The sequence below is a fragment of the Nonomuraea sp. NPDC050153 genome (genome assembly GCF_044460125.1).
GTDB lineage: Bacteria > Actinomycetota > Actinomycetes > Streptosporangiales > Streptosporangiaceae > Nonomuraea.
Map to the genome: position 1 here is coordinate 489,123 of NZ_JBITJQ010000002.1, position 57,384 is coordinate 546,506.

A 57,384-nucleotide genomic window follows, 5' to 3' on the forward strand; every position below is an offset into this window, starting at 1 on the left:
CCCTGCAGGTAGAGCCAGCCGTCGGCGAACTGCTCGCTGAACGCCGTCTTGGCGTAGCCCATGACGACCGCGCCGAGCACCGCGCCGGCCAGCGCGTGCCGCCCGCCGACCGCCACCGCGACGACCAGCTCCAGCGAGGGCACGACGCCGAGCAGCGCGGGCGAGATGATGCCGACCACCGGCACGAACAGCGCGCCCGCCAGCCCCGCCATGCCCGCCGAGGCGGCGAAGGTGACGGTCTTGACCAGGGCCGGGTCGTAGCCGAGGAAGCGCACGCGATCCTCGCCGTCCCTGACCGCGACGAGGAGGCGGCCGTAGCGGCTGTTCACGAGCTGCCGGGTGGCCAGGTAGAGGAGCCCGAGGACGACCGCCACCACGATGTAGAGCACCCGCTGCGTGGAGTCCTCGGCCAGGTCCTGGCCGAACAGCTCGAAGAAGTTCGTCATGCCGTTGGTGCCGCCGGTCAGGCCCTGCTGGCCGACGAGCAGGATGACCAGGGCGGCGGCCAGCGCCTGGGTGAGGATCGCGAAGTACGCCCCCCGCACCCGCTGCCTGAACACCAGCGTGCCCAGGATCAGCGCGATAGCCACGGGTCCCAGCACGGCCATGGCGAGGGCGAAGACCGGGTTGGCGAACGGCGCCCACAGCGCCGGCAGCTTCTCCACCCCGCTCCACACCATGAAGTCGGGCAGCCCGCCGCCGGCCTCGGTGAGCTTGAGGTACATCGCCATGGAGTAGCCGCCGAGCCCGAAGAAGACGCCCTGGCCGAGGGAGAGCATGCCGCCCTGCCCCCAGGCCAGCCCGATCCCGAGCGCGACGATCGCGTAGCAGAGGTATTTCGCCAGCAGCCCCAGGCGGAACGGCTCCAGCAGCAGCGGGGCCGCCACCAGGGCGATCACGGCCACGGTCGCGAAGGGCAGATTCCTCTTGATCATGCTTTTGTTGATCATGTGAGCGCCCTCGATCGCAGCACGAACATGCCCTGCGGGCGCACCTGTAGAAACGCGATGATCACGGCGAACACGATGACCTTCGCCAGCGAGGCGTTCGACCAGAACTCGGCGTAGGAGTTCAGCAGTCCCAGCCCGATCGCGGCCAGCACGGCCCCGCGCAGCTGCCCGAGCCCGCCCGCCACGACGACCAGGAACGCGTCGACGATGTAGTACGTGCCGAGCGCCGGCCCGACGGGCCCGATGAGCGTCAGCGCCACCCCGGCCACGCCCGCCAGCCCCGAGCCGATGAAGAACGTCAGCATGTCCACCCGGCCGGTGTCGATGCCGCTGGTCGCGGCGAGTTGCCGGTTCTGCACGACGGCCTGGGTCCGGCGGCCGAGCCCGGTGCGGTTGAGGTACAGCCAGACCGCCACCACGCCCGCGACCGCCAGCCCCATGATGAACAGCCGGTTGTAGGGCAGGATGCCCACCCCTCCCGCGAGCCAGGAAGGGGCGGGCACCTGCACGTTCGGCGCGCCGAACAGGTCGCGGGCGAGCTGCTGCAGCACCAGGCTCACGCCCCAGGTGAGCAGCAGCGTGTCCAGCGGGCGGCCGTAGAAGTGCCGGATGGCGGCCCGTTCCAGGATCAGCCCCATGAGACCGGCCACCAGGAACGCCGCGGGCAGCGCGAGCACGATGTCCTGCAGCAGGAACGCGGTGTACGCGCCCGCCATGATGAACTCGCCGTGCGCCATGTTGATCACGCCCATCTGCCCGAACGTGAACGTCAGCCCGAGCGCGATGAGCAGCAGCACCGCCCCGATGGACAGGCCGATGGGGAGCTGGTTGACGAAGGCCGTCATCACTGTCCCGCCGCCAGGCCGGAGGCCCAGGAGTAGCCCTTGAGGTACGGGTCCGGCTTGATCGGCTTGCCGGAGTCCCACACCTGCTTGATCAGGCCGTCGGGCTGGATGACGCCGATGCGGGCGGTCTTGTACATGTGCTGGTTCTCGCCGTCGATGGTGACCAGGCCCTCGGGGCGTTCGAGCGAGATCCCGGGCGCGGCCTTCTTGACCGCCTCGACCTCGGTCGTGCCCGCCTTCTTGACCGCCTCGGCCCACAGGTAGACCGCGTTGTAGCCGGCCTCCATGGGGTCGGAGGTGACCTTGTTCTGCCCGTACTTGGCCTTGTACGCCTTGACGAACGCCTCGTTGGCCGGCGTCTCGGTGGTCTGGTAGTAGTTCCAGGCGACCGGCTGTCCCACGATGTTGTCCACGCCGATGCCGGTGACCTCCTCCTCGGCGATGCTCACCGACAGCACCGGCATGCTGTCGGCGGACGCGCCCGCGCTCTTGAGCTGCTTGAAGAAGGCCACGTTGCTGTCGCCGTTCAGGGTGTTGAAGACGGCGTCCGGCTTGGCCTGCATGACCTTGTTGACCAGGGTGGAGTATTCGGTGTGGCCGAGCGGCGTGTACTCCTCGCCGAGGATCTCCATCCCGTTCGCCGCCGCGTACGCCTTGATGATCTTGTTCGCGGTCCGCGGGAAGACGTAGTCGCTGCCCACCAGGAACAGCTTCTTCTTGCCCTGCTCCTTCAGGTAGTCGAGGCCGGGGATGATCTGCTGGTTGGTGGTGGCGCCCGTGTAGAAGATGTACGGGGAGCTCTCCAGCCCCTCGTACTGCACCGGATACCAGAGCAGGGCCTTGTAACGCTCGAAGACCGGCAGCATGGCCTTCCTGCTGGCCGAGGTCCAGCCGCCGAAGACGGTGGCGACCTTGTCCTGCCTGATCAGCTTGGTGGCCTTCTCTGCGAACGTGGGCCAGTCGGACGCGCCGTCCTCCACCACGGGGACGAGTTGCTTGCCCAGCACGCCGCCGGCCTTGTTGATCTCTTCGATGGCCAGCAGTTCGGCGTCGCGGACGGTGACCTCGCTGATCGCCATCGTGCCACTGAGGGAGTGGAGGAGACCCACCTTGATCTCCTTCGACTCGGCGGCGGGCTTGGCGTCGGAACCGCAGGCCGCGAGGGCTGACACCAGGGCCCCTATCGCCAGCGCGGAGACAATCGGACGGGAGATGCGCACAGCCGTTCCTTCCTGGCGACCGGTACTGCCAGAAAGGTGACTCCGAGACATTTCTCGTGTAGATCCCATTTGTTAATAGGCAATTGCCAAGATTTCACAAATGCACTTAATCCGACATACGGGGATTGACTAACAGCGCGAAACCAACACGACATGCGCCGGCAACAGCCCCGAAACCGCCGGTTCCTATGGTCCGGCCATGCGGCTTACCTCACACGAGCAGGAACGGCTGCTCATCCACGTCGCCGCCGGGGTGGCGCGTGAGCGGCAGGCCAGGGGCCTGCGCCTGAACCACCCCGAGGCTACCGCCATCATCGCGTCGTTCCTCATGGAGGGCGCCAGGGACGGGCGCTCCGTGGCCGACCTGATGGAGGCCGGACGAGCAGTGCTCAACCGGACCGACGTCATGGAGGGCGTGCCGGAGATGCTGGAGAGCGTGCAGATCGAGGCCACGTTCCCCGACGGCACGAAGCTGGTCACCGTACACAGGCCGATCCCATGATCCCGGGCGAGTACGTGCACCCCGAGGGCTCTCACCTGCTCAACCCGGGGCGCGAGCGCCGCACGCTGCGCGTGGTGAACACGGCCGACCGGCCGGTACAGGTGGGCTCGCACTACCACTTCGCGGCCGCCAACCCGGGGCTGGAGTTCGACAGGAAGGCGGCCTGGGGCATGAGGCTGGACGTGCCGGCGGGAACGGCGATCAGGTTCGAGCCGGGCGTCGAGCGCGACGTGACGCTCGTGCCGCTGGCGGGCAAGCGGATCGTGCCCGGGCTGCGGCCGGAGTGGGCGGGGCCGCTCGATGACTGACGGAGCTCGGATCTCGCGCGCCCGTTACGCGGCGCTGTACGGCCCCACGGTCGGCGACCAGATCCGGCTGGCCGACACCGACCTGTTCATCGAGGTCACCGAGGACCTGTCGATCGGGCCCGCCGGGCCGGGCGACGAGGCGGTGTTCGGCGGCGGCAAGGTCATCCGCGAGTCCATGGGGCAGGCGCGCACCACCCGGGCGGAGGGCGCGGCCGACCTGGTCATCACGGGCGCGGTGATCCTCGACCACTGGGGCGTGATCAAGGCCGACGTCGGCATCCGCGACGGCCGCATATACGCCATCGGCAAGGCTGGCAACCCCGACACGATGGACGGCGTCGACCTGGTCATCGGGCCGTCCACGGAGGTGCTCGCGGGCAACGGCAAGATCCTCACCGCCGGGGGCGTCGACTCGCACGTCCACCTGATCTGCCCGCAGGTCCTCGACGAGGCGATCGCGTCCGGCGTCACCACGATCGTCGGAGGCGGCACCGGACCCGTCGAGGGCACCAAGGCGACGACCGTGACCGGGGCCTGGTACCTGGGCCGGATGCTGGAGTCGCTGGACGCGTACCCGCTGAACATCGCGCTGCTCGGCAAGGGCAACACGGTCTCGACCGAAGGGCTGGTGGAGCAGCTCAGGGCCGGCGCCTCCGGCTTCAAGCTGCACGAGGACTGGGGCTCGACCCCGGCCGCCATCGACACCTGCCTGAGCGTGGCGGACGCGTCGGGGGTGCAGGTGACGTTGCACACGGACACGCTGAACGAGGCGGGGTTCGTGGAGTCGACGCTGAAGGCCATCGGGGATCGGATGATCCACGCCTACCACACCGAGGGGGCCGGAGGCGGGCACGCACCGGACATCATCCGCGTCGCCGCCTACCCCAACGTCCTGCCCTCCTCCACCAACCCCACCCGGCCGCACACCGTCAACACGCTCGACGAGCACCTCGACATGCTCATGGTGTGCCACCACCTCAACCCGTCGATCCCGGAGGACCTGGCGTTCGCCGAGTCGCGCATCCGGCCGACGACGATGGCCGCCGAGGACGTGCTGCACGACATGGGGGCGATCTCGATGATCGGCTCGGACTCGCAGGCGATGGGGCGGATCGGGGAGACGATCATCCGTACGTGGCAGACCGCGCACGTCATGAAGGGCCGCCGGGGGTCGCTGGGCGGTCCTGCGGACAACCTTCGAGCCCGCCGCTACATCGCGAAATACACGATTTGTCCGGCTATCGCCCACGGGCTGGACGGCGAGGTCGGCTCCGTCGAACGCGGCAAGCTCGCCGACCTCGTCCTCTGGGACCCGGCGTTCTTCGGCGTCAAGCCGGACCTCGTGCTCAAGGGCGGCGTGGTGGCCTGGGCGCAGATGGGCGACGCCAACGCCTCCATCCCGACGCCGCAGCCGGTGCTGCCCCGTCCCATGTTCGGCGCCTCACCGGTGACCGCCGCCGCCACCTCGCTCCACTTCGTCGCCCCGCTGGCCCTGGAGTCCGGCCTCGCGGACCGGCTGTCCGTACGGCGGCGCCTGGCTCCGGTGGCGGACGTACGGCGGCGCGGCAAGTCCTCGATGCCGCTCAACGACGCCATGCCCCGGATCGAGGTGGCGCCCGACACGTTCGAGGTCCGCATCGACGGCGACCTCGTCGAACCTGCCCCCGCCGCGAGCCTCCCGATGGCCCAGCGCTACTTCCTCTTCTGATCCCGATGAACCCCGCACTGCTCCTCCTCACCGACTCCCGCCTCCCGGCCGGCGGCCACGCCCACTCGGGCGGCACCGAACGGGCCATCACGGCGGGAGCGGTCCACGACGTGCCCTCACTGGCCCGCTTCCTGAGGGGGCGCCTCCACACGGCCGGCGCGGTCGCCGCCACCCTGACGGCCGCCGCCTGCGCCACTGCCACCGAGTCGACACTCGACACCGCGTCCCAGGGAACGGAAGGCAGCGCCGGGCCGCCGTCCGAGCCGAGAGCCGAAACTTCGAGCGGGCCCCGGCCCGATGCCGGAGCCGATCAGGAGGCTCCCGGGTCGCCATGGGTGCTGCTCGACACCGAGGTCGACGCCAGGACCGCCGCCCCCGCCCAGCGGGACGCGTCCAGGACCCAGGGACGGCTCCTCCTCAGGGTCGCCCGCCGCATGTGGCCGTCGCCGGTGCTGGAGGAGCTGGCGCGAGCCGTACCGAGCCCCCATCACCCGATCGCCCTCGGAGCGGTGGCCCACGCGGCGGGCGCCACGGCCGAGGAGGCGGCCATGGCGGCGGCGTACCACGCGATCAGCGGCCCGGCCACGGCGGCGGTGCGGCTCCTGGGCCTCGACCCGGTCGCCGTGCACGGGCTCCTGGCCGACCTCGCCCCCGACCTCACCGCGGTGGCCTCCCGCGCCGCCGCGGACGCGGGCCGCTTCCCCTGGGAGGCGCTGCCCGCGCACTCGTCCCCAGCCCTTGATCTTCTGGCCGAGCAGCACGCGCGGGCCGAGGTCAGGATGTTCGTCTCATAAGGAAGGGATCACCATATGGGTGCCAATCACGACGACCACCACCACGCCCCGGACGGCCGCGGACGGGCGCTGCGGCTGGGCGTCGGCGGCCCGGTAGGCAGCGGCAAGACGGCCCTGGTGGCCGCGCTGTGCCGGACGCTGGGCCCGTCGCTGTCCCTGGGGGTGGTGACGAACGACATCTACACCACCGAGGACGCCGACTTCCTGCGCCGGGCGGGCGTGCTCGACCCCGAACGCATCCTCGCCGTCGAGACCGGCTGCTGCCCCCACACCGCCATCCGCGACGACATCGCCGCGAACCTCGACGCCGTGGAGACCCTGGAGCACCGCTTCGGCCCGCTGGACCTGGTGATCGTGGAGAGCGGCGGAGACAACCTGACGGCCACGTTCAGCCGGGGGCTGGCCGACAGGCAGATCTTCGTCCTGGACGTGTCGGGCGGCGACAAGGTGCCGCGCAAGGGCGGTCCGGGGGTGACGACGGCGGACCTGCTGGTCGTCAACAAGACGGACCTGGCCCCGATGGTGGGGGCCGACCTGGGCGTGATGGACCGCGACGCGGCGGCCGTACGCGGGGACAGGCCGGTGCTGTTCACCTCGATCCGGCAGGACCCCACCGCCGCCACGGTCGCCTCCTGGGTCTCCGACCAGGTGACGGCCTGGTCCCACACCCACGCGACCCCCGTCTCCTGATGCCCCCCATCGCCCGGCCCGACGCGCCTCTCCCGACGCCCGCAGGCGCCCGGATCGGCCGCCGGGGGATGAGGGCGAGCGCCGCGGTCGCGACGGCCTCCTTTTCCGACGGCCGGACCCTCATTCCCCGCCTGGCCTCGGCGCCCCCGCTGACCCTGCGCCAGACGGGCCCGTACACCGTGCACCTCGTCTCCACGGCGGCGGGCCCGCTCGGCGGCGACCGCCTGGCCCTGGACCTGGACATCGCCCCGCGCACCACCCTGGAGCTGGGCTCGGTCGCCAGCACCCTGGTCCTGCCGGGCGACGGCACGTCCGAGATGCTGATCACGGCCCGGGTCGGGGCAGGGGCCACACTCCGCTTCACCCCGGAGCCCACGGTGCTCGCCGCCGGGTGCGATCATCGACTCCTGGTACGGCTCGAACTGGCGCCGGACGCCGAGGTGCTGTGGCGCGAGGAGATCGTCTTCGGTCGCCATGGGGAGGTCTCGGGGCGGTGCCACGCCCGCTTCGACGCGACGTGCGACGGCCGACCGGTGATCCGGCAGGAGTTCACCGTAGGCGACCCGGCTGTGGACACCTCCCCTGCCGTCTACGGCTCCGCCCGCTGCGTCGGCACCACGTTTCTCACGACGTCCGCCAAGGAACCGGTCGTGGCCGAGGGCGTCGCCGTCCTGCCCCTGGCCGGTGGGGGCACCCTCGTCTCCGCCCTGGCCACGGACGCCGTCCAGCTCCGCTCCCGCCTCGAATGGGGCGAACGCACCACCCTCACCCCCGAGCCCTGAGGAGAACCCACGGCGTCACGCCCTTCGCCCCGCCGCCGCTCCTCAGCGGCGCCGAAGTTGCCCAAGCCAAGCCAGCACGCCACCCGACGGCCGCCCCGCGTTGCCCGGCGGCGATGGTGACGACCCCGTTGCGTACGGTGGTGGGAGGCGCGTGCCAGGCTTACAGTGATCGTGTGGCCGATTACCTCCAGTCCGCCCCCGCCAAGCCCACCGCCCGCCGTGGCTACGCCCTGGCCGTGGTGGTGGCCGGGGCGCTGCTGGTGTTCTGTGCCGTCCTGCCGTGGGCCGGGCTCGAGGTGCGGAGCGAGCTGATCGGCGGCGGGCTGGCCAACGACATCCGGGGCATCGACGACACGTACGGCGTCTACACGCTGGTGTCGGGCCTGGTGGCGCTGGGCTGCGGCGTCGCCGGCCTGCTCACCCACCCCAGAGTCGCCGCCCTGGCCGCCCTCCCCGGAGCGGTGGCGGCGGCGGTGCTGGTGCTCTTCATGACCGACGGGAGCGGCGTCCGCGACCGGCTCTCCGTCGACCTGGGCCAGGTGCTGTCGATCGGGCCGACGGTCAAGTTCGGCTGGTTCGCGGCCATGGGGTGCGCGGTGGCGATCGTCGTGCTGTCCGTCCTGGCGCTGGTCCGCCGCGCCTGAGCGGATCCGATCAGTCGTAGAAGCCCAGCCGCCGCAGCTGCTTGGGGTCGCGCTGCCAGTCCTTGGCCACGCTGATCCGCAGGTCGAGGTAGACGCGGGTGCCGAGCAGGGCCTCGATGTGCTTGCGGGCCTTGGTGCCCACCTCGCGCAGCCGCTCGCCCTTGTGCCCGATGACGATCGCCTTCTGCGAAGGCCGCTCCACGAACAGGTGCGCGTAGATGTCCAGCAGGTCGTCGCGCCCCTCCCGGGGCAGCATCTCGTCCACGACCACGGCGATCGAGTGGGGCAGCTCGTCGCGTACGCCCTCCAGCGCCGCCTCCCTGATCAGCTCGCCCACCAGCACCTGCTCGGGCTCGTCCGTCAGCCGGCCGTCCTCGTAGAGCGGCGGGGACTCGGGCAGGTGCTCGATCAGCACGTCGGCCAGGACGTCGAGCTGCTCACCCGACTGCGCCGACACCGGCACGATCGCGGCGAACTCCCCCACCTGCGACACCGCCAGCAACTGCTCCGCGATCTGCTCCTTGGTCGCCAGGTCGCACTTGGTCACGACCGCCACGACCGGCGTCTTCTTCACCGCCGCGAGCTTGTCGGCGATGAACCGGTCGCCCTTGCCGATCGGCTCGTTGGCGGGCACGCAGAAGCCGATCGTGTCGACCTCGGTCAGCGTGGACAGCACCAGGCTGTCGAGCCGCTCGCCGAGCAGCGTGCGCGGCCGGTGCAGGCCCGGCGTGTCGACGATGACGAGCTGGGCGTCGGGCCGGTGCACGATGCCCCTGATGGTGCGCCTGGTCGTCTGCGGCTTGGACGAGGTGATCGCCACCTTGCTGCCGACCAGGGCGTTCATGAGCGTGGACTTGCCGACGTTCGGCCTCCCCACGAAACAGGCGAATCCGGCGCGATGGTTGTCTGGCAAAGTCACATTCTGCATTGTGGCCTATCAGCGGGCATGGCACGCCACCAGGCGAACGCCTGGGGCGCGGCGATCGGGGTCCAGCGCGTTGTGGGCAGCTCCGCGAGCTCCTGCTCGCTCACCCACCGGTAGTCGGTGATCTCGACGCCGTCCGGCTGCGGCCCGGCGGAGCCGGGGGCTATCGCGCAGGCGTAGGCGGCGATGACATAGCCGACCTCGTGACCGTTCGGGTAGCGGGTGCGGAACTCGGGGCCGCCGAACACGCCGATCAGGCCGCGTACCTCGATGTCGACGCCGAGCTCCTCGCGCAGCTCCCTGACGGTGGCGTCCTCGGGCCGCTCGTCGGGGTCGATGCCGCCGCCGGGCGCCGCCCAGAGCTCCGCGTCGCCGTGGCAGGCCACCAGGAGCCTCCCGGCGTCGTCGAACACGAAGCCCGCCGCCGACGGCAGCATGAGCAGCTCAGAGCCAACCTTCTCCCGCAATTTCGCCAAAAATGGCGACATCGGCATGGTCAGCCCCGCAGCTTTCCGTCGGGACCGGCCACGAGCAGCGCCTTGACGCCCAGCTCCGCGGCCACCGCCTCGTCGGCGGCGCTCGGCGCGCCCTCGCTCACCAGCGCCACAGCCTCCAGGGACCGCGCGCCGCCGGAGATCGCCATGGCCACGGCCACCTGCACCGCCGACAGCGTGAGCGCGTCCAGCGCCACGTCGGTCGCCGAGTACGTACGGCCGGTCTCGTCGCGTACGGCGGCCCCTTCGGCCGACTCGTTGCGCGCCCTCGCGGCCCGGGCCAGAGTGATGATCTTGTTGTCTTCAGGGTCGAGTGTCACGAGAACAAGGCTATGCGTTGGCCATGGTGATCATCGCGTCGACCACCTCGCTGGTGCGGGCGGCGTCCACGTCGTTCATGCCCGTGTGCACCACCGCCACCAGAGTGTCGCCCACCCGCGACAGCACGACGTCCATCGCGTACGGGTAGCCGTTCAGCCGCCCGCTCAGCCGCGCGCCCACGGTCTCGTCGGCCGCGTTCTCGACCGGGAGCTCCTGCGAGCGCAGGTCGGTGCCGGAGGACGTACGCACCTCCCGGCACGACTCCAGAGCCTCGGCCAGCGCGTCGAGATGCTCCGCGGCCTCCCCGTCCGCGTACTGGGCCAGCCCCACCCCGGCCTGCTCCCCCAGCTCGTCGCCGCGGTAACTGGCCGCCGCCTGGGCCGTCAGCGCCTGCTGCGGCGCCAGCCCGCCGGCCGTTTCGAGCACGGTCCTGCAGTTCCTGTCGGCGTGCGCGAACGGCATCTGCCACGCCTGCTCGGGCCTGGCCGTGAACCCGTCGGGCAACGGCGGCTCCTTGCTCAGTACCTCGCGCAGGCGCGCGGTCGCTTGCGCGTCGAGGACGCTCCCCGACTCCCCGCCGACGCAACCCCCCAGAACGCCCGCCAGCAGGGCACAGGCGATGATCTCGCGTTTCATGATCCCCCCTGGATTGCAATCTCCCCAAGCGACGAATGTGGCAATCCACCGGAGCTTCCACCAATGCGCAAAAAGGGTGCCCTCATCCGGTTTTCCGGACGAGAACACCCTTTACGCCGACCTGCGCCCCAGCCGGCTAGGCAGCCGGGACACTGTCGTCCCCCCAGCATCCTCCCGCCGCGAACCCCACCCGGCGTTCGGATGCTTTCCCCTCCGACACCCACCGCACTGGATGTCGTGGTTAGAGAGTGCCCGGCCCTGCTTGCAGAAGACTTGTAGAACGCTTGCGACCTTCGTCCGGCTTCGTCCGCACTGGCCCCGGGCCGGTCAGCCGTGCTCCGCGTCGGCCGGTTCGGCCTCCTCCTTCGCGGGCTTGGCGCGGCGGACGACCACCGTGCTGATGCGGTTGCGGCGGCCCGCCAGGCTCTCGGCGGTGAGCGTGAGCCCGGCCACCTCGGCCTGCGACCCGGCGATGGGCACCCGGCCCAGCGCGTGGGCGAGCAGCCCGCCCACGGTCTCCACGTCGTCCACCTCGATCTCGGTGTCGAACAGCTCGCCCAGCTCGTCGACCGGCATCCGGGCCGTCACCCGCATCCCGCCGTCGGGCATGGCCTCGACGCGGGGCGCCTCCTGGTCGTACTCGTCGGTGATCTCGCCGACGATCTCCTCCAGCACGTCCTCGATCGTGACCAGCCCCGCGGTGCCGCCGTACTCGTCGATGACGATGGCCATGTGGATCTGGCGCGCCTGCATCTCCCGCATGAGCTGGTCGATGGGTTTGCTCTCGGGCACGTACGCGGCCGACCGCATGGTCGCCTCGACCGTCTCCTTGCCCCCGCCCTCGCCGGTCTCGTGGATCTTGCGGGCGATGTCCTTGAGGTAGGCGATGCCGATGACGTCGTCCTCGTTCTCGCCCACGACGGGGATGCGGGAGAACCCGCTGCGCAGCGCCAGCGACAGGGCCTGGCTGATCGTCTTGCCGCGTTCGATGTAGACCATGTCGGTGCGGGGCACCATGACCTCGCGCACCAGCGTGTCACCCAGCTCGAAGACCGAGTGGATCATCTCGCGCTCGTCCGGCTCGATCACCCGGCGCTCCTCGGCCAGGTCGACCAAGTCGCGCAGCTCGGCCTCCGAGGTGAACGGCCCGTCGCGGAACCCCTTTCCGGGGGTCAGGGCGTTGCCGAGCAGGATGAGCAGCTTGGGCAGGGGGCCGAAGATGCGGGTCAGGCCGTAGACGACGGGGGCGCCGGCCAGCGCGACCGGCTCCGCGTGCTGGCGGCCCAGCGTACGCGGCATGACGCCGACCACGACGTAGCTGACCACGATCATCACGACGGCGGCCCAGACGTACGCCCAGCCCTGGTCGTGCATGAGGTCGATGAACAGCAAAGTGGCGATGACCGTGGCCACCAGCTCGCAGCTCAGCCTGAGCAGCAGGAGCAGGTTGAGGTAGCGGGGCGGGTCGTTGACGATGGCCTGCAGGCGCACCGCGCCCCGCCGGCCCTCACGAACGTGCTCCTCGGCGCGCACCCTGGAGATGCGCGTCAGTGCGGTCTCCGCGCTGGCGATCAGGCCACCGATGATCACGAGCGCGATGGCCGACAGCAACCAGGCGTTCACCTCGAGTTGCGCACCTCCTGCCACGACTCCAGGAGCCGGGCCTGCAGGCCGAACATCTCCTTGTGCTCCTCGGGCTCGGCGTGGTCGTAGCCGAGCAGGTGGAGGATGCCGTGGGTGCACAGCAGCTCCAGCTCGTCGGCCGCGCTGTGGCCCGCCTCCTCCGCCTGCCTGGCGGCCACGTGCGGGCAGAGCACGACGTCGCCGAGCAGCGCCGGGTCGGCGGGGCTCTCCGAGTCGCCGCGTGCCCCGCCGCCGGGGCGCAGCTCGTCCATCGGGAACGCCAGCACGTCGGTCGGGCCGGGCTCGCCCATCCACTTCTCGTGCAGCTCGGCCATGGCGTCCTCGTCGACGACCACGATGGACAGCTCGGCGAGCGGGTTGATGCCCATCTCGCCGAGCACGTGGGCGGCCAGGGCGGCGAGGTTCTCCTCGTCGACCGCCACGCCGGACTCGTTGTTGATCTCGATGCTCACGGTCGGCGCTTCCCCCGGTGCTGGATGCTCTTGGGCTCCTGGGCGGCCTGCGTGGCGTCATAGCGCCCGTAGGCGTCCACAATCTCGCTCACCAGCTTGTGGCGGACCACGTCGGCGCTGGACAGGCGCGCGAAGTGGATGTCGGGGATGCCGTCGAGGATCTCCTGGACGACCCGCAGCCCGCTCACCGTGCCGTTGGGCAGGTCGACCTGGGTCACGTCACCGGTCACCACGATCTTGGAGTTGAACCCGAGCCGGGTGAGGAACATCTTCATCTGCTCGGCCGAGGAGTTTTGCGCCTCGTCGAGGATGATGAACGCGTCGTTGAGCGTGCGGCCGCGCATGTACGCCAGCGGCGCGACCTCGATCGTGCCCGCGGCCATCAGCTTGGGAATCGTGTCGGGGTCGAGCATGTCGTGCAGGGCGTCGTAGAGCGGCCGCAGGTAGGGGTCGATCTTCTCGTACAGCGTGCCGGGCAGGAAGCCCAGCCGCTCGCCCGCCTCGACGGCCGGGCGGGTGAGGATGATCCGGTTGACCCGCTTCTCCTGCAGCGCCCGCACGGCCTTGGCCATCGCGAGATAGGTCTTGCCGGTGCCCGCGGGGCCGATGCCGAACACGACCGTGTGCTTGTCGATCGCGTCCACATAACGCTTCTGGTTGACGGTCTTCGGCCTGATCGTGCGCCCGCGCGAGGAGAGGATGTCGAGCGAGAGCACCTCGGCGGGGCGGTCGGAGGTCATGCGGAGCATCGCGATGCTCCGCTCGACCGCGTCGGGGGTGAGCTCGCCGCCGCTGCGCAGGACCTCGACCAGCTCCTCGAAGAGCCGCACCACGGTGCCGCTCTCGTCAGGGCTGCCGGTGACGGTGATCTCGTTGCCCCGTACGTGGATGTCGGCCCTGAAGGCACCCTCGATGACGCGTAGCAGCTCGTCGCGGGAGCCAAGGAGGCTGACCATCGGGTATTCATCCGGAATCAGCACCTTGGCTTGAGTGCGCGAGGGAGGTGCCGTACGTCGGGATTCGTGTAGTTCGGACATGGGCAGGCCCGCGGCCTGATGCCTCCAGGTCTCTTGCGGTGTTCGTCTGAGCCCATCGTATCCGGGACCAGCCCGATTGCTCTCCCCAATATCACCCGGCCGATATCATCCGGGCGGCCAGTTGAGGCCACGCCCGCCCAGGACGTGGGCGTGCACGTGGAAGACGGTCTGCCCGGCGCCGGGGCCGGTGTTGAACACCACGCGGTAGCCGTCCTCGGCCACGCCCTCCTGCACGGCCACGGCGTGGGCGCTCTTGAGCACGTCGTCGGCCAGCCCGTCGTCGGCCTGGGCCAGCTCCGCCGCGTTGCGGTGGTGCTGCTTCGGGATGACCAGCACGTGGGTCGGGGCCTGCGGGTTGACGTCGCGGAACGCCAGCGTCCTGCCGGTTTCATAAACGATCTCGGCGGGAATCTCCTTGGCGACGATTTGGCAGAAGAGGCAATCGCTCACCCGGCCACCCTATCGAGACCCCCGACGTACGGAACCCGTTGCGAATCGGTAATCCGCTGTGTCGTGCGCAGGAAGATCCACACGGTTAGGGTAAGTGTGCGACACTTCAGCAAAAAAAGAGACGATTCAGGGTCGGGCGAGCGCCACCTGGCGAGGACACGACTGGGTAATGCACCCTAAGGAACCGGGGAAACCTCAAGAACCGGAAGAGCGTAAACCCTCTGGGAAGGCCGCGCGTCCCACTGATGTGACCACCGAAACCCTTCTGGCCGACAGGTCGATGGGGGCGGTGCCGGTCGGGTGGGATGCCGACATGGCCGTGACCGCGCTCTACAGCGCGCATTTTCGGTCGTTGGTGCGTCTTGCCGTGTTGCTGGTGCGAGACATAGCAACAGCTGAGGAAGTCGTGCAGGATGCGTTCGTCGCCATCCACGGCGCCTGGCGCAGGCTGCGTGACCCCGACAAAGCACTCGCCTACCTCCGTCAATCCGTCGTCAACCGGTCCCGTTCCGTGCTGCGTCACCGCGCGGTCGTCGAGAAGTACGCACCCAAGGGCCTGCCGGACGCCCCGAGCGCCGAGAACGGCGCGATCGGCGAGCTGGAACGCTCCGCCGTCATCGAGGCATTACGGGCCCTGCCGACCCGACAGAGAGAAGCACTGGTTCTGCGGTACTACGGTGATCTGTCCGAAGCTGAGATAGCCCACGCGATGGGCATCAGCAAGGGCGCGGTCAAGAGCCACACCGCACGTGGCATGGCCGCCTTGCGATCCGTCCTGGAGAAAATGTCATGATCCAGCCCCCCGACGAGCACGGAGATCTCCTGCGCCGTGCGCTCCGCGCGGAGGCGGACGCGGTCGTGCCCTCGCCGGACGGACTGGAGATCATCCGCACCCGCATCGAGCGGCGCGGCGTCCGCAACCTGTTCTGGTGGCGGGCCGGCGCGGCCGCCGCCAGCGCCGTCCTGGTGGCGGGGACGATCGTGATGGCCGTTCCCAGCCTGCGCTCGCACATCATCGACCAGCCCGTCATGGGGGTGGACAGCGAGACGACCTCCAAGGTCCCGTCCAACTCCTCCACCACCCGTTCCCAGGAGCCGCCGCCCAGGGAGCCGACCCATGACCAGAACCCGGTGTGGGTGCCCGAGACCCCCGCCAAGAGCCCGACGCCCCGGCCCACGAAGAGGGCGGAGTCGACGAGCAGGCCGTCGCAGACCCCCACCCCCACGGTCACCGAGTGCCCGACGCCGCCCTTGGACGAGCCGGCCGAGCCGCCGTCCGACTGCCCCACGATCTCGCCGACCCCGTCGCCGACGGTCGAGGAGACGCTGCAGCCCACGATCTGCCCGGCCGACGAGTGCCCGCCCGACGACGTCACCGACGCTCCCACCGACCTGGCCAGCCCGTTGGTGGACGCGTCCCACACGACGCCCTGAGAGGGCTTCTACCAGCGTCCGGTACGCGTGAGCAGCACAGAGGCCGCCGCCACCCCCGCCGTGGACGTACGGAGCACCGTGGGCCCCAGCAGCACGGGCACCGCCCCGGCCGCCAGGAACCCGGCCAGTTCGTCCTCCGAGACGCCTCCCTCGGGCCCCACGACGACAACGATGTCGCCGGACTCGGGCAGCGCCACGCCGGACAGCGGCTCGGCCGCCTCCTCGTGCAGCACCAGCCCCAGCGCCGCGCCCGTCAGCAGTTTCTCGACCTGAGCGGCCGTGGCGGGCTCCGTCACCTCGGGCAGGTGGAACCTGCGGGCCTGCTTGCCCGCCTCACGAGCCGTCGAGCGCCATTTGTGCAGCCCCTTGGCGACCTTGTCGCCCTTCCACTGGGTGATGCTGCGCGAGGCGGCCCAGGGGACGATGACGTCCACGCCCGCCTCGGTCATCATCTCGACCGCCAGCTCGCCCCGGTCGCCCTTGGGCAGCCCCTGGACGACCACCAGCCGCGGCCGCGGCGGCTCGACGTCGTAGCGGCGCAGCACGTCGAGCCGCAGCGCGTCCTTCAGCACCTCGCGCACGACGCACTCGGCGACCCCGCCGGCGCCGTCCATCAGATCGATCCGCTCGCCGGCCCGAAGGCGCCGCACGGAGGCCGCGTGGCGCCCCTCCGGGCCGCCGAGCGTCAGCTCGGGCCCGTCCAGGTCCGGCGAGAGGAACACCGGGACGGTCACGTCACCTGCCGTTGAAGGCGTCGCGCAGCCGCGAGAAGAAGCCCTGCTGGCCGGGGGCGAACTTGCCCGGCGGCCGCTCCTCGCCCCGCTGCTTGGCCAGCTCGCGCAGCAGCTCCTCCTGCGCGGGCTCGAGGCGGGTCGGGGTCTCGACGTTGACGTGGATCAGCAGGTCGCCGCGGCCGGACTCGTTGAGCCGCTGCACGCCCCGCCCGAACATGGTGATGACCTGGCCCGACTGCGTGCCGGGGCGGACGTCGACCTCCTCCGAGCCGTCGAGCGTCTCGACCGCCAGGATGGTGCCGAGCGCGGCCGCCGTCATCGGGATCTGCACGGTGCAGTGGAGGTCGTCGCCGCGCCGCTCGAAGATCTCGTGGGCGCGCTCGACGATCTCGAGGAACAGGTCTCCGGGCGGGCCGCCGCCGGGGCCGACCTCGCCCTCGCCGGCGAGCTGGATGTGGGTGCCGTCCTCGACGCCCGCGGGGATGCGGACCTTGATCGTACGGCGGGTGCGCACCCGGCCGTCGCCGGAGCACTCCTGGCAGGGGTGGCGGATGATGGTGCCGAAGCCGCCGCACTGCGGGCACGGCCGCGAGGTCATGACCTGGCCCAGGAACGAGCGGGTGACCTGGGAGATCTCGCCGCGCCCGTTGCACATGTCACAGGTGTCGGGGTGCGTGCTGGGCGCCGCCCCGGCCCCGTGGCAGACCTCGCAGAGCACGGCCGTGTCGACGACCAGCTCGCGCGTGGTGCCGAACGCCGTCTCACGCAGGTCGAGCTCGACCCGGATGGTGGCGTTGCGTCCCCTGCGGGCACGCGAGCGCGGCCCCCTGGCGCCGGCCGCGGTGCCGAAGAAGGCGTCCATGATGTCGCTGAAGGGGAAGCCCGCTCCGAAGCCGCCGGCGCCCGCGCCTGCCCCGGCGCCGCCGAAGGGGTCGCCACCCAGGTCGTACATCTGGCGCTTGTTCGGGTCGGACAGCACCTCGTAGGCCTGCGTGATCTCCTTGAACCGCTCCTGGGTCTCAGGATCGGGGTTCACGTCGGGGTGCAGCTCGCGGGCAAGTCGGCGGTAGGCCTTCTTGATCTCGTCCTGACTGGCGTCACGGCGCACCCCGAGGGTGGCGTAATAGTCGCTGTTTGCCACTTATCGACCTCTTATGATGCAGCCAGGATCTGGCTGACGTAGCGTGCCACCGCGCGTACGGCGCCCATCGTCACTGGGTAGTCCATCCTTGTGGGCCCCAACACCCCGAGCCGGGCCAGTTGGTTGTCGCCTGAACCGTATCCGGTCGCGACCACGGATGTCCCTCGCAGGTAGGGGTTTTCGGAGCCGATGCGCACGGTGAGCGCGGACGGTGTGTCTGCTGATGTCTCGCCGAGCAACCTCATGAGGACGACCTGCTCCTCCAGCGCCTCCAGCACGTCGCGCAGGCCGATCGAGAAGTCGGCGCCCGCGAGGTTGGCCGCGCCGGCGAACACGATCTTCTCGTCGTGCCGCTCGACCAGTGTCTCGAGCAGCACAGAAAGGATCGTCGCCACGACGGGCCGGTCTTCGAGGGGGAGCCGCTCGGGCAGGTCGGCGACCAGCTCGGGCACGTTGCTCAGGCCGCAGCCGTCGAGGCAGGCGTTGAGGACCGCGCGCAGGTGGGCGATGCGGGTGTCCTCCACCACCTCGGGCAGCTCGATGACGCGCTGCTCGACGCGGCCGGTGTTGGTGATCAACACGAGCATGACCCGCCGGTCGTTCAGCGGCACCAGCTCAACGTGCCGGACCGTCGAACGCGTCAGCGTCGGGTACTGCACGACCGCCACCTGCCTGGTCAGCTGCGCGAGCAGCCGGACCGTGCGGGTGACCACGTCGTCGAGGTCGACCGCGCCGGCCAGGAAGGTCTCGATGGCCCTGCGCTCGGCCCCGGACAGGGGCTTGACCTGCGAGAGCCGATCGACGAACAGGCGATAGCCCTTGTCGGTCGGCACGCGGCCCGCGCTGGTGTGCGGCTGGGTGATGTAGCCCTCCTCCTCCAGCGCGGCCATGTCGTTCCTGACCGTCGCGGGGGAGACCTTCAGGTTGTGGCGCTCGGCGAGCGCTTTGGAGCCCACCGGTTCGTTGGTGGACACGTAGTCTTCGACAATGGCACGGAGCACCGCCAGTTTCCGATCGTCGAGCACGTGCTCACCTCCTGCCTCTGACATCTTAGGAACGCAACCATCTAGCACTCTGTGTTCCTGAGTGCCAAGTGTACGGCTCTCGCCCACAAGGTGCGATAACACAAGGTCGCAACCAGGCTCCTAGCTTCTTACAAGCGGCAAGTACCAGACTTGCCGACATGAGCGACAACTCCCCGCCTCCGCCGTACGGGCCCCAACCCGGCTCGCAGCCCGGCCCCGGCCCCCAACCCGGGTCCCAGCCGGGTAACGGGCCTGGTAGCGCACCGGGTTATGGGCCGGGTTACGGGCCTCAGCCCGGCTCGCAGCCGGGCTACGGGCCTCAGCCCGGGTCCCAGCCCGGCTATGGTCCTCCGCCCGGCTATGGGCAACCGCCGCAGTACGGTCCGCCGCCGCAGTACGGGCCTCCACCCCAATACGGCCCACCTCCTCAGTACGGACAGTACGGCCAACAACCCCAATTCCCCCCGCGAATCGACTCGAAAGCCATCAAACCGCGACTTTGGTGGATCGGGCTCGTCTGGGGCATCGCCGTGGTCTGCACGATCGTGGGCGTCGTCCTGTTCACCACCGGCATCGTGAGCAGCGTGAGCAACATCGCCCCCAGCAGGACGTTCGCGTCCGGCGAAAGCGTGACGGTGCCGATCGACCCGGCGAACAAGCCCGCCGTCTACCTCTCCAGCGACACCGCCGTCCACTACGAGTGCCAGATCTCGAACGGCGCCAGGCTGGCCAAGAGCGCGGGAACGCAGACGGTCACGTCCGGATCCGTCACCTGGGAGCAGATCCTCGTGATCAACGCGCCCTCCAAGGGCGACTACCAGCTGTCCTGCACCACCCAGGAACAGGCCGACGTCCGCTACGGCGTGGGCCGCGAGCTGACCTCGGCCGCGGGCGGCATCGCCGGCGGGGTGCTGGCGCTCCTCCTGATCCCCGGGGCGGGGCTGCTCATCGCCATCGTCGGCACCGTCGTCGTCCTGGTCCGCCGCAGCGGCGCGCGCAAGCGCCTTGCGGTCAGCGGGTGATTTGCTACGGTCCCCGTGTGTACGAGGGCGATGTGCTGGCGGGGAATTGGCGGCGGCCGGGCAAGGGCAAGATCCCGAAGGTGCCGGCCGAGCCGGACCTCGTCGTGGAGGACGCCGACAGCGGCTTCTGCGGCGCGGTGGTGGCCTGCGACAAGGAGGCCGTCACGCTGGAAGACCGGTTCGGCAAGCGCCGGCTGTTCCCGCTCGCGCCCGCCGCGTTCCTGCTGGAGGGCAAGCCCGTGACGCTGGTACGCCCGACGGCGGCCCCCGCCGGGCCCAGGCGCAGCGCGTCGGGCTCGATCGCCGTGGAGGGGTTGCGGGCGAGAGTCGCCCGGGAGAGTCGCATCTATGTGGAGGGCGTGCACGACGCCGCCCTGGTGGAGAAGATCTGGGGCCATGACCTGCGCGTCGAGGGGGTCGTGGTCGAATATCTGGAGGGTGTGGACCATCTGCCGGCCATCGTGGCGGAGTTCGGCCCCGAGACGGGGCGCCGGCTGGGGGTGCTGGTGGACCACCTCGTGCCCGGCTCCAAGGAGAGCAGGATCGCCGCCGAGATCACCTCGCCGGACGTGCTCGTCGTGGGGCATCCGTTCATCGACATCTGGCAGGCGGTCAAGCCGTCCGTGCTGCGCATCCCCGCCTGGCCCACGGTGCCGCGCGGGGTGCCGTGGAAAGAGGGCGTCATCGCGGCCCTGGGCTGGCGCATGGAGCCCGCGGAGGCGTGGCGGCGGATTCTCGGCGCCGTCTCCACGTACACAGACCTGGAGCCCGAGTTGCTCGGCCGGGTCGAAGAACTGATCGACTTCGTTACGGAGGCACCATGAGCCAGGACCCGCCGCAACCGCCGTCCGACGACGACGCCACCCGCTTCGTCCCCCCGTCGAGCATCCCGCCCGGCCAAGGCTCAGGCCCCCAGCAGCCGGGATACGGGCAGCAGCCCGGCTCCGAGCCCGGGTACGGGCAGCAGCCATGGTCCCAGCCGGGGTACGGCCAGCAACCAGGATCCCAGCCCGGCTATGGGCAGCCCGGTTACGGCCAGCAGCCCCAGAGCTACGGTCCTCCCCCACCCGGTTACGGCCCCGCGCCGCAGCAGCAGCCCGGCTACGGGTACGGCGTCCCTCCGGGCGAGCCGTACGTCCCCGGCAGGTTCGGCCCCCGCCCGGGCACCGACGACACCACCATGGCGATGCTCGCCCACCTGCTCGGCCTGCTGGTCTCCTGGGTCGGCCCGCTGATCATCTACCTGATGAAGAAGGACGAGTCCCCCTACGTCAGGGATCAGGCGGCGGAGGCGCTCAACTTCCAGATCACGATGTTCATCGGCTATGTGATCTCGGGCATCCTGGTGATCGTCTTCATCGGCGTGCTCCTGCTGCCGGTCGTCTGGATCCTGTCCCTGATCTTCCACATCCAGGCCGCCATAGCCACCAACAAGGGCGAGCCGTACCGCTACCCGTTCGCCGTCCGGCTGATCACCTAGACCAGCAGATCCCTGATCAGGGCGTCGGCCAGCAGCCGGCCCTGGAGCGTGAGCACCATGAGCCCCGACCTGAAAGGCCCGGGCTCCAGCAGGCCGCGCGCCAGGGCGCTCGCCACGGCCGGGCGCGCGTCCAGGGCCACCTCGGCCAGCGGGTAGCCGGACGACAGCCGCAGCTCCAGCATGAGCCGCTCGGCCGCCCGGTCGTCGCCGCCGAGCACCTCGCGCGCGTGGGCGGGTGAGGCGCCGGCGGCCAGCCGCTGGGCGTAGGCGGCCGGATGCTTGACGTTCCACCAGCGGGTGCCGCCGACGTGGCTGTGGGCGCCGGGGCCGGCGGCCCACCAGTCGCCGCCGGTCCAGTAGAGCAGGTTGTGGCGGCAGCGGGCCTGCTCGGAGGTGGCCCAGTTGGACACCTCGTACCAGTCGAACCCGGCCTGCGACAGCAGCTCGTCGGCGATCTGGTAGCGGTCGGCGGCCACGTCGTCGTCGGGCATGGGCAGCTCGCCGCGCCTGATCCTGGCCGCCAGCCGGGTGCCGTCCTCGACGATCAGCGAGTACGCCGACACGTGGTCGGGCCGGGCCTCGATCGCGGCGGTCAGCGAGGCCCGCCAGTCGTCGTCGGACTCACCGGGGGTGCTGTAGATGAGGTCGAGGTTGACGTGCTCGAACCCCGCCCGCCTCGCCTCCCCTACGGCCGCCGCCGCCCTGCCGGGGGTGTGGCGGCGGTCGAGCACCTGGAGCACGTGCTCGCGTGCGCTCTGCATGCCGAAGCTGACCCGGTTGAAGCCGCCCTGGCGGAGCTTGTCGAGGTAGGCCGGGTCGACGGACTCGGGGTTGGCCTCCGTGGTCACCTCGGCCCCCGGCCTCAGCCCGAACTCCGAGTCGATCGCGGCCAGGATCCTGGCCAAGTCTTCCGGCGGAAGCAGCGTGGGCGTGCCACCGCCGAAGAACACCGTCTCCACCGGCAACTCGGCCGGGCCCAGGACGCGGCGCGCGAGGCGGATCTCCTCGACGACCGTGTCCGCGTAGTCCCGGTGCGAGGCGCCGGGGCCCAGCTCGGCGGCGGTGTAGGTGTTGAAGTCGCAGTAGCCGCAGCGGGTCACGCAGAACGGCACGTGCACGTAGAAGCCGAACGGACGCTCGCCCAGGCCCCTCAGGGCGCTGTCGGGCAACTCGCCCGAGGTGGGCACGGGATCGCCGTCAGGCAGGGTGGATGGCACCCCTTCAGTTTGCCGGGTGCACGGGGGTGCTATCGAACCGCAATCCCCGAGAGGTGCAAGGGGGTCAGATGTCAAGCATCGGCATCGTGGGCGCGGGGATCTGGCCGGGGTACGGCTTTATGGTCTGCCATCGGAGCCGCACCAGGCGTGCTTCGTCGCGCCGGGGCTGCCGTCAGCCAGCCCAAAGCGGAGCGTCGTCGTTCCGCAATGCGGCCCATGCCTGTCCGCCAGACAGGAGAGAGAGCCGCAAGCCCTGGGCCGCCGGCCCCGAGTCGTTGACCTGCAACATCTCCCCCGGCTGCGGGGAGATCTTCCGTATGCCGATCGTGACCAGGCGCGGCGTGGTCTCCAGCGTGCTGGTCGCGGCGGTCCCCGGCGGGCCGCTGGAGCCGATCTCGCGCCTGCCCGCGGCCGAGGTCACCGGCGAGCCGGCCGGGCTGCTCGCCGAGCACGCGCCGCGGCCGGCCGAGCGGATGGGCGAGGATTTCGAGCTGCTGGGCGAGGACGACCTGCCGCAGGGTGCGATCACGCCGGTCGTCCGCGAGGCGGTGGCCGAGCTGCCCAGCGGGCGGATCGCGCCGGCCGTCGGCGACGCCCGGATCACCAACGACCCACTGACCGGCCAGGGCGCGAACCTGGGCCCGGCCTGTGCCTGGATCGCGGCCGACGCCATCGCGGCGGGCGGCCCGTACGACGCCGCCTTCGGCCGTGCCACGGCGGAGCGGATGTGGGAGGCGGCGGCGCCGGTCACCGACTGGACCGACGCGTTCCTGCGTCCGCCGGCCGCGCACGTCATGACCCTGCTGCCGGCCGCCACGACCAGGCAAGACCTGGCGGACCTGATCCTCGACCTGTTCTCGAACCCGGCGTACGCGTGGGCGGTGCCGTCAAGCCCCGAGGAGGTGTCGCGGATCGTTGACGGCAGCGGGCCAGCACTCTAACTTATAGGAAAGTTTCTTATAAGTTAGATCTCCCGGGAGTCGCCCCGTGAAGAAGACGATCCTCCTAGCGCTATCGCTCCTGCTCGGCTGCACGGTCATCTCCGCGCCCGCCGAGGCCCGCACCGGCTTCAAGCGGGTCGCGTACTTCATCCAGTGGGGCGTCTACGGGCGCAACTACCACGTCAAGGACGTAGATACCACGGGTGCCGCGGCCAAGCTCACGCACCTGAACTACGCGTTCGGGTTCGTGAACGCCGAGGGCGCCTGCTACTCGGCCGACCCGTGGGCGGACTGGCAGCGGCCCGTACCCGCCGAGCAGAGCGTGGACGGCGTGGCCGACGCGCCCGGCCAGGCCCTGAACGGCAACCTCAACCAGCTCCGCAAGCTCAAGGCCAAGCACCCGGGGCTCAAGGTGCTGATCTCGCTGGGCGGCTGGACCGGGTCCAAATACTTCTCCGACGCGGTCCTCACCCCCGAGTCCCGCTCCGCGCTGGCCCGCTCGTGCGTCGACCTGTGGCTGCGCGGCAACCTGCCGGACCTCCCCGCGGGCGCGGGAGCCGGCGTGTTCGACGGGATCGACCTGGATTGGGAGTGGCCGGGCTCGTCCGGCGCCGAGGGCAACGTCGTCCGGCCGGAGGACCGGCGGAACTTCACGCTGTTCGCCGAGGAACTGCGGGCGCAGCTGTCCGCCTTCTCCCAGGGCGCGCAGCTCACGGCCTTCCTCCCGGCCGCGGCGGCCAAGATCGACGCCGGGTTCGAGGTGCGGCGGGTGTTCAAGTCCCTCGACTTCGCCACCGTCCAGGGGTACGACCTGCACGGGACGTGGGAGGCGCGGACCGGGCACAACGGCAACCTCTTCACCGATCGGCGTGACCCGAACCCCGTCCGCTACAGCGTGGACCAGACCGTACGCGACTACCTGTCCCGCGGAGCCCCCGGCCGCAAGATCGTGGTCGGCGTCCCCGCGTACGGCCAGGGCTGGACCGGCGTCACCGGCGGCGACGGCCTCTACAAGCCCGCCACCGGACCCGCCGCCGGGAAGTGGGGGCCCGGGACGGAGGACTACAAGGACCTGATCGCCAAGCCCGGCAAGCGCTACCGGGACCTGCGCACCGGGACCGTGTGGCTGTACGACGGGAACGAGTTCTGGTCGTACGACGATCCGGCGGTGCTGGTGCAGAAGGCGGCGTACATCCGCCTCAAGGGCCTGGGCGGCTCGATGATGTGGTCCATCGACCAGGACGACGCCCGCGCCTCCCTCACCTCAGCCCTGTACTCGATCCTCCACTGAGCCAAGGGGGCCGGGCACACCCCCAACCCCGGCCCCCACCTCCAACACCCCACCGCCCACCCACCACCACACCCCACCCACCGAGGCAACCGCACGGCGAACGGCCACACGACGAACCGCCGCACACCGGACCGCCCACACGGCTGACTGTCGTACACCGGACCGTCCGGACACGGGCGAGCACGACGGCGGCTTCCAGGTGCGGGACGGCCTCTCGAACACCGAGATCGCCACCCGCCTGTACAGCTCGGAGGCCACCGTCAAGACCCACATCAACAACCTCTTCGCCAAGACGGTCTCCTACGCCTTCCGGCACGGAGTGGCACACCCGCGGTGAGCCGGCGATCAGGGCTGCCTGAGCTGGGACTCGCCGTCGAACCCGGCCAGCTGTAACAACGTCTCCAACGCCGCCTGCCTGGTCTCCTCGACCGAGTCACCCCGTTCGCCGAAACACTCCGCCGCCACGTCGAGCAGCGCCGCCACCACGACCGCGTCGGGATAGGGCACATCGACGAGCACCGTGCCGTCGCCTTCCTCCTCCTCCGAAACCAGGTGGAGCCTCAGCAGCCGTCGAGCCTCCTCAGCCACAGCGACCCCCAACACGGCGGCACGCTCGAATCGCTCAGAAGCAATCACGTCACCCTCCAGTCGCACTGGTGTTCGGAATTGAAGGTAGGCGATGGCACCGACAGAAACCCGTCGCGATCATCCGGCCACTCGGCTGGCTAGGCTCGAACCGTGTACGACTCGATCATCAGCGTTCACGAGCTCACGGTCGAACTCGGCGGCAACCCCGTGCTCCGGGACCTGGAGCTGACCGTGGCACCGGGCGAGATCGTGGCGGTCATCGGCCCGAACGGGAGCGGCAAGTCGACCCTCCTGCGCTGCCTCGCCGGGCTCCAGCCCGCGACGTCCGGCCAGGTCAGGGTGTTCGGGGAGGCGCCGGCCGACGACGCAGCGTTCTGGCGGCGGGTGGCGATGCTCGGCGACGAGCCCGCCTGGTATCCGGGGCTCACCGCCCGCGAGCACCTGGAGCTCATGGGAGCCGTCCACGCCGAGGCCCGGATGACGGTCGAGGCGGCGCTGGAGGTGTTCGCGCTGGTGGAGCGGGGCGACGCGGCGCCGCTGAACCTGTCCACCGGGCAGCGCCAGCGCCTCTCCCTGGCCTCCACGCTGCTCAGGCCGAGCACGTTGCTGCTGCTCGACGAGCCGGAGCGCGGCCTGGACGCCGACTTCCGCGCCCGGCTGGCCGACCTGCTCGACGAGTACGCGAGTGAAGGGGGCACCGTGGTCATGGCCACGCACGACCCCGGCCTGGCCGCCCGCGCCCGCCAGATCACGCCGTCGGGGGTGGACGCATGAGCAGCGCGGACGTGCCTCCGCCAGATCTCGCCGTCGGGGGTGGACCAGTGAGCGGGGCCGGGGGCGGTGTGCGGGCGGTGCGGGCGTATCTCCGATCGCGCGGCCGGGCCCGTGCCGGCCTGCTCGATCGGTACGTCGCCGGGTTCGGGCTGGCGATGCTCGCCGCCGTGCTCGGCCAGCCGCTCTCCACCGTGCTCCAAGGACTGGCCGGAGCGGCCGATCCCGCCCGTATGGGCGCCGGCACGGCCCTGCTCGCCCTGGCGCTGGCCGGTTTCCTGGCCGCGGCCCGCGCCGCCGGACCCGTGATGTTGCCGGCCGCCGACGCCTCCTGGCTGCTGCCCTCGCCCCTGAACCGGCGCCACCTGCTCGGACGCACCGCACGGGTGCTGGCCGTGGTGGCGGTCGCGGCCGGGCTGCTGCTCGGGCTGGGGCTGATCGCCGTGCTGGGCGCGCCCGACCAGCTCGTGTGGCGCCTGCTCGGCGCGCTGGCGCTGGGCGTCTCGGCGACCGCGGGCGGGATGGCGCTGGCGGTGCTGGGCCAGGCCTCCCAGTCGTGGCAGGTCTGGCTCACGTCCGCGATGGTCGCATTGCTGGTGGTGGCCGTCGTGACCGTCAGCGGCCAGTTGCGTACGGTGCTCGCCGTCGCCGCGAGCGCTCCCCTGCCCGCGGTGGCCGTCGCCGCCTCCGTGGCGACGGCGCTCTCCGCCCTGCTGGTACGCCAGGCGTGGGCGTCACTCGACCGGATCCCCACCCGTACGCTCGTCACGGCCTCGACCCGGGCGGGCCGTGTCGCGAACGCGGCCGTCGGCCTCGACCCCGACGCGCTCACCTGGATCGCGGAGGACAACCACTGGCGGGCCAGGAAGCTCCGCTCGCGGCCGTGGCCGTCGCTGCCCGCGCCCCTCGCGCTGGCGTGGCACGACTGGCGCCGGGTGGGCCGCAGGCCCGGGCGCCTGGCTGTCATGTTCGCGATGTCGGCGTTGCCCGCCGTGCTGGCGCAGGCGGGCGGCGCTCCGGTGACGCTCGGGGCGGCGGTGCTGGCGGGTTCGCTGGCCGTGGCGGCGGTGAGCGTGTCAGGGGCGCGCAGGGACAGCGACAATCCGGCACTGTCCCGGCTGATCGGGGTGGGGCGGCGCCCGGCGCTGGCGGCGCGCGCGGTGCTGCCCATGCTGCTGAGCGGCGCGTGGGCGACCGTGGGGCTGGCCGGCCTGAGCGTGAGCGGAGTGCTGCCGGGAGCCTGGCTGTTCGGGCCGCTGGTGGCCCCCGCGCTGGCCGCCGGCGCGCTGCGGATGGCCAGGAGGAGCCCGGTCGATCACTCCATGCCGGTCATCGACACCCCTGGCGGGGCGATCCCGACCGGGCCGCTGCGCTGGGCGTTCACCGGAGTGGACCTGGCCGGGCTCGGGTGCCTGCCCGCCGTGGCCGCGCTGCTGTCCCCGCCGGGCCCGCCGGGCGGATTCCTGGCGGCCCAGGCCGCCGCAGGCGCGCTGGTGCTGGTGGGGTACGTGGTCCGCAGCCGCGAGTAGGGCGTCAGGCCACGTACACGACGCTCGGGACGCCCCCGTACGGGATGGTCCGGTCCTTGCGCATGCCCGCTCGCTCCGCCACCTTCAGCGACGCCAGGTTGTCGGGCCGGATGACCGCGACGACCGTCCCGAGCTCCTTGCCGACCCGCAGCGCCGCCTCCACGAGCTCACCCGCGTAGCCGTGGCCCCAGGCGGACGGCCGGAACCGGTAGTAGAGGTTCAGCACCTCGTCCCCGCCGACGATCGCGCGGCGCAACCCCCCGAACCCGAGCACCTCCGGCCCGCCGATCGCCCGCGCGGCCCAGTAGCCGATGCCACGCTCGGCCCAGTCGGCCAGCCACAGGTCCAGCATGGCGCGGCTGGACACCAGGTCAACAGAGGGGCCGCCGGGGTTGTACACGTTGGTACGGGGGTCGGAGTGAAGCTCATGGACAGCGGCCAGATCGTCGAGCATGACCCGAGAAAGGATCATGCGCGCGGTTTGCACCACTTCCATGCTTTCAGGGTAGTCGCTACCCCGAAAGCGCTACTTCTTCTTGTCGGCGGACGACTCGGTGGACAGCGCGGCGACGAAGGCCTCCTGGGGGACCTCCACGCGCCCGACCATCTTCATCCGCTTCTTGCCTTCCTTCTGCTTCTCCAGCAGCTTCCGCTTGCGGGAGATGTCACCGCCGTAGCACTTGGCCAGGACGTCCTTGCGGATGGCGCGGATGTTCTCGCGGGCGATGACCCGGGCCCCGATGGCGGCCTGGATCGGCACCTCGAACTGCTGCCTGGGGATCAGCTCGCGCAGCTTCTTCGCCATGTCGACGCCGTAGGTGTAGGCCTTGTCCTTGTGGACGATGGCGCTGAACGCGTCGACCGGCTCGCCCTGCAGCAGGATGTCCACCTTGACCAGGTCGGCCTCCTGCTCGCCGGCGGGCTCGTAGTCGAGCGAGGCGTAGCCGCGGGTGCGCGACTTGAGCTGGTCGAAGAAGTCGAAGATGATCTCACCCAGCGGCAGCGTGTAGCGGATCTCGACGCGGTCCTCCGACAGGTAGTCCATGCCGAGGAGCTGGCCGCGCCGCCCCTGGCAGATCTCCATGATCGCCCCGATGAACTCGGACGGCGCCAGGATCGTCGACTTGGTGACCGGCTCGAAGACCTGCGCGATCTTCCCGCCCGTGGGGAACTCCGACGGGTTGGTGACGGTGAGCTCCTTGCCGTCCTCCATGACCACGCGGTAGACCACGTTGGGCGCCGTGGAGATCAGCGACAGGCCGAACTCGCGCTCCAGCCGCTCCCGCACGATCTCCATGTGCAGCAGCCCCAGGAACCCGACCCGGAACCCGAACCCGAGCGCCGCGGACGTCTCCGGCTCGTAGACCAGCGCCGCGTCGTTGAGCTGCAGCTTGTCGAGGGCCTCGCGCAACTCGGGGTATTCGTCGCCGTCGATCGGATAGAGCCCCGAGAACACCATCGGCTTGGGGTGCTCGTAGCCCGCCAGCATCTGCTGGGCCGACTTGACCGCCGAGGTGACGGTGTCACCCACGCGCGACTGGCGGACGTCCTTGACCCCGGTGATCAGGTAGCCCACCTCGCCGACGCCCAGCCCCCGCTCGGAGATCTTGGGTTCGGGCGAGATGACGCCGATCTCGAGCGTCTCGTGGGTGGCGGCGGTGGACATCATGAGGATGCGCTCGCGCTTGCCCAGGTGGCCGTCCACGACCCGCACGTACGTGACGACGCCGCGGTAGGTGTCGTAGACGGAGTCGAAGATCAGCGCCCGGGCCGCCGCGTCGGCGTCGCCCACGGGGGCGGGCACCTCCTGGACCACGTGGTCGAGCAGCTCGCGAACGCCCTCACCGGTCTTGCCGGACACCCTGAGCACGTCGGACGGGTCGCAGCCGATCAGCCCCGCCAGCTCCTCGGCGAACTTCTCCGGCTGCGCCGCCGGCAGGTCGATCTTGTTGAGGACGGGGATGATGTGCAGGTCGGCGTTCATGGCCAGGTAGAGGTTGGCCAGCGTCTGCGCCTCGATGCCCTGGGCCGCGTCGACCAGCAGGATCGCGCCCTCGCACGCCTGCAGCGACCTGGACACCTCGTAGGTGAAGTCGACGTGGCCGGGCGTGTCGATCATGTTGAGCACGTGACCGTCCCACGGCAGCCGCACGGCCTGCGACTTGATCGTGATGCCCCGTTCGCGCTCGATGTCCATCCTGTCGAGGTATTGGGCACGCATGGAGCGGTCGTCGACCACGCCGGTGATCTGCAGCATCCGGTCGGCAAGGGTTGACTTGCCATGGTCGATGTGCGCGATGATGCAGAAGTTGCGGATCAACGCGGGGTCGGTCTGGCCAGGCTGAGTGCGCACCGAAGTCCGTTTCGACAGGGTTGAGGTCAAGCAGTCTTTCATGGTGACATGCCCGGGTGACTGCCCGAACCGTCATCCGCCGCGGCCTGCGCCTGCTCGCGCTTGCCTTGGCCATCATGGTCGCGCTGGTCGGCCTCCTCGCCGCCGCGCTCCGGCTCCAGTTTACCGGTGCACCGGCGGCCTGGGCGAAGAGCACGGGCAATGACGCGCTCTGGCTGGGCCACGCGTGGGTGGACGGCCGCCGCACGGAGCGCGACGTCGAGCAGTTGGCGGTACGGCTGCGCGCCACAGGCGTCAAGGACGTGTACGTCCACTCCGGCCCGTTCAACTGGGACGGCACCTTAAGCCCCGGCAAATACCCCAACGCCGGAAATTTCGTGAAATGGATGCGGGAGCACCTCCCCGCGGTCCGCATCTCCGCCTGGCTCGGCCAGGCCGTCAAGAACGGCCTCGACCTCGACGACCCCAAGGCCCGCGAGAACGTCCTGACCGGGGTCGCCGCCATCATGAAGCAGGGCTACGACGGCATCCACTACAACTTCGAGCCGATCGGCGACGGCGACACCGAGTTCCTCGACCTGCTGGAGCGCACCCGCCGGTACACGAGCCTGCTGTCCACCTCCACCCCGCAGATCGAGCCGTACCCGGGCCTGCGCCTGACCGCCAGGGCCCTGCTGTCCCACGACAAGTACTGGTCCCAGGGCTACTTCAGGCAGGTCGTGGACCGCGTGGACCAGGTCGCCGTCATGACGTACGACTCCTTCACCCCGCTGCAGTCCCTCTACGGCGGCTACGTGGCCCGTCAGGCCGAACTGGCCCTGGACCTGGTGCCCGCCGCCAAGGCCCTCTACATCGGCGCCCCGGCCTACCACGACCACGGCGTACCCTGGCTGGACAACGCCGAGAGCGTCGCCATGGCCGCCGAGGGCGCCCGGCTCGCGCTGTCGGAGTACGGCCGGCGCGACCGCTTCGGCCTGGCCCTCTACGTGGACTTCGCCGCCACGGAGGAGGACTGGCAGGAGTACGCCACTCGATGGATGATCGGCTAACCTGGGGCTTTCCAGCGCCGAGCATCGGAAACGCCGATGCTCAAGTACGCGTTGATTTGAGAGCCAACCTGAGTTATTGGTAACCTGTTCAACTGCGTGTGGCGCGCCCTCTCTCGAGCCCGCGCGCCCCATCCATCACCCAGACCTTCACCGAGGCTTCTTCGTGGCGAACATCAAGTCCCAGATCAAGCGCAACAAGCAGAACGAGAAGGCTCGTCTGCGCAACAAGGCGGTCAAGTCCTCTCTGAAGACGGCCGTCCGCAAGTTCCGCGAGGCCGCCGAGCAGGGCGACACCGAGAAGGCCGCCGTGCTGCAGCGGGCCGCCGCCCGCCAGCTCGACAAGGCCGTCAGCAAGGGCGTCATCCACAAGAACCAGGCCGCCAACCGCAAGTCCGCGATCGCCAAGCAGGCCGCGGCGCTGGCCGCCAAGTAAAACGCCTGGCACAGGAAACGCCGCACTCCCCACGGGGGTGCGGCGTTCTCGTTTTCGAACCCTTTTGTCACAGTTTCGATATCACACGGCCGTATCGGGTGCGTCACCGTTCCTGAGATCACCTTGCCCCGCCGCCCACACCTGCTCGAAGGTGCACTAAAACGGGCGAAGGGGGACACATGCGGGGGCCGTTGGTCGTCAAAAGGGCGCTCAGCGAGCCGCTGCTCCTCCTGGCCGCCTTCGGCTCGATCCTCCTGGCCACGACCACGCTGGTCGCGCTGACCATGTACGCCTCCTCCATCGCGGACGCCGGTGTCCGCCGGACGATGGAGACGGCCTCCTACCGCCAGACCGCCGCCACCGTCAGCGCCCCCGTGACGGCCGAGACGTTCCCGAAGCTCGACCGGTCGGTACGCGCCGAGTTCGCCAGGGCCTACACGCGGCCGCCCACCGTCACCACCAGCTTCCGCTCCGACTCCTACGTCATGCCGGGCCAGGACGCCCAGGACCGGCCCGAGCTGCTCAGGTTCGGCGGTTACGACGGCCTCGACCGGCACGCCAGGCTCGTCTCCGGCGCCTGGCCGCGCGCCGGCGGAGACCGGGTGGAGGCCGCGATCTCGCTGTCGGCGGCCTCGGCCACCGGGTTCAAGGCGGGGCAGGAGTTCACCACGAGGGGCCGCCTCGACCCGCGCCCGGTCACGGTCCGCATCGCGGGCGTGTTCCAGCTCAACGACCCGTTCGGCGAGCGGTGGGCGGGCGAGCAGCTGCTCAGCCGGGGTGTGGAACGCGGCGAGTTCAGCACGTACGGGCCGCTGATGGTGCCGCGCGAGACGTTCATCGCCCGTTTCGCCACGAACGTGAACGCCACCTGGTCCGCCGAACCCGACCTGCGCGCGCTCACGCCCGCCCAGCTGCGCCCGCTGGCCGGGGCGATCGACCAGCTGGGCGCGCGGTTGAAGGCGGACGGCTGCGGCAGCTGCGTGGCCACCAGCCGCCTGCCCGAGATCCTGACCCAGCTCGACACCGCGTCCCTGGTCGCCCGCTCCACGATGCTGATCCCGGTGCTGCAGCTGCTGTTGCTGGCCGCGTACGCGCTGATGCTCACGGCCCGCCTGCTCGCCGACCACCGCCGCATGGAGGTGGCGCTGCTGCGCTCGCGCGGCGCGGGCACGGCGCGGCTGGCCGCGCTGGCGGGCGGCGAGGCGCTGCTGGTCGCGGTGCCGTGCGCGGTGGTCGCGCCGTTCCTGGGCCCGCCGCTGCTCGCGCTGGTCAACCTGTTGCCCTGGATCAGGGCCTCCGGGGTACGGCTGGCGCCCTCGGCCGATCTGGGCACGTTCCTCGTGTCGTTCGGCGTGGCCCTGGCCGCGGCCGTCCTGCTGGTGCTGCCGGCGCTGGCGGGCGCGCGGCGCACGTACGTGGAGGAGCAGGCGGCGCGCGGGCGCGGCGGCGGGCGCGGGCTGATCGAGCGGGCCGGCGCCGACCTGGCGCTGCTGGTCGTGGCCGGGCTGGCGATCTGGCAGCTCCAGCGCTACGGCGCGCCCGTGACCGCGACGGCCGCGGGCGGGCTCGGCATCGACCCCTTGATCATCTCCGGGCCGGCCCTGGCCCTGCTCACGGGCGGGATGCTCGGGCTGCGGCTGGTGCCACGCGTCTCGAAGCTGGCCGAGCGGGTGACCTCCCGCCGACCGGCGCTCGCCCCCGCGCTGGGGGCCTGGCAGGTGAGCAGGCGACCGCTCAAGTACGCGGGCCCGGCGCTCCTGCTGACCATGGCCATCGCGATCGGCATCGTGTCCATGGCCACCGCGTCCACCTGGCGGGCCTCGCAGCTCGACCAGGCCCGCCATCAGGCCGGAGCCGACCTGCGGCTGTCCGGCCCGCCCGACGCTCCGGAGCTGGGCGCGCTCGGGCGCGGGACGGCGTTCACCGCGCTGCCCGGCGTCACGGCGTACTCGCCGGGCTTTCGCGGGCAGAGCGAGGTGAGCGGCGAGAGCGCGCTGCTGCTGGGCCTGGACGCGGGCAGGCTCGGCGAGCTGTTCCACCTGCGTGCCGACCTGTCCGCGCAGCCGGTCGGGGAGATGTCCCGGGCGCTGGCGGGCGACCAGGCGGGCAAGCTGGATCTTCCTGGGCAGCCGTCGGCGCTCACGCTGCGGGCCGAGGCGGACGGCGACCTGCCGCTGCGGCTGGTGCTCTCCGACGCGCTCGGCGTGTGGCGTGACGTGTCGCTCGGCGTGCTGCGGAAGGGCGAGAACCGGATCGACGTCGACCTCCGGGCGCTGGCCGGGCGTACCGGGAAGATCACGTACCCGCTGTCGCTGCGCGGCCTCGTCGCGGGCGCCCCCCAGGCCCCCGCGAACCTGACCCTGACCGGCCTCAGCGCCGACGGCCGCGAGGTGGCGACGCCTCCGGTGTCCATGAAGGTGACGCGGCCCACGGTCGCCGGCCTCGCGCCGCTGCCGAAGCCCGGACCGCTGCCGGTGGTGCTCACCGCCGACCTGGCCGCCTCGCTCAAGCTGCCCGCCGGGCAGGTCGGGCCGGCCAGCATCGACCGCAAGGTGCTCCAGGTCAAGGTGGTGGGCATCGTGGACAGCATGCCGACCACCCCGGCGGGGCAGAAGGCCGTGCTCGCCGACTGGGGGACACTCCAGACGTACGAGCTGGCCGCGGCGCAGCTGCCCAGGCCCGCCACCGAATGGTGGCTCGCGGCCGGCGACACCGCGCCCGCGGTGAAGGCGCTCCAGGCCCGGCCCGAGTGGGACGTGACGGCGCTGGACCAGCGCAGGCTGGCGGCCGAGCTGCGGGACGACCCCCTGGCCAGCGGGCTGCAGGGGGCGCTGATGCTCGGGTTCGCGGCGGCGCTGGTGTTCGCGGCGCTCGGGTTCCTGGTGAACGCGACCGTCGCGGCCCGGGAGCGCATGGGCGAGTTCGCGATCCTGCGGGCGCTCGGGGTGAGCTCCAGGCAGGTGTTCGGAGTGCTGGCGGTCGAGCAGGCGTTCGTCATCGGGCTGTCGCTCGTCGCGGGCACCGCGCTCGCCGTGGTCGTCGGCGTGCTGGTCGTGCCGCACATCGTGCTGACCGGGCAGGCCGCGGCCGTCACCCCCGGGGTGGTGCTCGACATCCCGTGGGCGGCCACCGCGGCGATGCTGGCGCTGGTGGCCGCGGTGCTGCTCGCCATCGTGGCCGGGCTGGCCCGCCATCTGCGCGGGCAAAACGGGCAACTCGTGGAGGAACGGTGAGGATCGCCCTGCTCGCTCGCGCGCACCTGGGCACGATGGCCGTGCTCTTCGTGCTGGCGCTGAGCGCCTGCCTGCTGGTCGCGGGGCTGCCCAGGGCGATGCAGGCGTCGTTCGACGAGGCGCTGCGCCGCTCGCTGGTCGCCGCCCCCGCGGTGCAGGCCGACCTGACGGTGTCCGTGGAGTCGCGCTCGGCCGAGGAGGACCTGCACGAACGCGGCCAGTTCGACGCCCGCGACCGCCGCTGGCGCAAGATCCTGCCGCCGGCGCTGCGCCCGCTGGCGGTCGGCGCGGGACACATGAGCGCCAAGACCACCTTGACGCCCGTGACCGGGACCCGCGGCCATACCCACATGAACCTGGGCTGGCTCTCCGACGCGGACCGGCGTGTGGACTGGGTCGAGGGCCGCGCGCCCGGCAGGCCCTCGACCATGCGGTACGAGGGCGCGACGATCCCGGTCTTCGAGGTGGGGATCGTCGCGGACGCCCTGCCCGAGCTGGGTTTCAAGGTGGGCCAGACGAAGATGGTCGGTGAGAACGACTACGCCGCTCTGAAGATCGTCGGCGCCTTCAAGGCCAAGGACCCCCATGACCGCTACTGGTCCCACAACGTCGACATCCTGCAGGTCCTCAAGACGGAGACGCCGGGCAGCGACGAGCTCGAGAAGCACGTCACGACGCTGATCTCCGACGAGGGGCTGACCGTGCTCAGCGGCGAGGGGCGCAACCTGTCCTACCACTGGGTCCTGCCGATCGACGCCCGCGGCGCGAGCGCGCTGGCCGCGCCCGACCTCCAGGCGGCGATCACCGAGTTCGGGCGGGTGGTCGCGCTCCAGTCGACGAGCAGCACCTACCGTCTGGACACCGGGCTCTCCAAGCTGTTCGACGAGTTCCTGGCCGCCGTGGCCACCGCGCAGACCGTGACGTACCTGGTGCTCGGCGGGCTGCTGGCCGTGGCGGTCGGCGTGATCGCGCTCGTCGTGCTGCTGCTGAGCGACCGCCTCGATCACCCGCTGTCCCTGGCGCGGGCGCGGGGCGGTTCGCTGCGGCAGGTGGCCGGGGCCGGGGCGCTGCTGACCGGCGTCGCGGTGGCGCCCGCCGCGCTGGCCGGGTACGGACTGTCGTTCCTGGTGCCGGGTCCCGTGCTGCCGATCGTGCACCTGGGGCCCCTGGTCGTGGTCGTGGCGGCCGTCGGGTTCGCCGGGGGGCGGCTGGCCCTGGTCCACCGGACGCCGCTGCACGAGCGCCGCGACGACGTGGCCGCCACCCGGCCTTCGGCCCGGCGGATCACGCTGGAGGTGCTGGTGGTGGTGCTCGCGCTGGTCGGGGCGTACCTGCTGCGGGCCCGTGGCGCCTCGCAGGATCCGTTCCTGCTCGTGGTGCCCGTCGCGCTGACGGTGGCGGCGGCGTTGATCACCTTGCGCTGCTACCCGTACCCCTTGCGGCTGTTCGTACGGCTGGCCGCGCGCGGGCGGGCGGCCGTGCCGTTCCTGGGGCTGACCAGGGCGGCCCGGGCGCGCTCCGCCAGTGTGCTGCCCGTGCTGATCCTGCTGCCCGCGCTGGGCGTGTCGGTGTTCGCCGCGGTGATCTCGGGCGGGATCGCGGACACGCAGCGGCTGGCGGCCTGGCAGCAGGTGGGCGCGCCGATCAAGATCACGTCGAACATCGAGATCCCCGCCGACTCGATCGACCGGGTGCGGGCGACGGCCGGGGTCGAACAGGTGGTGATCGCGCAGACCGGGCGGGTGCAGCTCGGGTACGGCGCGGAGCGGGCCGAGGCGCTCGCGGTGGACCTGGCGCAATGGAACCGGATCCTGGACGACGCCCCGATCAGCGTGCCCGCGCTGTCCGACGGCGCGCTGGTCTCCAAGGAGTTGCGGGGGCGGGGGACGTTGGAGATCGGGTGGCAGTCGCGGGCGAAGCTCGCCACGCGGGGCGTGGTCGACTCGATGCCCGGCTTCTACACCCAGGGGAAGTTCATGATCGTGCCCTTGGGCATCCTGACCCGGCCCGCCCCGAACACCCTGCTGATCAAGGGCGACGTGTCCCCCGACGTGCTGGCGCGGCTGGTCCCGTCCGCGACCGTGGAGTCGCAGGAGCGCGCGCTGAGCGCCATCCAGGACGACCCGCTCACCAGCACCGTGCGCTGGACGCTGGTCGTGGTGACGGTGGCGCTCGGCTCGTACGCGCTGGTCGCCGTCGTGCTGGCGCTGGTGATCGGCGCCGCCGAACGCGCCGGCGCGGTGTCGTTCCTGCGCACGCTCGGGCTGTCGGACCGGCAGGCGGAGCGGCTGACCGTGCTGGAGATCCTGCCCATGATCCTCGTCACCGCCCTGGTCGGGCTCGGCCTGGGCCTCGGCCTGCCGTTCGCGCTCGGGGCCGGCGTGGATCTGTCGTCGTACGCCGGGGACCTGCCGGTCGGCGACTACCCGCTCGACCTGTTCGTGCCTCTCCTGCTGGCGGGCGGCCTCACCGCCGTGGCCGTGCTCGGGGCGTACGCGCACACCGCCATCAGCCGCCGCCGCAACCTCGGCGCCGTCCTTCGAGTAGGGGATCTCTCATGAACCCGACCCTGTCCGAGCTGGAAGCCAGGGCCACGCGGGAGAAGGCCGCGTTCGGCGGCGACGCGCACATCGTGTGCGACAACCTCGTGCGCATCTACAAGACCGAGGGCGTCGAGGTCGTCGCGCTGCAGGGCCTCGACCTGGTGATCGACAAGGGCGAGCTGGTGGCCATCGTGGGCGCCTCGGGGTCGGGCAAGTCGACGCTGCTCAACGTGCTGTCCGGGCTGGACGTGCCGACGGCCGGGGTGGCCAGGGTGGCGGGGATGGATCTGCTGTCGATGAACGCCCGCGACCGGCTGCGGTACCGGCGGTCCGTGGTGGGCTTCATCTGGCAGCAGACGGCGCGGAACCTGCTGCCGTACCTCTCGGCCCGGGAGAACGTCGAGCTGCCGATGAAGCTGGCCGGTCGCCGCGGGAGTCGCGCGCTGGAGCTGCTGGAACTGCTGGGGGTCGGCGACTGCGCAGACCGCAAGATTCCCGAAATGTCGGGCGGCGAGCAGCAACGGGTGGCCATCGCCGTCGCGCTCGCCAACTCCCCGCAGCTCGTCCTCGCCGACGAACCCACAGGTGAGCTGGACAGCGAGACGTCGGAGCAGGTGTTCGACGCGCTGCGGAAGGCAAACAGGGAGCTGGGGGTGACCGTGGTCGTCGTGACGCACGACCCGCTGGTGTCGGAGCAGGTGGACCGTACGGTGGGCATTCGCGACGGGCGTACCAGCAGCGAGACGCTGCGGCGCGAGGGCGCCGAGGGGCAGATCGTCGCCGAGGAGTACGCGGTGCTGGACCGGGTCGGGCGGCTGCAGCTCCCGCGCGACTTCATGAACGCGCTCGAGATGGAGCGGCGGGTGCGCCTCGAGCTCGAATCCGACCACATCGGCGTGTGGCCCGCCCGGGAGGAGCCCTCTGATGACTGATTCGCCCCTGGTCGTGGTGGAAGGGCTGCGCAAGGTCTACCGGACCGGGCCCAAGGAGGTCGTGGCGCTGCGGGACGTGTCGTTCTCGGTGTTCCCGGGAGAGCTCGTCGCGGTCCGCGGGCGGTCGGGGTCCGGGAAGACGACCCTGCTCAACCAGATCGGCGGCCTGGACAAACCGGACGCCGGACGGGTGGTCGTCGCCGGGCGCGAGGTCACCGCCATGTCCGAGGACGACCTGCTGGCCCTGCGCCGCGATGTGGTGGGGTTCGTGTTCCAGTCGTTCGGGCTGATCCCGGTGCTGTCCGCGGCGGAGAACGTGGGGGTGCCGATGCGGCTGCTGCGGACGCCGGTGGAGGAGCGGGAGGCTCGCGTACGCCTGCTGCTGGCTCTGGTGGGGTTGGAACAGCACGCGAACCAGCGGCCGTACGAGCTGTCCGGGGGGCAGCGGCAGCGGGTGGCCATCGCCAGGTCGCTGGCGAACCGGCCCCGATTGCTGGTGGCCGACGAGCCGACAGGGCAGTTGGACTCGCAGACCGGACGGCAGATCATGGAGCTGCTGCGGGCACTCGTACGGAGTGAGGGGGTCACGGCGCTGGTCGCCACCCACGACCCCAGCCTGATCACGCTGGCCGATCGGGTCCTGGAGATCGGCGACGGCATCGTCCACGAACCCGCCCTCGCCTGAAATCGGCTTGTCGGAGGCAACACGTGACCCCTTCCCCATTCCGGATCGAGGTGTCCGGCGACGTGCTGGACGACCTTCGGACTCGGCTGCGCGCGACCAGGTTCACGGACCGGACCGGCGTGCAGGCGTGGCAGGCCGGGGCCGATCCCACGTACCTGCGGGAGCTGGTGACGTACTGGGCGGATGGGTTCGACTACCGCGCCCGGGAGGCCGAGCTCAACACGCTGCCGCACTACCGCGAGCGGGGCCTGCATTTCGTCCGGATCGCCGGAGTCGGCCCCGCGCCGATGCCCGTTCTCCTCTGCCACGGATGGCCGAGCAGCTTCCTGGAGATGCTCCCCCTGGCGGCCCGCCTCGCCGACCCCGCCCGCCACGGCGGCGACCCGGCCGACGCGTTCGACGTCGTCATCCCGTCCATGCCGGGGTTCCTCTACTCCGACCTGCCGCCGGAGCCGCTCACGCGGGCCGCGATGGCGCGCGTGCTGCACACGCTGATGACCGACACCCTGGGGTACGACCGGTACGCGGCCTTCGGCGGCGACATCGGCGGCGCGGCCGCCCAATGGCTGGCCGCGCTCTACCCGGAGGAGGTGGCCGGCATCCACCTGATCCATCCCCCGTTCCCCACGTCGTTCGACGACCCGCCGATGACGGCGGACGAGCAGGCGTTCGTGGCGGCCGAGGAGGCGTACGACGAGCTCGACGGCGGCTACAGCGCCATCATGGGAACGCGGCCCGACACCATCGCCGCCGCCCTGGTCGACTCACCGGCCGGACTCGCCGCCTGGATAGTCGACAAATATCGGGATTGGAGCGACTGCCACGGCGACCTGGAGTCCCGCTTCGACCGCGACACCCTGCTCACGATCCTGACGCTCTACTGGGCGACCGGCTCGATCGGCACGTCGTTCAGGCAGTACTACGACTGGGAGCACAACACCCCTCGCCCGCCCATCACGGTGCCGACCGCCATCACGCTCAGCCATGAACCGGTGATGTCCGGCATCCCCCGCTCGATCGCCGAACGCTCCTGCACCGACCTCCGCCACTGGCACGAACCCGGCCGCGGCGGCCATTTCCTGGCCTTGGAGGAGCCTGCGCTGATGCACCGGGAGCTGACCACCTTCTTCCGCCCCCTCCGCCAACACCCCAGCTAACCCCACCTCAGGGCCACCGCACCCAACCCACCTCCCGACCACCCCGACCAACCCGCCGCCCAGCCAACCCCTCTCCCACACACCACAGCCAACCCACAGCCAACCCACAGCCAACCCCCACGCCCACCCATCTCCCGACCACCACAACCAACCCCCTCGCCCACTCACCTCCCGACCGCCGCAGCCAAGCCGCCGTTCAGTCAACACCCTCGTCGACACCCGCCTCCGGCCACCGCAGCCGCCCCTCTCCCAACCAACACCGTTCCAACCACCCAGCGCCCCAATGGCCCAATCGCCCCGATTATGAGCATCCGCCTCAATCGCCCCGATGGCCCCGCAACCTCCCGTTGGCTGACTGACGCCCATGGCGCGCGAAGGGCTGGCCGAGGGGGTGCGAACGGTCCTGTGGCCGACCGGTTGCTCAGCCAGCGTGGGAGATCGACCCCGACTATCGCCCGGTGCGGCTGGCCACGATCACCTGCACCGTGTGTTCCAGCGCATAGGCCGGGTCCGCTCCCCCACCCTTGACCTGCTCATCCGCGCTCGCCACAGCCTGGATCGCCCTGGACAGCCCCTCGGGCCCCCACCCGTTGAGTTGCCGCTTGACCCGGTCGACCTTCCACGGCGGCATGCCGACATGGCTGGCCAGCTGCCCGCCCCGAAGGTTGCGCGGCGCGCTGCCGACCTTGGCCAGCGACCGCAATCCGCCGGCCAGCGCACTCACCAGCAGCACGGGAGCGACCCCGGTGCCCAGAGCCCACCGCAGTTGCTCCAACGCGTCGGCCAACCGCCCCTCGACAGCGGAATCGGCCACGTTGAACCCGGTGACCTCGGCTCGCCCCTTGTGATAGCGAGCCACCGCGGCCGCGCTGATCGTCTTGTCCTCCGTGTCGAACGCCAGCTGGCTGCATGCCGCCGCCAGCTCCCGCAGGTCATTGCCCACGGCGTCGAGCAATGCCTGGGCCGCGTCCCCGGAGACCCCCCGCCCGGCCCGCTTGAACTCCCCCTTGATGAAGTCCAGCCGCTCCCCCGCCTTGGTGACCTTGTTGACCGTGACCACCGTGGCCCCGGCCTTCTTCACCCCGTCGACCAGCGCCTTCCCCTTCACCCCACCCGGGTGCGACAGCACGAGCACGGTGTCGTCGGAGGGCTGCTTGGCATAGGTGACGATCTCGGCGATGACGTCCTTGGAGAGATCCTGGGCCGACCGGATCACCACCACGGAACGATCGCCGAAGAGCGACGGCGAGGTCAGCTGCGTCAGCTCGCCCACCGCGACCTTCCCACCCAAGAGGTCATGCACCTCGGCACCCGGGTCCGCGGCCCGCGCGGCGGCGACGACACTGCTCACCGCCCGCTCGGCCAGCAGCTCCTCATCGCCGAGGACCAAGGACACAGGTGCTGGATCGGTTCCCGCCATGTCAGGCAGCATGCCATGCGCCGCCGACAACCCGGTACTCGGAACGCACCCCGTACCCGCCGGGCCCTGGTCACCAGCTCCACCCAGCAGGCCAACCACTCTCGCCGGCCCTTTCCCCGCCCATCAGTGATCTCCAGCAGAGGCCCCAGACACCGAGCCGCACAGCTAACGGCGTGCCACTCGATAACCGCTGGGCGAGGCCAGCCCTCCAGACACCGAACCACCCGATTGACGGCGTAACACCGGATAACCACCAGACGAGGCAGACGCCCCAGACACCGAACCACACAACTGCCAGCACACCACCCGATAACCACGAAACGACGCCAGCCCCCACACACCGAACCACGCAACTGACGGCGTGCCGCCAAGGAACCAGGTGCCACCGCAGGCGCTCGCCCGAGGCCTGCGGGCCAATGCGGAACCCGGACGCTCCGGGCTCCATGCCGTGCGGTGAGAGGGCTACGGACCGCGCGGGACCACTGCCATCCGCCCCTCCCTCTCCACGACAGCCAGATCGCCGGACTGGTCGGTCCGGTAGATACCGGCGCCCATCCGACGCAGGGCGGCAAGCGTGGACATGGCGGGATGGCCGTAGTCGTTGTCGGCGCCCACGCTGATCAAGGCCGCCCGCGCCCCGACCGCCGACAAGAAGGCCGGGGACTGCCGGTTGGATCCGTGGTGCGGAGTCTTGAGGATGTCGGCTCGCACCACCGTCCGGCGCAGCAGCTCATCCTGCGCCTCCGTCTCCAGATCACCGCTGAGCAGGATGGATCCGGATCGCCAGCGTACGTGGACGACCACACTGGAGTTGTTGATCGCGCTGCCCTCCCCCTGCCCGTTCATCTCACCCGGGGTGAGGTCGGGACCGAGCACGGTCAGCTCCGACGGACCGAAGCGCCACCGAGTTCCGGGTGCGGCAGTCCATTCCGGTATGCCGCTGCGGGCCAGCGTGGCCGAGATGTGCGAGATGGCTCGCGCGCTCGTCCGCTGCGGGCTGACGACCGCGGCACCCACACGCCGGTTCCGGAGGACGCCGGGGAGACCGTTCACGTGGTCGGCGTGGGGGTGGGTGAGGATCAGGAGAGGTACGTCGTCGACGCCGATCCTGCGCAGGCATCGATCCATGACGACCGGATCAGGCCCGGTGTCGACCACGATCCCTCTCCTCGGTCCCGCCGCCACGACGAGCCCGTCCCCCTGCCCAACGTCGCACATGACCATCAACCACCCCTTGGGCGGCCAGGAGCCGACGATGGGCCGGATCGCCAGTACGGCGACCAGGGCCGCACCGACCACGGTCACCGCCACCGGCCGCCATGCCCTGCGCCGCAGGATCGGCACGGCGATCGCCACCGCGAGCAGCAGCAACCCCAATCCCGGAAGCCCACCGGGCCACGGCAGCGTGGCGAAGGGCAGGTTCACCGCCCAGCGCGCCACGATGATGATCCACCCGACCGCGTAACCGGCCGGGACGACCAGGAGCTCCGCGCCTCCGGGCCAAATGGGCGCCACCAGAGCGGCACCGAACCCCAGCAACGTCGCAGGGGCCACCGCTGGGGCCACGAGCAGGTTGGCGATCACGGCGACGGGAGTCAGCTGTCCTGACATCAGCACCAGGATGGGCGTCACCGCCACCTGCGCGGCCACCGGCACTGCAACGGCCTCAGCCACCCAACGCGGCAACCGATACGACCCTCTGGAGCAGCCGCCATCCGATGGCACACCGCCCTGGTGACGCCCCTGGTCACCATGTCCCTGGGTCTGTCCGCCCTCCTGCGGGGAATTCGAAGCACCAGACTCCGAGCGCGCACCATCAGGCTCCCCTGGCGGGCGTTGTCCCCACCGCAGGCCGCCTTCTGCTTGCGGCCCCCGCTCTGCCCGCAGGTCACGTGCACGTTGTGCGCCGTCTTCCGCATACGAACGGCAGCCGCCGTGCGGACTGCCCTTCGCGTCCGGTTGCAGAGCGGGGTCCTGGTGCGAACCAGGGGCCAGGTACGAGGGAAGGGGCTGATACGGGGAAAGGGTCTCATGAGTGCCAAGGGACTGATGTGGACCAAGGGGCGAGCGCGAACCAAGGGCGGTGCGCGAGGCAAGGGGCTGATACGGGGAAAGGGTCTCATGAGTGCCAAGAGGCTGGTGCACAGCAAGAGGCGAGCGCAAACCAACGGCCGGGTGTAGACGGTCTGATCCATGGGCCGCCGCGTGCGGGGCAAGGGCCGCGTGCGGGGTACGGTCTCGTTGTTGGGCGTATTGTCCCTGTGGATCCGTCTCCCCCTGTAGGCCAGGATCGCCACGCTTGCCATGTCTCGTGTTGTTCTGGTCGTCGAGGTCGCCCTCGGTGTTTGGGGATGACAGGCGGTCGCGCCAGCGTGGGGCGAAGATGAGGATGCCGGCGGTGGCTGCGACCGAGAGGGCGAAGCCGTACGAGCGGGCCAGTTCTGGGGCGAACAGCACCAGGAGGAGGACCGTCGCCGACAGGGCTGCGAGGCCGTCCTTTGCTCGGCCTGTGCCCAGTGCGATGGCGGCGGCAAGGCCCATGAGGAGGGCGCGTAGAACGCTTGGGGAGGGGCGGGCGACCACGGCGAACGCGAGCATCGCGATGGCGGCGAAGACGGCCCTTACCGGGAGGGAGAGCCCTATGAGGCGGGAGAGGGCGAGGGCAGCGCCTGCCACGATGGCGAGGTTTGCTCCGCTTACGGCGTTCAGGTGGCTCAGGCCGGCCTCCTTGAGGTCGGACGACACCTGGGGGTCCATGCGTGAGACGTCGCCGACGACCAGGCCCGGCAGGAGGCCCTGCTGGTCGGCGGGGAGGGTGGCCGCGGCGGCCCGTAGGCCCGATCTGAGGCTGCCCGCTGCTGTTTGGAGCGGGGACGGGGGTGTCAGGACTCGTGGTGGGCCTTGCACCAGGAGGATGGCTGCGACGAGGTCGCCCGGGGTCGGCTTGGCCAGGCGCCCGGTCACTTCGAGGCGCTGGCTGGGGAGAAGGATGCTCCAGTCATGTCCGTTGGCGAAGACGGTGATGGGGACGTTGACGGTCTGCCGGTTGCCGGCTGTCTGGATGACTTCCAGGGTGGCTGGGGTCACGTAGCTTTCTTGGTTGAAGTGGCCGCTTCTGTTTTGTCTGCGTTTGGGGTCGTCCGTTAGGGCGATCTGCGCCTTGATAGAGGTGTTCTTCTTGGCCAGCTCGGCTGCTGGGCCGGTGGTCAGGGCGTGAACTCGCAGGGCGATCGACGCCGAGGCCGCGGCTGCGCAGATGAGGGTGGCAATGGTGATGTTGCGCCATGGCGACGAGCGAGGCGGTCGCCGACAATCCAGTTGGCGGTGTAGGCGCGGGCTCTGATGCTCCCCCCGGTGGGTAGCCCAACCCTCGTACCGGGTGCCCGAGTCCCCAGACTGGGGAGGCCGACCCTCGCGCCCGGCACCCGAATCCCCAGGTTGGCGAGGCCGACCCTCGTGCTGGGCGCCCGGGTCCCCGGGTTGGGTGGTCCAGGCGTCGGAGGGTGATTTCTGGGCTGTGAAGCGGGGGCGCCACACTGCGGGCCAGGCTGTGGCTGAGGCGGCCAGGGTTGTGGAGATGGCGACGATCAAGCCCGTACGGGCGGAGCAGCCCAGTAGGACCAAGGCACATGCCCAGGCGGCCAAGGCGGGGAGGATGAGGGGCCAGGCGTGTTCGCGGTGGACACTGTCCTGGTCGAGGTGGGGGGCTTCGGTGTTCGTGTCGGTCCCGTTGTCGGGCCGGCCGTCGTCGGGTGGGGGGCCGGCGTTGGCCTGGCTGGGACGTGTTGGGCGGGGGTCGTCGGTGCGTGGGGTGGGCATGTCAGACGCGGACCTTTGGCTTGAGCTCGTCGTACTTTCGTGGGCCTATGCCGCTCACCTCGCGTAGTTGTTCGACGGTGGTGAAGCCGCCGTGGGTGTCTCGGAACTCGGCGATACGAGCTGCCAGGACCTCGCCCACGCCCGGGAGTTGTTCGAGTTGGTCGGTTGTGGCGGAGTTGAGGTCGAGCACGGCGGTGGCCGGGTCCGCGATGGGTGAGCCTTGGGGTGCCTGGGCGGTGGTGGCGCCCACGACTATCTGCTCGCCGTCGATCAGGCGTCTGGCGAGGTTGAGTGCGCCTGTGGAGGCGCCGCGGGACACGCCTCCGGCCGCTGCCACCGCGTCCGTGACTCGGGCGCCTGCGGGGAGGAGGTAGACGCCAGGTTTGCGGATCTTGCCGGTGACGTGGACGGTCACCTTGGCAGCGGCGGTCGGGGAGGGTGTCCTTGGTGGCTGTGAGACCGGGGTGGGAGGTGGCAGCGGCTCCGGTGAAGGCTGGGAACGCCAGACGAAGAACGCGGCGACAGCGGCGGCGAGGGCGCCCAGGGCCAGCAGGACCCGGAGGCCGGGCTTGCCTGGGTCGAGGGCTGGGGCTTGGGAGGCGACGGCTGCGCGGAACGCTTGGAAGGTGGGTGGCACGGGGGCGGGTCCGCGCTTTTGGTCAGGTGGTGGTGATGACGATGCGGTTGAACGTTGGTTGCGGCTTTTGTGGGGAGTGTGGGAGGGGGCGGCATCTTGGTCATTTCGCCCAGGAGGTGTTCTTGAGAGGGTGTCGTGCTGGTGGCGCTCCTCCCGTGGCGTGGTGAGGTCGGTGTCGCCCCAACGGGTCTTCTGTTGTGGCGGAGTGAAGTCGGTGTCGTAGTCCCAGCGGGTTTCCTCTGGTGGTGGGGTGGAGTCGGTGTCGTGCCGGAGGTTTTCTCCGCGCGGTGTCGCGAAGTCGGTGTCGTGCCGGTGGTCCCTCTCCCGTGGCGTGGCAGGGTCTGTGCTGTCCCAGCGGCTTGCCTCGCCTGGTGCGGCGGGTGTGGTGTCCTCCCAGCGGCTTCCCTGGCGCAGGGTGGTGAGGGTGGCGTCGTCCCAGCTTTCTCCCTCACGGGGGTCGGTTGAAGGCTGTCGGGGTTGGTGTGCTCTGTCCCGAGGGTTGGGTGGGGAGGCTTGCCTCTGCGGCTGGGGCCCGACCCGCTCGCTCACGGCGACGGTGAGCCGGCCGAAAGAGCGGCGGGAGCGGCGGGAAGGCGCGGTGATCGACCGTAGCCGGGACTCGGCTATGGTCCGCTCTGCCGTGGGGTCGGGGGTTCGCACGGCAGAGAACGTAGATCGTCAGCGGCCGTCGCCGCGGTCCCGAACCGGGTTCTGGGGATGGGGAGGTAAGTGAGGCGAGGGCTGTGGACAACGAGGCCGATATGACCAAAGTCAGCGTGCACCCTGGTTGAGGATCGTGCGTTGGGCACGCGGGCAGGGCTTCGCGGAGGGCTGAAGGTCCGCATGGGAAGAGGCTGAGGGGCCGCGTGGGAGACCGGGCGACTGAGAGTGCAGGCGAGGCGACCGGGAGAGCGAGAAACCAGGAGACCGGGAGACTGTGGCGGGCGTCACGGGGGCTGGTGCCGGGCGTCACGGGGGCTGGTGCTGGGCCTTGCGGGGCCGATGCTGGACATAGCGGGGCTGGTGCCAGGCGCTACGGGGAACTGGGGACGGGTGTTGCGAATTGGAGGCGGGGCTGCGGGACTGCCGGCGGGGGTTGTGGGGATGGAGGAGTGCGGGTTTTGGCGGGGAGGTCGGTTCGGTCAGGGCTTGTACGACGTGACCGTGAGTCCCAGCATGCCGGGGCCGACGTGGACGCCGATCACCGCGCCCACCTCCACCACCCGCAGCTCGCCCAGACCCCCCAACCGCTTCGGCAATCGTTGCGCCAGGGCCTCGGCCCGTTCGTTTGCCCCGAGGTGCTGTACGGCCACCCGCACGGGCCCCTCGCCGGCCGCGTGGACGGCGACGTCCTCCAGGCGGGCGATGGCGCGGGAGGACGTGCGGACCTTCTCCAGGAGTGAGATGCGGCCGTCCACGATGTGGAGCAGCGGCTTGATCATGAGGGCCGAGCCGACGAGGGAGGCGGCGGTGCCGATGCGGCCGCTGCGTCGTAAGGCGTCGAGGGTGTCGACGTAGAAGAACGTCCGGGTGGTGTCCATGCACCGGCGGGCCGCAGCCGTCACCGCCTCCAGAGTGGCTCCGGTCTCGGCGGCGTCGGCGGCGGCCAGGACCGGGTAGCCGAGGCCCATGGCGATCGAGCGGCTGTCGATCACCTCCACGCGCACGGGCGCGTCGGCCGCGGCGGCCAGGGCGGAGTCGGCGATGCCGGACATATCGCGGGAAACGTGGATCGAGACGATTCCTGTGGCGCCGGCGGCCGCCAGAGAGGCGTAGCAGGAGGCGAAGCTCTCCGGGGACGGGCGGGAGGTCGTGGCGGCGGCGAGATCACCGCTGAACAGCGACTCGTCGTACGAGACCCCGCCGGCGATCACCTGGACGGGGACGACCGTGACACCCGGCACGGCAGGCAGGTAAGCGGTCGAGTCGGTGACCACGGCGACCGAGGGCGGCATAACCCCGAGCGTAACTACTGGACCGGCGTCCCACCCCGCCACACGCGGCGCGGCTTGAGACCGAAGGACCAGGCGAAGGCGCCCTCGTGGTCGGCGTCCCACTGCACGATGTCCGCCAGCCGGCCCGGGGCCAGGACGCCGCGGTCGGGAGCGCCCAGGACGGTGGCGCCGCCGAGGGTGGCCGCGCGCAGGGCGTCGTTGACGCTCATCCCGAACGCCGACACCGCCATGGCGATCACCAGGGACATCGAGGTGATGCCGCAGTAGCCCGGGTTGTGGTCGCTGCCGAGGGCGATCTGGACGCCGTGCTTGATCATCTGGCGGACCGGCGGAAGGTGGCCGCGCTGCAGGGCCGTGGCCGGGCAGACGACGGCGGGCACGCCGTAGCGGGACATGATCGCGATGTCCTCGTCCGACATGTGGTGCAGCCCGTCGGCGGAGGCGCAGCCGAGCTCGGCGGCCAGCTGGACGGCGCCGCGGCGGCTGAAGAGGCCGGCGTGGATGCGCGGCAGGAGCCCGACGTTGCGGCCGGAGGCCAGCACCCAGCGGGACTCCTCGGTGGTGAAGTGGCCCTCGTCGCAGTAGACGTCGACGCTGTCGGCGCCCGCCGCGGCGGCGTCGGCGCACCAGGCGCCCACGGCCTCGACGTATTCGCGCTGGCGGCCGAAGTATTCGGGCGGCACGACGTGCGCCGCCAGGAACGTGACGTGCACCCGCGGCATCATCGGCTCCTTCTCCAGCTCGCGCAGGAGCCGCACGTCGGCCAGTTCGCCGTCGCGGGTGAGGTGGTAGCCGGTCTTGGCCTCGACCGTGGTGGTGCCGCTGAGCAGCCAGCCCCGCAGCCGCTCGCGCACGCCGTTGCAGAGGGTCCACGGGTCGGTGCCGCGGGTCACGGTGACCGTGGAGCCCACGCCGCCGCCCGCCGCGGTGATCGAGGCGGCACTGGAGCCGCCGGTGCGGATGGCCAGCTCGGCGTAGCGGTTGCCGGCGTAGACGGGGTGGGTGTGTGCGTCGATGAGACCGGGCGTGACGAGAGCGCCGCCGAGGTTTTCGACGTGGTCGACGTCGACGATGTCGTCGACGACCCCGGGGACGCTCTGTGGGAGGTCGGGCGCGCGCCCGACCCACGCGATGCGGTCGTTGTGTACGAGGATGGCGGCGTTGCTGAGGACCTCGTTGCCGGTCCAGAGGCGGCCGATGTTGGTCAGCAGTCGAACGGTCACCGCATCACCGCCCTGCGTGAGCCCCCGCCCGCGCGCTGGCATAGGCGCAGCGCACAGCTCAGGGGCTGTGCCGCGCCCACTGAGTCCGCTCCGGGTCCGGACGACATGGGGGGTCTCCTGCTCTCATCCGCATCGTGTTGTGCGGTGACCGTATCGCCAGAGTCATGATCCGGCGATTTCAGTTCAGTTACGTTATTTCACAGCTGGGCTTGCTGTACAGGGTTATTCGGAAGAAAGACCACTGATCCCAACCGTCACCCAGCCCCACCTCGTCCCCAAGGCCCCCGTTGACGACTTCGATGCCAAGAGTCATCATCCGAAACCCAGACCCAAACCTAGAAGCCCGACCGCGTAAGGGGTCTGGCCGATTCTAGCAACCTCAGGGTTCGGGGACCACTGCCGCTTTTGGGTAGCCATGCGTGCTTTGCGGCGAGGGCCACCCCGCTACGTACCGTCCGCCGCCGGCGTTCCAGCCTGCCACAGGCCGCCGTCGCGCCCGACCCGTGACATCGTTCGCCGACCGTCACGGCAGACCCGTCCGCACCCCTTCCCGGGGCGCCGCAGACCCGCCTGAACGTGCTCGGCCGGGCGCCCCCCACCGTATCGCGTGAGTGGGGGCCGCCCGGCCGCAACGGCGAAACCGGGGGTGACCGGAGGGTTAGAAGACCCGCTCCACGGGCTTGCCGACCCGCTCGAGCTCCTGCCACAGGCTGGGCAGCACCCGGGCGTGCAGGATCGTGCCGTCCTCCACGTGCTCCACGGAGAGCACCTCGCCCTCCTTGTGGGCCCGGGAGATCAGGTCTCCCCTGTCGTACGGAACCAGCAGGTGGATCTCGTGGTCCAGCCGGGGCAGCTCGCGCTCGATGACCGCCATCAGCTCGGGGATGCCGCGGCCGGTCCGCGCCGACACCACGACGCAGTCGCGCTCGCGCCGCATGATCCGGTCGATCACGTCCTGCTCGGCCGCGTCGGCCTTGTTGATCACGACGATCTCGCGGATCTCGGCGGCGCCCTCGATGTCGGCCAGCACCTCGCGCACGGCGGCCAGCTGGCCCTCGGGGTCGGGGTGCGAGCCGTCCACCACGTGCAGGATCAGGTCGGCCTCGGCGACCTCCTCCAGCGTCGAGCGGAACGCCTCGACGAGCTGGTGCGGCAGGTGCCGCACGAAGCCCACGGTGTCGGCGATCGTGAAGAGCCGGCCTTCGGCCGTGCGCGCACGGCGCACGGTCGGGTCGAGGGTGGCGAACAGCGCGTCCTCCACCAGCACCCCGGCTCCCGTGATGCGGTTGAGCAGCGAGGACTTGCCCGCGTTGGTGTAGCCGGCGATGGCCACGGCGGGGACCTCGCGCCGCTGGCGCTGGTAGCGCATGGTGTCACGCGAGGTGGACATGCCGCTGATCTGGCGGCGCAGCTTGGCCATGCGCTCGCGGATGCGGCGGCGGTCCAGCTCGATCTTGGTCTCACCGGGGCCGCGGCCGCCGATGCCGACGCCGCCCGCGGCGCGACCGCCGACCTGCCTGGACAGGTTGCCACCCCAGCCGCGCAGGCGGGGCAGCAGGTATTGGAGCTGTGCCAGCTCGACCTGGGCCTTGCCCTCGCGGCTCTTGGCGTGCTGGGCGAAGATGTCGAGGATCAGCGCGGTGCGGTCGATGACCTTGACCTTGACCGTCTCCTCGAGCTGGCGGAGCTGGCCGGGGGTCAGCTCGCCGTCGCAGATCACGGTGTCGGCGCCGGTCGACTCGACCACGTCGCGCAGTTCGAGCGCCTTGCCCGAGCCGATGTACGTGGCCGGATCGGGCTTCTGACGGCGCTGGATGAGCCCGTCGAGCACCTGGGACCCGGCCGTCTCGGCCAGGAGCTTGAGCTCCAGCAGGGAGTTTTCCGCGTCGTCCACTGTGCCTGACGTCCAGACGCCGACGAGGACGACCCGCTCCAGCCGCAGCTGCCGGTACTCGACCTCGGAGACATCCTGGAGTTCGGTGGAGAGGCCCGCCACGCGGCGCAGCGCCTGGCGCTCCTCGAGGTCCATGTCGCCGGTCTCGAACTCGTCGAGGTCGAGCGCGGTGTAATCGTGCATTCGTGTCATCTCTATTAGGGAACGTCTGGACACACCGGTGTCTTCCCACGATGGTGGCACGACATCCCCGCCACAATCACCCCGTTATCCGGCGGACACCGTGACGTTGCCGGATCCGACCTCGAGCGAGATCTTGTGCGGCGAGGAGCCGTCCTTCCTGACCGAGATGTCGGTGTCACCGGATCCCACCTGGGTGTCCACGTCGTAGGCCCCGTCGGGCACGCGCAGCACGATGTCCCCGGAGCCGGCCTTCAGGACGGCGCTGTCGGGCACGGCGGTGTACTTGAGCTCGACGTTCCCGGACCCCGCCTCCGCGACGACCTTCTTGCCCGCCAGCTCCGCGGCGTCGAGGTCGCCGGAGCCGACGCGTACGCCGAGCTCTCCGGTCAGGCCCCTGAGCGTGACGTTGCCCGAGCCGTTGTCCAGGTCGACGGTCAGCCCCTTGGGGATCTCGATCTTGTAGTCGACGCTGCAGCTGCCCAGGCTCGACGGGCAGTCGTACGAGAGGCGCAGCGCGTCGCCCTCGACGCCGTGCTGCGGCTTCGGCTTGTCGTCGCCGCGCCAGCGCAGCGTCTCGGTGACGCGTACGGCGCTGCCGCCGGTCTCGGTCACCTCGGTATCGCCCGCGCCGCTCTTGACCTGGAGCCTGGCGACCTTGTCCGTCACCTCGTACGACGAGGTCTCCTCGCTGCTCGGGCCGGCGATGCTCGCCATCCCGCACCCCGTCAACATCAGCGCGGAGGCCAGCAGCCCGCCCGCGATCGCGATGGTCTTCATGCCCCCATCCTGTCCGGGAAGAACCCTGACCACATCGGGGATGCCCCCGACGACTCCCCGAAGCGACCCCAACCTTTGACCCGGGACGACCAGGGGAGTAATTTCACTTCCACAATCCAGAAGTCATTTTCCACGAAGCGGAAAGGCACCCCATGGAGATCACCGGCCCGATGCTCGACCGGTTCGACGAGATCCTCACTCCGGAGGCGCTCGATTTCGTGGCGACTCTCCAGCGGGAGTTCGGCGCCAGGCGGCTGGAGCTGCTGGCGGCCCGCCAGGCGCGGCAGGCGGAGCTGTCCGCGGGCGGCCTGCTCGACTTCCTGCCGGAGACGAAGGGGATCAGGGAGGCCGACTGGCAGGTCGCGCCGCCCGCGCCCGGCCTGGAGGACCGCCGGGTGGAGATCACCGGCCCGGTCGACAAGAAGATGACCATCAACGCGCTCAACTCCGGCGCCAAGGTCTGGCTGGCCGACTTCGAGGACGCCAACTCGCCGCTCTGGGAGAACTGCGTGAGCGGCCATCTCAACCTGCGTGACGCCCTCGACCGCACGATCGACTTCGAGACCGGCGGCAAGTCGTACGCGCTGGGGCCCGACGACGGGCTGGCCACGATCGTCGTGCGCCCGCGCGGCTGGCACCTGGACGAGAAGCACGCGCAGGTGGACGGGCGGCCGGTCTCGGGCTCGCTGTTCGACTTCGGGCTCTACTTCTTCCACTGCGCCCAGCGGCAGATCGACAAGGGCAAGGGGCCGTACTTCTACCTGCCCAAGATGGAGTCCCATCTGGAGGCGCGGCTCTGGAACGACGTGTTCACCAGGGCTCAGGAGCTCCTCGACATTCCGCACGGCACGATCAGGGCGACCGTCCTCATCGAGACCTACCCGGCCGCGTTCGAGATGGAGGAGATCCTGTACGAGCTCCGCGACCACTCGGCGGGCCTCAACGCGGGCCGCTGGGACTACCTGTTCAGCGTGATCAAGAAGTTCCGGACCCGGGGCCGCGAGTTCCTGCCGCCCGAGCGGAACGCGGTCACGATGACGGCCCCGTTCATGCGCGCGTACACCGAGCTGCTGGTGCGCACCTGCCACAAGCGCGGCGCGCACGCCATCGGCGGCATGGCGGCGTTCATCCCCTCGCGGCGCGACCCCGAGGTGAACGCCGTGGCGCTGGAGAAGGTGCGGGCGGACAAGACACGTGAGTCGGGCGACGGGTTCGACGGTTCGTGGGTGGCGCACCCCGACCTGGTGCCGGTGTGCCGTGAGGTGTTCGACGGCGTGCTGGGGTCGCGGCCCAACCAGCTCGACCGGCTGCGCGAGGACGTCAACGTGAGCGCCGCCGAGCTGCTGGCCGTCTCCGAGACGCCCGGCGAGATCACCGAAACCGGGCTGCGCAACAACGTGGACGTGGCGCTGCGCTACCTCGCCGCCTGGATGGGCGGCCTGGGCGCGGTGGCGATCCACAACCTCATGGAGGACGCCGCGACCGCCGAGATCTCGCGCTCGCAGATCTGGCAGTGGATCCACAACGACATCACGCTCGCCGACACGGGCGCCCAGGTGACGAAGGAACTGGTGGAGCAGATCATCGCGGAGGAGCTCGCCAGGATCGCCGAGGAGCCCGGCCACGACGAGAAGCTGTACGGTCAGGCGACCGCGCTGTTCAAGGAGGTGGCGCTGGACGACGACTTCGCCGACTTCCTGACGCTTCCCGCCTATGCTCGAATGCCGTAGAAACTAGGGAAAAGAGGGGGATCGGGTGCTGGAAACGCTGACGGCGGCCCTGCGCTCGCTGCTGCCCCATGACTCGGTGATCGCCGATCCGGTACGCCTGCGCACGTACGAGTGCGACGGCCTCACCTACCACCGGGCGACCCCCGGCGTGGTCGTGCTGCCCGGCACGGCCGAGCAGGTCGCCCGCGTGGTACGCGTGTGCAACGACTTCGGCGTGCCCTTCGTGGCCAGGGGCTCGGGCACCGGCCTGTCGGGGGGCGCGCTCCCCCGCGAGGACGGCGTGCTCATCGTCACCTCCAAGATGCGCAGGATCCTGGAGATCGACCTGGACAACCGCCGGGCGGTCGTCGAGCCCGGCGTCACCAACCTGGCCATCACCGAGGCCGTGCGCGACCGGGGCTACTACTACGCGCCCGATCCCTCCAGCCAGCAGGTCTGCTCCATCGGCGGCAACGTCGCGGAGAACTCCGGCGGCGCCCACTGCCTCAAATACGGCTTCACGGTCAACCACGTCGAGGCCTGCGAGATCGTCACCCCCGACGGCGACCTGGTCACGCTCGACCGCATGGACCCCGGCTACGACCTGCTGGGCGCGTTCATCGGCTCCGAGGGCACGCTGGGCATCGCCACCAAGATCACGGTACGCCTCTGCCGCGCGCCGGAGGCCGTGACCACGGTGCTGGCCGCGTTCGAGAACATCGAGCAGGGCGGCCAGGCGGTCTCGGCGATCATCGGCGCGGGCATCGTGCCGGCCGCGATCGAGATGATGGACGCGCTCGCCATCGAGGCGGCCGAGGCCGCGGTGGCCTGCCGCTACCCCGAGGGCGCGGGCGCCGTGCTGATCGTGGAGCTGGACGGCCCGGCGGCGGAGGTCGAGCGGCAGTTCGCGCAGCTCACGGAGATCTGCTCGGGCGCGTTCGAGCTGCGGGTGGCCGCCGACCCGGCCGAGCGGGCGGCGATCTGGAAGGGCCGCAAGTCCGCGTTCGCCGCCGTCGGGCGCATCAGCCCGGCCTACATCGTGCAGGACGGGGTGGTGCCGCGCACGTCCCTGCCCGGGGTGCTGGCCGCCATCGACCGGCTCTCGCACGAGCACGGCATCAGGGTGGCGAACGTCTTCCACGCCGGGGACGGCAACCTGCACCCGCTCGTGCTGTTCGACGACGCGGAGCCGGGGGCCGGCGAGCGGGCCGAGGTGGTCTCCGGGGCGATCCTCGACCTGTGCATCGAACACGGCGGCTCGATCACGGGCGAGCACGGGGTCGGGGTGGATAAATCCCGCTATATGCCGAAGATGTTCAGCGCGGACGACCTGGACACCATGCAGCTCGTCCGGTGCGCGTTCGACCCCCGGGGCCTGTCGAACCCGGGCAAGGTGTTCCCCACGCCGCGCCTGTGCGGCGAGGTGCCGGGAGTGCGCAAGGGCGTGCACCCGCTGGTGGAGTCGGGGAAGGCGGAGCAGTTCTGATGCTGGCCGACACGGGGGTGACCATCAGGCAGGCGGACGCCGACGACGCCGTCAACGGCGTGCGGACCCGCTGGGTCGCCCTCCCCGAGACGGTCGAGGAGATCTCGGCCGTGCTGCGGGCCTGCGCCGAGAAGGACCTGGCGGCGGTGCCCGCGGGCGGCGGCACGAAGCTGCACTGGGGCGCCCCGCCCGAGCGCTGCGACGTGCTCATCGACATGTGCTGCATGAACTCCCTCATCGAGCACGCCGCCGGCGACCTCGTGGTGCGCGCGCAGGCCGGGCTGACCATGGACGCGCTGGCCGCCGCGCTCGCCGAGAAGGGCCAGGAGCTGGCGCTCGACCCGCCGTTCACGGAGCACACGACGGTCGGCGGCACGCTCGCCACCGCCACGGCCGGCCCGCGCTCCTTCCGCTACGGCACCGCCCGCGACCTGCTCATCGGCATCACGGTCGTGCTGCCCGACGGCACGATCGCCAGGTCCGGCGGCCGGGTGGTCAAGAACGTCGCGGGCTACGACCTCGGCAAGCTCTTCACCGGCTCCCAGGGCACGCTCGGCGTGATCGCGGAGGCCACGTTCCGGCTGCACCCGCTGCCCGCGGACCGGCGCTGGCTCGTGGCGACCACCGAGTCGTCCGCCGGGCCCTCGGACGACGTGCTGCTCCGCCTGGCCGCCTCCCAGGCCGAGCCGTCCGCCGTGGAGATCGACTGCCCGGACGGCAAGGAGGCGACGGTCGCGGTGCTGGTGGAGGGCTCGGCGGCCGAGCGACGCGCGCTGGCGCTGCGCGAGGTGCTGGGAGAGGGCACGGTCACGGCCGAGGCGCCGGACTGGTGGGGGCTGATCCTCAGGGACGACGTGCTGCTGGAGGTCCGGTTCCCGCCCGCGCGCGCGGCCGGAGCGCTGGCCGCCGCCGCGGAAGCGGGGTTCGCGTTCCGCGGCTCGGCCGCGGCGGGGCGGGCGTACCTGGAGCTCTGGGGCGAGGTCTCGGAGGAGGAGCTGGCGGCGGCCGTCACCCGGCTGCGCGAGCGGTTCGAGGCGCTGGGCGGGCGGCTGAACGTGCTGGCCACGCCGTACGAGGGCGTCGACAGGTGGGGGCAGGTGAGCGGGCTGCCGTTGATGCGGCGGGTCAAGGAACGGTTCGACCCCGGGCGCAGGATGTCGCCGGGCCGGTTCCTGGGAGGGATCTGATAGACGTGAACCCCGAGCTGATCAACGACTGCGTGCACTGCGGGTTCTGCCTTCCCACGTGCCCGACGTACGTGCTGTGGGGCGAGGAGATGGACTCGCCGCGCGGCCGCATCCACCTGATGAAGCAGCACGTCGAGGGCACCCCGATCACGCCGGAGATGGCCGGGCACTTCGACGCCTGCCTGGGGTGCATGGCGTGCGTCACGGCCTGCCCCTCCGGCGTGCAGTACGACCGCCTGATCGAGCAGACCAGGGCAGAGGTGGAGCGGGAGCACGTGCGGGATCCGCAGGAGCGGGCCGTGCGCGGGATCGTGTTCAGCCTGTTCCCCTACCCGCGCCGGCTGCGGCTGCTGCGACCGGCGATGTGGCTGGCCGAGCGCATGGCGCCGTTCCTCGCCAGGGCCAACCCGAGCCTCGGTGCCATGGCCGCGCTCGCGCCGCGCGTCGAGCACCGGCAGCGGATGCCGCGCGTCATCAGGGCCAGGGGGGAGCGCAGGGCCGTGGTGGGCATGCTGACCGGGTGCGTGCAGGGCGAGTTCTTCCCCCAGGTGAACGCGGCCACCGCGCGAGTGCTCTCTCTGGAGGGCTGCGACGTGGTCATCCCGGGCGGCCAGGGCTGCTGCGGGGCGCTCAGCGTGCACTCCGGGCGCGACGACCAGGCCAGGCGGCTGGCGCGCCGCACGGTCAGGACGTTCGAGAAGGCCGGGGTCGACACCGTCGTCGTGAACGCGGCCGGCTGCGGCTCGTCGATGAAGGAGTACGGCGAGTTGCTCAGGCGCGAGCCGGGGTTCAGGGTGGTCGATCTGTCGGAATACCTCGCCGAGCTGGGCCCCGTGGCCAAGCGGCACCCGCTGCCGATCACCGTCGCCTACCACGACGCCTGCCACCTGGCCCACGCCCAGGGCGTGCGCGCCCAGCCGCGCGAGCTGCTGAGCGGCATCCCCGACCTGGTGGTCCGCGAGATCCCCGAGTCGGCCATCTGCTGCGGGTCGGCGGGCACGTACAACATCTTCCAGCCCGAGGCCGCCCGCGACCTCGGTGACAGGAAGGCCGCCGCGGTCGCCACGACCGGCGCTGAACTGCTGGTCTCGGCCAACCCCGGCTGCACGATGCAGATCGCCGCGGCCGTGCGGC

53 protein-coding genes and 1 pseudogene (2 of these 54 running past the window's edge) are annotated in these 57,384 nt (G+C 70.9%); 28 read left to right on the plus strand and 26 right to left on the minus strand.

What is annotated here, in order from left to right; translation table 11 throughout:
* The 3 genes in view from urtC to urtA are tightly spaced (at most 11 nt apart) and all read right to left on the minus strand, a layout consistent with a single transcriptional unit that may run on beyond the window.
* Positions 1-935: the 5' portion of an urea ABC transporter permease subunit UrtC gene (gene urtC / locus ACIBQ1_RS06485; RefSeq protein WP_397274966.1), read on the minus strand. It extends 85 nt beyond the left edge of the window; the window shows 935 of its 1,020 coding nt (coding positions 1-935); the start codon lies at positions 933-935; its stop codon lies off the left edge, out of view.
* 11 nt (positions 936-946) lie between these two features.
* The gene (urtB, locus tag ACIBQ1_RS06490) at positions 947-1,795 is read right to left on the minus strand and encodes an urea ABC transporter permease subunit UrtB (RefSeq protein WP_397274968.1); all 849 of its coding nucleotides are present in this window, start codon (positions 1,793-1,795) and stop codon (positions 947-949) included.
* The gene (gene urtA / locus ACIBQ1_RS06495) at positions 1,795-3,015 is read right to left on the minus strand and encodes an urea ABC transporter substrate-binding protein (protein WP_397274970.1); all 1,221 of its coding nucleotides are present in this window, start codon (positions 3,013-3,015) and stop codon (positions 1,795-1,797) included. The genes urtB and urtA overlap by 1 nt, the downstream gene beginning before the upstream one ends.
* A gap of 199 nt (positions 3,016-3,214) precedes the next feature.
* On the opposite strand from urtA, the gene ACIBQ1_RS06500 reads away from it, so the two are divergent.
* The 7 genes from ACIBQ1_RS06500 to ACIBQ1_RS06530 all read left to right on the plus strand — a co-directional run bounded on the left by ACIBQ1_RS06500 (position 3,215) and on the right by ACIBQ1_RS06530 (position 8,443).
* Entirely contained in the window at positions 3,215-3,517 is a 303-nt protein-coding gene (locus tag ACIBQ1_RS06500) for an urease subunit gamma (protein WP_397274972.1), read from the plus strand.
* The gene (locus tag ACIBQ1_RS06505; protein WP_397274973.1) at positions 3,514-3,825 is read left to right on the plus strand and encodes an urease subunit beta; all 312 of its coding nucleotides are present in this window, start codon (positions 3,514-3,516) and stop codon (positions 3,823-3,825) included. The genes ACIBQ1_RS06500 and ACIBQ1_RS06505 overlap by 4 nt, the downstream gene beginning before the upstream one ends.
* Positions 3,818-5,533: an urease subunit alpha gene (locus ACIBQ1_RS06510; protein WP_397274975.1), complete on the plus strand. Its 1,716-nt coding sequence runs from the start codon at positions 3,818-3,820 to the stop codon at positions 5,531-5,533. Before ACIBQ1_RS06505 ends, ACIBQ1_RS06510 begins: the two co-directional genes overlap by 8 nt.
* 5 nt (positions 5,534-5,538) lie before the next feature.
* On the plus strand, positions 5,539-6,327 hold the full coding sequence (locus ACIBQ1_RS06515; RefSeq protein WP_397274977.1) for an urease accessory protein UreF: 789 nt from the start codon (positions 5,539-5,541) through the stop codon (positions 6,325-6,327).
* A gap of 15 nt (positions 6,328-6,342) precedes the next feature.
* Entirely contained in the window at positions 6,343-7,017 is a 675-nt protein-coding gene (gene ureG, locus ACIBQ1_RS06520) for an urease accessory protein UreG (RefSeq protein ID WP_355372913.1), read from the plus strand.
* On the plus strand, positions 7,017-7,799 hold the full coding sequence (locus tag ACIBQ1_RS06525) for an urease accessory protein UreD (RefSeq protein ID WP_397274979.1): 783 nt from the start codon (positions 7,017-7,019) through the stop codon (positions 7,797-7,799). Before ureG ends, ACIBQ1_RS06525 begins: the two co-directional genes overlap by 1 nt.
* A 173-nt stretch (positions 7,800-7,972) precedes the next feature.
* Complete coding sequence (locus ACIBQ1_RS06530; RefSeq protein ID WP_397274981.1) at positions 7,973-8,443, plus strand: hypothetical protein; 471 nt, start codon at positions 7,973-7,975, stop codon at positions 8,441-8,443.
* A 10-nt stretch (positions 8,444-8,453) separates the two neighbouring features.
* Here the strand turns inward: ACIBQ1_RS06530 and era are convergent, their stop codons facing one another.
* The 8 genes from era to ACIBQ1_RS06570 form a co-directional block, all read right to left on the minus strand.
* Complete coding sequence (gene era, locus ACIBQ1_RS06535) at positions 8,454-9,362, minus strand: GTPase Era (RefSeq protein ID WP_397274983.1); 909 nt, start codon at positions 9,360-9,362, stop codon at positions 8,454-8,456.
* A complete protein-coding gene (locus ACIBQ1_RS06540) occupies positions 9,359-9,835 on the minus strand; it encodes an NUDIX domain-containing protein (protein WP_397274985.1) in 477 nt (158 codons plus the stop codon). The genes era and ACIBQ1_RS06540 overlap by 4 nt, the downstream gene beginning before the upstream one ends.
* 29 nt (positions 9,836-9,864) lie before the next feature.
* Positions 9,865-10,182: a cytidine deaminase gene (locus ACIBQ1_RS06545; RefSeq protein ID WP_397274986.1), complete on the minus strand. Its 318-nt coding sequence runs from the start codon at positions 10,180-10,182 to the stop codon at positions 9,865-9,867.
* A gap of 10 nt (positions 10,183-10,192) precedes the next feature.
* A complete protein-coding gene (locus ACIBQ1_RS06550) occupies positions 10,193-10,819 on the minus strand; it encodes a hypothetical protein (RefSeq protein WP_397274988.1) in 627 nt (208 codons plus the stop codon).
* 327 nt (positions 10,820-11,146) lie between these two features.
* Positions 11,147-12,442, minus strand: coding sequence for a hemolysin family protein (locus ACIBQ1_RS06555; protein WP_397274990.1), 1,296 nt, complete (start codon positions 12,440-12,442; stop codon positions 11,147-11,149).
* A complete protein-coding gene (gene ybeY / locus ACIBQ1_RS06560) occupies positions 12,439-12,915 on the minus strand; it encodes an rRNA maturation RNase YbeY (RefSeq protein WP_355372894.1) in 477 nt (158 codons plus the stop codon). Before ybeY ends, ACIBQ1_RS06555 begins: the two co-directional genes overlap by 4 nt.
* Positions 12,912-13,952 (minus strand): PhoH family protein, encoded by a 1,041-nt coding sequence (locus tag ACIBQ1_RS06565; RefSeq protein ID WP_397274992.1) that lies wholly within the window; start codon positions 13,950-13,952, stop codon positions 12,912-12,914. The genes ybeY and ACIBQ1_RS06565 overlap by 4 nt, the downstream gene beginning before the upstream one ends.
* 105 nt (positions 13,953-14,057) lie before the next feature.
* Positions 14,058-14,402: a histidine triad nucleotide-binding protein gene (locus ACIBQ1_RS06570; protein WP_397274994.1), complete on the minus strand. Its 345-nt coding sequence runs from the start codon at positions 14,400-14,402 to the stop codon at positions 14,058-14,060.
* 280 nt (positions 14,403-14,682) lie between these two features.
* Here ACIBQ1_RS06570 and ACIBQ1_RS06575 point away from each other — a divergent pair, with 280 nt between their 5' ends.
* Both ACIBQ1_RS06575 and ACIBQ1_RS06580 read left to right on the plus strand, forming a co-directional pair.
* Positions 14,683-15,195: a SigE family RNA polymerase sigma factor gene (locus tag ACIBQ1_RS06575; RefSeq protein WP_080047132.1), complete on the plus strand. Its 513-nt coding sequence runs from the start codon at positions 14,683-14,685 to the stop codon at positions 15,193-15,195.
* A complete protein-coding gene (locus tag ACIBQ1_RS06580; protein WP_397274996.1) occupies positions 15,192-15,836 on the plus strand; it encodes a hypothetical protein in 645 nt (214 codons plus the stop codon). The genes ACIBQ1_RS06575 and ACIBQ1_RS06580 overlap by 4 nt, the downstream gene beginning before the upstream one ends.
* Positions 15,837-15,844: 8 nt before the next feature.
* Here the strand turns inward: ACIBQ1_RS06580 and ACIBQ1_RS06585 are convergent, their stop codons facing one another.
* The 3 genes from ACIBQ1_RS06585 to hrcA are packed head-to-tail and all read right to left on the minus strand — an operon-like array spanning position 15,845 to position 18,736.
* Positions 15,845-16,570, minus strand: coding sequence for a 16S rRNA (uracil(1498)-N(3))-methyltransferase (locus ACIBQ1_RS06585; protein WP_397274997.1), 726 nt, complete (start codon positions 16,568-16,570; stop codon positions 15,845-15,847).
* Between the two features lies 1 nt (position 16,571).
* Positions 16,572-17,711 (minus strand): molecular chaperone DnaJ, encoded by a 1,140-nt coding sequence (gene dnaJ / locus ACIBQ1_RS06590; protein WP_397274999.1) that lies wholly within the window; start codon positions 17,709-17,711, stop codon positions 16,572-16,574.
* 11 nt (positions 17,712-17,722) lie between these two features.
* Positions 17,723-18,736 carry a heat-inducible transcriptional repressor HrcA gene (gene hrcA, locus ACIBQ1_RS06595; protein ID WP_355373404.1) on the minus strand — a complete coding sequence of 338 codons (1,014 nt, stop codon included), beginning with the start codon at positions 18,734-18,736 and terminating at the stop codon, positions 17,723-17,725.
* A 530-nt stretch (positions 18,737-19,266) separates the two neighbouring features.
* On the opposite strand from hrcA, the gene ACIBQ1_RS06600 reads away from it, so the two are divergent.
* From ACIBQ1_RS06600 to ACIBQ1_RS06610, 3 genes are read left to right on the plus strand one after another with little or no spacing between them, the layout of a single operon-like run.
* The gene (locus tag ACIBQ1_RS06600) at positions 19,267-19,758 is read left to right on the plus strand and encodes a hypothetical protein (protein WP_397275001.1); all 492 of its coding nucleotides are present in this window, start codon (positions 19,267-19,269) and stop codon (positions 19,756-19,758) included.
* A gap of 17 nt (positions 19,759-19,775) precedes the next feature.
* Positions 19,776-20,582: a DUF3097 domain-containing protein gene (locus tag ACIBQ1_RS06605; protein ID WP_397275002.1), complete on the plus strand. Its 807-nt coding sequence runs from the start codon at positions 19,776-19,778 to the stop codon at positions 20,580-20,582.
* Positions 20,579-21,238, plus strand: a complete 660-nt coding sequence (locus tag ACIBQ1_RS06610; protein WP_397275004.1) for a DUF4870 domain-containing protein — start codon at positions 20,579-20,581, stop codon at positions 21,236-21,238. Before ACIBQ1_RS06605 ends, ACIBQ1_RS06610 begins: the two co-directional genes overlap by 4 nt.
* Here the strand turns inward: ACIBQ1_RS06610 and hemW are convergent.
* On the minus strand, positions 21,235-22,455 hold the full coding sequence (gene hemW, locus ACIBQ1_RS06615; protein WP_397275006.1) for a radical SAM family heme chaperone HemW: 1,221 nt from the start codon (positions 22,453-22,455) through the stop codon (positions 21,235-21,237). The genes ACIBQ1_RS06610 and hemW overlap by 4 nt on opposite strands.
* A 119-nt stretch (positions 22,456-22,574) precedes the next feature.
* On the opposite strand from hemW, the gene ACIBQ1_RS06620 reads away from it, so the two are divergent.
* From ACIBQ1_RS06620 to ACIBQ1_RS06630, 3 genes are all read left to right on the plus strand, one after another.
* Positions 22,575-23,396 (plus strand): styrene monooxygenase/indole monooxygenase family protein, encoded by an 822-nt coding sequence (locus tag ACIBQ1_RS06620; RefSeq protein WP_397275544.1) that lies wholly within the window; start codon positions 22,575-22,577, stop codon positions 23,394-23,396.
* 46 nt (positions 23,397-23,442) lie between these two features.
* The gene (locus tag ACIBQ1_RS06625; protein WP_397275007.1) at positions 23,443-24,687 is read left to right on the plus strand and encodes a glycoside hydrolase family 18 protein; all 1,245 of its coding nucleotides are present in this window, start codon (positions 23,443-23,445) and stop codon (positions 24,685-24,687) included.
* A gap of 199 nt (positions 24,688-24,886) precedes the next feature.
* Positions 24,887-25,024, plus strand: coding sequence for a response regulator transcription factor (locus ACIBQ1_RS06630; protein WP_397275009.1), 138 nt, complete (start codon positions 24,887-24,889; stop codon positions 25,022-25,024).
* An 8-nt stretch (positions 25,025-25,032) separates the two neighbouring features.
* Here the strand turns inward: ACIBQ1_RS06630 and ACIBQ1_RS06635 are convergent, their stop codons facing one another.
* A complete protein-coding gene (locus tag ACIBQ1_RS06635) occupies positions 25,033-25,275 on the minus strand; it encodes a hypothetical protein (protein WP_397275011.1) in 243 nt (80 codons plus the stop codon).
* 150 nt (positions 25,276-25,425) lie between these two features.
* Between ACIBQ1_RS06635 and ccmA the strand changes: the two genes are divergently transcribed.
* Together ccmA and ACIBQ1_RS06645 are read left to right on the plus strand one after the other, a co-directional pair.
* Positions 25,426-26,049: a heme ABC exporter ATP-binding protein CcmA gene (gene ccmA / locus ACIBQ1_RS06640; RefSeq protein ID WP_397275013.1), complete on the plus strand. Its 624-nt coding sequence runs from the start codon at positions 25,426-25,428 to the stop codon at positions 26,047-26,049.
* A gap of 47 nt (positions 26,050-26,096) precedes the next feature.
* Positions 26,097-27,575, plus strand: coding sequence for a DUF6297 family protein (locus tag ACIBQ1_RS06645; RefSeq protein ID WP_397275015.1), 1,479 nt, complete (start codon positions 26,097-26,099; stop codon positions 27,573-27,575).
* A 4-nt stretch (positions 27,576-27,579) separates the two neighbouring features.
* Here ACIBQ1_RS06645 and ACIBQ1_RS06650 read toward each other — a convergent pair whose 3' ends face one another.
* Complete coding sequence (locus ACIBQ1_RS06650; protein ID WP_397275016.1) at positions 27,580-28,071, minus strand: GNAT family N-acetyltransferase; 492 nt, start codon at positions 28,069-28,071, stop codon at positions 27,580-27,582.
* A 30-nt stretch (positions 28,072-28,101) separates the two neighbouring features.
* A complete protein-coding gene (gene lepA, locus ACIBQ1_RS06655; RefSeq protein ID WP_397275017.1) occupies positions 28,102-29,970 on the minus strand; it encodes a translation elongation factor 4 in 1,869 nt (622 codons plus the stop codon).
* Positions 29,971-29,984: 14 nt separating this feature from the next.
* Here lepA and ACIBQ1_RS06660 point away from each other — a divergent pair, with 14 nt between their 5' ends.
* From ACIBQ1_RS06660 to ACIBQ1_RS06690, 7 genes are all read left to right on the plus strand, one after another.
* Positions 29,985-30,977: a hypothetical protein gene (locus tag ACIBQ1_RS06660; protein ID WP_397275018.1), complete on the plus strand. Its 993-nt coding sequence runs from the start codon at positions 29,985-29,987 to the stop codon at positions 30,975-30,977.
* Between the two features lie 163 nt (positions 30,978-31,140).
* Positions 31,141-31,410 carry a 30S ribosomal protein S20 gene (rpsT, locus tag ACIBQ1_RS06665; RefSeq protein WP_397275019.1) on the plus strand — a complete coding sequence of 90 codons (270 nt, stop codon included), beginning with the start codon at positions 31,141-31,143 and terminating at the stop codon, positions 31,408-31,410.
* A gap of 179 nt (positions 31,411-31,589) precedes the next feature.
* The gene (locus tag ACIBQ1_RS06670; protein ID WP_397275021.1) at positions 31,590-34,643 is read left to right on the plus strand and encodes an FtsX-like permease family protein; all 3,054 of its coding nucleotides are present in this window, start codon (positions 31,590-31,592) and stop codon (positions 34,641-34,643) included.
* Positions 34,640-37,204 (plus strand): FtsX-like permease family protein, encoded by a 2,565-nt coding sequence (locus tag ACIBQ1_RS06675; RefSeq protein WP_397275023.1) that lies wholly within the window; start codon positions 34,640-34,642, stop codon positions 37,202-37,204. Before ACIBQ1_RS06670 ends, ACIBQ1_RS06675 begins: the two co-directional genes overlap by 4 nt.
* Positions 37,201-38,118 (plus strand): ABC transporter ATP-binding protein, encoded by a 918-nt coding sequence (locus ACIBQ1_RS06680; protein ID WP_397275024.1) that lies wholly within the window; start codon positions 37,201-37,203, stop codon positions 38,116-38,118. The genes ACIBQ1_RS06675 and ACIBQ1_RS06680 overlap by 4 nt, the downstream gene beginning before the upstream one ends.
* Positions 38,111-38,803: an ABC transporter ATP-binding protein gene (locus ACIBQ1_RS06685; RefSeq protein ID WP_397275025.1), complete on the plus strand. Its 693-nt coding sequence runs from the start codon at positions 38,111-38,113 to the stop codon at positions 38,801-38,803. Before ACIBQ1_RS06680 ends, ACIBQ1_RS06685 begins: the two co-directional genes overlap by 8 nt.
* Positions 38,804-38,826: 23 nt before the next feature.
* Positions 38,827-39,960 (plus strand): epoxide hydrolase family protein, encoded by a 1,134-nt coding sequence (locus ACIBQ1_RS06690; RefSeq protein ID WP_397275027.1) that lies wholly within the window; start codon positions 38,827-38,829, stop codon positions 39,958-39,960.
* A 448-nt stretch (positions 39,961-40,408) separates the two neighbouring features.
* On the opposite strand, the gene holA is transcribed toward ACIBQ1_RS06690, so the two are convergent.
* The 8 genes and pseudogenes from holA to ACIBQ1_RS06730 form a co-directional block, all read right to left on the minus strand.
* Positions 40,409-41,392 (minus strand): DNA polymerase III subunit delta, encoded by a 984-nt coding sequence (gene holA, locus ACIBQ1_RS06695; RefSeq protein ID WP_397275028.1) that lies wholly within the window; start codon positions 41,390-41,392, stop codon positions 40,409-40,411.
* A 450-nt stretch (positions 41,393-41,842) separates the two neighbouring features.
* Positions 41,843-43,054 carry a ComEC/Rec2 family competence protein gene (locus ACIBQ1_RS06700; RefSeq protein ID WP_397275546.1) on the minus strand — a complete coding sequence of 404 codons (1,212 nt, stop codon included), beginning with the start codon at positions 43,052-43,054 and terminating at the stop codon, positions 41,843-41,845.
* A 678-nt stretch (positions 43,055-43,732) separates the two neighbouring features.
* Positions 43,733-45,199, minus strand: a pseudogene (locus ACIBQ1_RS06705) (ComEC/Rec2 family competence protein); the annotation flags it as partial.
* A 1-nt stretch (position 45,200) separates the two neighbouring features.
* Positions 45,201-45,836 carry a helix-hairpin-helix domain-containing protein gene (locus ACIBQ1_RS06710; protein WP_397275030.1) on the minus strand — a complete coding sequence of 212 codons (636 nt, stop codon included), beginning with the start codon at positions 45,834-45,836 and terminating at the stop codon, positions 45,201-45,203.
* A gap of 1,142 nt (positions 45,837-46,978) precedes the next feature.
* A complete protein-coding gene (locus ACIBQ1_RS06715; RefSeq protein ID WP_397275031.1) occupies positions 46,979-47,791 on the minus strand; it encodes a DegV family protein in 813 nt (270 codons plus the stop codon).
* Positions 47,792-47,805: 14 nt separating this feature from the next.
* Positions 47,806-49,014, minus strand: a complete 1,209-nt coding sequence (gene hutI, locus ACIBQ1_RS06720) for an imidazolonepropionase (RefSeq protein WP_127930837.1) — start codon at positions 49,012-49,014, stop codon at positions 47,806-47,808.
* A 658-nt stretch (positions 49,015-49,672) separates the two neighbouring features.
* The gene (gene hflX, locus ACIBQ1_RS06725) at positions 49,673-51,091 is read right to left on the minus strand and encodes a GTPase HflX (RefSeq protein WP_397275033.1); all 1,419 of its coding nucleotides are present in this window, start codon (positions 51,089-51,091) and stop codon (positions 49,673-49,675) included.
* A gap of 84 nt (positions 51,092-51,175) precedes the next feature.
* Positions 51,176-51,868 (minus strand): DUF4097 family beta strand repeat-containing protein, encoded by a 693-nt coding sequence (locus tag ACIBQ1_RS06730; RefSeq protein WP_397275035.1) that lies wholly within the window; start codon positions 51,866-51,868, stop codon positions 51,176-51,178.
* 152 nt (positions 51,869-52,020) lie between these two features.
* On the opposite strand from ACIBQ1_RS06730, the gene aceB reads away from it, so the two are divergent.
* The 4 genes in view from aceB to ACIBQ1_RS06750 are tightly spaced (at most 28 nt apart) and all read left to right on the plus strand, a layout consistent with a single transcriptional unit that may run on beyond the window.
* On the plus strand, positions 52,021-53,598 hold the full coding sequence (gene aceB, locus ACIBQ1_RS06735; RefSeq protein ID WP_397275036.1) for a malate synthase A: 1,578 nt from the start codon (positions 52,021-52,023) through the stop codon (positions 53,596-53,598).
* A 28-nt stretch (positions 53,599-53,626) separates the two neighbouring features.
* Entirely contained in the window at positions 53,627-55,063 is a 1,437-nt protein-coding gene (locus ACIBQ1_RS06740; RefSeq protein ID WP_397275547.1) for an FAD-linked oxidase C-terminal domain-containing protein, read from the plus strand.
* The gene (locus tag ACIBQ1_RS06745) at positions 55,063-56,250 is read left to right on the plus strand and encodes an FAD-binding oxidoreductase (protein ID WP_397275038.1); all 1,188 of its coding nucleotides are present in this window, start codon (positions 55,063-55,065) and stop codon (positions 56,248-56,250) included. Before ACIBQ1_RS06740 ends, ACIBQ1_RS06745 begins: the two co-directional genes overlap by 1 nt.
* A gap of 5 nt (positions 56,251-56,255) precedes the next feature.
* On the plus strand, positions 56,256-57,384 hold the 5' portion of the coding sequence (locus tag ACIBQ1_RS06750) for a (Fe-S)-binding protein (protein WP_397275040.1). Its footprint extends 74 nt past the window's final position; the window shows 1,129 of its 1,203 coding nt (coding positions 1-1,129); its start codon is at positions 56,256-56,258; the stop codon falls past the right edge of the window.

Bases quoted from the DNA above. Each gene is read 5' to 3' on its own strand.
- ureG (WP_355372913.1), top strand. From the start codon at position 6,343: ATGGGTGCCAATCACGACGACCACCACCACGCCCCGGACGGCCGCGGA.
- ACIBQ1_RS06685 (WP_397275025.1), top strand. From the start codon at position 38,111: ATGACTGATTCGCCCCTGGTCGTGGTGGAAGGGCTGCGCAAGGTCTAC.
- ACIBQ1_RS06510 (WP_397274975.1), top strand. From the start codon at position 3,818: ATGACTGACGGAGCTCGGATCTCGCGCGCCCGTTACGCGGCGCTGTAC.
- ACIBQ1_RS06610 (WP_397275004.1), top strand. From the start codon at position 20,579: ATGAGCCAGGACCCGCCGCAACCGCCGTCCGACGACGACGCCACCCGC.
- ACIBQ1_RS06515 (WP_397274977.1), top strand. From the start codon at position 5,539: ATGAACCCCGCACTGCTCCTCCTCACCGACTCCCGCCTCCCGGCCGGC.
- ACIBQ1_RS06580 (WP_397274996.1), top strand. From the start codon at position 15,192: ATGATCCAGCCCCCCGACGAGCACGGAGATCTCCTGCGCCGTGCGCTC.
- ACIBQ1_RS06500 (WP_397274972.1), top strand. From the start codon at position 3,215: ATGCGGCTTACCTCACACGAGCAGGAACGGCTGCTCATCCACGTCGCC.
- ACIBQ1_RS06670 (WP_397275021.1), top strand. From the start codon at position 31,590: ATGCGGGGGCCGTTGGTCGTCAAAAGGGCGCTCAGCGAGCCGCTGCTC.
- ACIBQ1_RS06505 (WP_397274973.1), top strand. From the start codon at position 3,514: ATGATCCCGGGCGAGTACGTGCACCCCGAGGGCTCTCACCTGCTCAAC.
- urtB (WP_397274968.1), bottom strand. From the start codon at position 1,795: ATGACGGCCTTCGTCAACCAGCTCCCCATCGGCCTGTCCATCGGGGCG.
- ACIBQ1_RS06680 (WP_397275024.1), top strand. From the start codon at position 37,201: ATGAACCCGACCCTGTCCGAGCTGGAAGCCAGGGCCACGCGGGAGAAG.
- ACIBQ1_RS06575 (WP_080047132.1), top strand. From the start codon at position 14,683: ATGGGGGCGGTGCCGGTCGGGTGGGATGCCGACATGGCCGTGACCGCG.
- ACIBQ1_RS06650 (WP_397275016.1), bottom strand. From the start codon at position 28,071: ATGGAAGTGGTGCAAACCGCGCGCATGATCCTTTCTCGGGTCATGCTC.
- holA (WP_397275028.1), bottom strand. From the start codon at position 41,392: ATGCTGCCTGACATGGCGGGAACCGATCCAGCACCTGTGTCCTTGGTC.
- hflX (WP_397275033.1), bottom strand. From the start codon at position 51,091: ATGCACGATTACACCGCGCTCGACCTCGACGAGTTCGAGACCGGCGAC.
- aceB (WP_397275036.1), top strand. From the start codon at position 52,021: ATGGAGATCACCGGCCCGATGCTCGACCGGTTCGACGAGATCCTCACT.
- ACIBQ1_RS06730 (WP_397275035.1), bottom strand. From the start codon at position 51,868: ATGAAGACCATCGCGATCGCGGGCGGGCTGCTGGCCTCCGCGCTGATG.
- ACIBQ1_RS06550 (WP_397274988.1), bottom strand. From the start codon at position 10,819: ATGAAACGCGAGATCATCGCCTGTGCCCTGCTGGCGGGCGTTCTGGGG.
- ACIBQ1_RS06565 (WP_397274992.1), bottom strand. From the start codon at position 13,952: ATGTCCGAACTACACGAATCCCGACGTACGGCACCTCCCTCGCGCACT.
- ACIBQ1_RS06715 (WP_397275031.1), bottom strand. From the start codon at position 47,791: ATGCCGCCCTCGGTCGCCGTGGTCACCGACTCGACCGCTTACCTGCCT.
- ACIBQ1_RS06620 (WP_397275544.1), top strand. From the start codon at position 22,575: ATGGTCTGCCATCGGAGCCGCACCAGGCGTGCTTCGTCGCGCCGGGGC.
- ACIBQ1_RS06745 (WP_397275038.1), top strand. From the start codon at position 55,063: ATGCTGGCCGACACGGGGGTGACCATCAGGCAGGCGGACGCCGACGAC.
- ACIBQ1_RS06525 (WP_397274979.1), top strand. From the start codon at position 7,017: ATGCCCCCCATCGCCCGGCCCGACGCGCCTCTCCCGACGCCCGCAGGC.
- lepA (WP_397275017.1), bottom strand. From the start codon at position 29,970: ATGAAAGACTGCTTGACCTCAACCCTGTCGAAACGGACTTCGGTGCGC.